Here is a 44,318-nt window from a genome sequence, read left to right as displayed (position 1 = left end):
GTGCAAGTGAGGTTCTTTGTGTCATGTCGTTTTTTGACACCAAAGATAGGGGGACGGATTATGTGCTAATAGATGGGGTTGGTGGGGGGGATACGGTTCTGTAGTGTTTCTTTCGTCGCCAAATAATCCGGTTGGTAATGTGATTGCTGTTTCCGATTTGGAGAAACTGCTGTCGGGTCATCCACAATCGTTGTTCGTGATGGATGAAGTTTATGCTGATTTTGCCGAATCAAATTTCCTCTCGTTATTGGGGCGATTTAATAATTTGGTTTTGTTAAGGTCGTTTTCTAAAACCATGTCTGCGGCCGGGGTTCGTTTGGGGTATTTATTGGGTAGTGCAGAGGTGTGTCGTCAAGTTCGGAAGTTGTTGTTGTCTTTTTCTTTAAATCATTTTACAAATGTTTTTGCGACCATTGTATTACAGGATGCCCATTTGATTGGGCTGTTTAAGTCGCAGGTGGCGCATGTCATTGCAGAACGTGAGCGGTTAAGGTATTGCTTTGAACGGGATATGGGTGAGTGGTTAAGGGTATGGCCTTCGCAGGGGAATTTTTTATTGGTCACGTTGCGCGATTCCGAAACGTTTTATCATATCATAAACGGGCTCATGAATAATGGTATAGGTGTTTTGGATGTCTCGGGGATGCCATTGTTGATGAATTCATTTCGTATGAGCGTGGGTGTTGATTATGAAAATAACAAGGTTTTGAGATTGTTACATGATTTAGTGACGAATTAGAAATTTCTCACGTTAAAAAATGTAACAAATTGTTTTTGAGTTGTTGCGAAAATCGTTACATTGGAATTGAATAAGTTGAAGTAATGAAGATTTATGTAGATGCGAAAGCTCCATGTTAATTGGATTGTAGTTTTTTGTGAGTTAATTATTGAGAGAAGTGCGTGATTGCATGAGTTTCTTGGTTTCTCATTTCATTAAATCTTAATGTGGTAACGCGAATTAATACTGTGGATTGCTGTAATGAGATATTGATGTTTCGAGGGAGGTAATTTCATGGAAGTCAATGTTTTGTTATTCGATAAAATAAAATGATTCGCGTGTAATTTATATTCACACAGGTGTATAAATATTGGAGAGTTCTGTTTGACCGACAAAAATCAAATTATTATTAGATGAAAGTATTTCAAGCCCCCAATGTTAGCATTGAATATTTTGCGTCATCCATGCAAATACATCAAACTTGGAACGATTTTGTTTCGTCCGATGTTTTTCGAGAAGCGATTGACCAAACTGTATTATTTGCCCGGAAACATCCGGTGCGGTCTATTGTGTCGGATGCGCTCAAGCAGCGTGCTGTATCACCCGATGATTCAGCATATGCATCATCGGTGATGCCAGAATTGTATAAAGCCGGTATTGAAGTAATGGCGTTTGTCATACCCGAGAATATTTTCACCAAAATGGCATTGCGAAAATTTGCCGGAGTGGAGAATGCGGCGATTCATCTTCAGTTTTTTAGCAGTGTGAAAGATGCTGTTGAGTGGATTGAATCGGTGGTGGTGAGTTAGGCTTTTGTGATTATGGTTTAGTTAAAATGTGGTTGGGAATCATCTTAGAAGAGATGGTTTCCAACCTTTTTTGTTTTTGTTTGGAGATGATGAGGGGGGCGGTGAGTGGCTTTGTCTCTATTTTACTGCCGTTCAGATGTTAAAAAGAAGAAGTTATCAACAATTTTCATCAAAGTGGGTGAAAGTGGTTGGTTGTGGTTTCTTTTTTCTATACTTTTACAGCCATTATCAATCAGTCGCTAATGATCACATTTGTAGGTGATTTTGAGAGCAAAACGGACGAAAAAGGCCGAATTGTCTTACCTGCCGCCTTTAAAAAGGCTTTGAGCGGGGAGGGCGAGGTGCGTTTGGTGGTTCGAAAAGATTTGTTCGAGGATTGCCTGGTGATTTTTCCTCATTCTGAATGGGAGACCGAGTTGAAGCAGATTCAGGAGAAATTGAATCCCTATAATCGGGAGCACAATGTGTTTTTGCGAGAGTTTTTTAAGCGATCGGCTGAAATGGTTCTTGATGGTAACGGCCGTTTTTTGGTGCCGCGTCGGTTGATGGAACTTGCCGGAATTGACCGTGAGGTGGTGCTGGTGGGGGTGAATAATAAAATTGAAATGTGGGATAAAACCCGTTATGAAGCATCCGGCATTGGAAGTGACGATTTTGCGTCATTGGCCGGTAAACTGTTAGGGAATTGACATAAGCAACTGACTATGGAAGAGATTTATCATATACCGGCATTGTTGCATCCTACGGTGGATGGTTTGGCCATTCGTCCCGGAGGTGTGTATGTAGATCTCACCTTTGGGGGGGGCGGTCACAGTCAGGAAATACTTTCGCGGCTCGATGCGCAGGGTAAACTGGTGGTATTCGATCAGGATCCTGATGCATTTGCCAATCGTCCGCATGATGATCGGTTGATTTTTGTACGTCACAATTTTCGGTATCTGGGGCATTTTTTGCGCTACCTGGGTATTGATCAGGTGGACGGTGTATTGGGTGATTTGGGTGTTTCGTCGCACCATTTTGATAGTCCTGAGCGTGGGTTTTCGTTCCGTTTCGATGGGGCGCTGGATATGCGGATGAATCAGGTATCGCCTCTTACGGCAGCTGATATTCTTAATAAGTATTCGCATGAACAGTTGATAAATATGTTTCGGACTTATGGTGAATTGCAACAGGCAGGTCGTTTGGTTAGTGAGGTGATGCGACAGCGAACTTCGCAACCGTTTGCCACGACCTCACAGTTGCGCGAACTGGCTGAAAAACTGGCTCCCAAGCGTGATCAATCGAAGTATTTGGCGCAAGTGTTTCAAGCCTTGCGCATAGAGGTGAATGGTGAAATGGATGTGTTGCGTGAAATGTTACAGCAAACGGTGCAGGTGATTCGTCCCGGTGGGCGATTGGTGATTATATCCTATCACAGTTTGGAGGATCGCATGGTGAAAAATTTCATCAAATCAGGAGATTGCACAGTTGCCGAAGCCGAAAAAGATATTTACGGGAATGTGCGTGTCCCATTTACGGCAGTCAATCGAAAGGTGATTGTGCCCGATGAACAGGAGATTGAGCGTAATCCCAGAGCCCGGAGTGCGAAATTAAGAATTGCTGAGAAAAATGTTTGGGAAGGTTAATAAGCATAAGATTCGTGAGTTTCTCGATGGACATGAGGAACTCAAAGAGTTGAGGCGGGTGAGACTGCGAGATTTTCTGACAGGGGAAATCTTTACGCGCCCCATCTTTTCGAAGCATGTTGGGTATTTGTTGTTCATCATTTTTTTGGCGTTTTGTTACATCGCCAATCATTATAAGGTCGAAGAGTTAGTCACTCGGTTGGCGGTGGTCAATAAGGAATTGAAGGAGTTGAGATCCGAAGCCATTACCACTTCCAGTCAGCTGATGAATATCAGTAAACAGTCGGAGGTGTTGAGGCGAATTCGTGAAGAGGGCATTGATTTGGAGCCCTTGCGGGAGCCGCCCCGGATTTTGGATGTGGATTGAAAAAAATTGGTGTTTAAGAATTATAAGAAGGTTGTCAAGCAATCGAGCCGATGAAGTTAAAGAGGGACATATTATGGCGCGTGGGCACTGTCTATATGGGGATGGTGCTTTTGTCGTTTGCGATTTTGTTCCAAATTATCAAGCTACAGTTTGTTGAACGATTTCAGTGGCAGGAGCAGGCTGCATTGTTAAAGGTCGAAGATGTGATTATTGATGCCAATCGAGGGTCGGTACTCTCGGATGACGGTCGTAAGCTGGCATGTTCGGTTCCGGGGTATAAAATATACATGGATACCCGTGCAGCCGGGTTGACGCCCGAGGTTTTTAAGGCTGATATCGACAGTTTATCATTGTGTTTGTCGCGGTTATTTCGCGATAAATCGGCTGCTGCATATAAGCAGGCCATCGTAAATGCTCGCAAAAAAGGGATGCGTTATTATCAGATTTCTAATCAACGCATTTCAATTATTGATTTAAAACGACTCAAGAAGTTTCCCATTTTTCGATTGGGAGCCAATAAGGGGGGATTGATTGTTGTGGATGACGAATCACGCAAGTTGCCTTTTGGTTCCTTGGCTTCGCGAACCATTGGTAAGTTCAGCATCGAACGCGACTCATTGGGACGTAAGCAGACTCGAGGGATTGGTCTTGAAATCGCCTATAACGAAGTGCTTCAGGGGAAGGATGGTGTTGGTGATAAAACACGCATTGGCGGTCGTTGGGTTCACGATGTGCAAGTACACCCGGTGGATGGCGATGATGTGGTGACCACCATCAATGTGGAGATTCAGGACGTGGCCGAGCAAACCTTGCGCGACCAGTTAATGAAACACAATGCCCGTTATGGCACGGCGGTCGTGATGGAAGTGAAAACCGGTGCCGTTAAAGCCATTGTGAACCTGCATCGTGCCGCTCCGGGACGATACGTGGAGGATCACTTCAACTATGCCATTGGTGAAGCGGCCGAGCCCGGGTCTACTTTTAAGCTGGCTTCCATGATGGTTGCCCTCGAGGATGGGGTGGTTGATTTGGATGATGTGGTGGATACCGAGGATGGTTCGACCAAGTATTACGACCGAACGCTGCGCGATAGTGAAGGCGCCAAAGGAGGACGACTGACCATACGACAGGTGTTTGCCAACTCGTCTAATGTGGGTATCTCAAAGGTGATTTTCAATCATTATCGCCAGGATCCCGAGGATTTTTTAGATGGAATTGCGAAGTTGGGGATCAATCAAAAAATGGGCATCGAAATTCCGGGTGAGGTGCCTCCATATATAAAAAATACACAGGATAAATCCTGGTCAGGAACCACCATTCCCTGGATGTCGATTGGTTACGAGGTGAAAATGACTCCTTTACAAATTTTGACGTTGTATAATGCCGTTGCCAACAACGGTACCATGGTGCGTCCCTCTTTTGTAAAAGGCATTTCACGCCATGGGAAAATAATTGAGACGTTTGATGCTGATGTGATTAAGTCGTCGATTTGTTCGCGAAGTACCTTGCGCAAAGTGCGTGAATTGCTTGAGGAAGTGGTGGAGAACGGAACTGCCCAGAATTTGAAAAACAGTCACTATAAAATTGCCGGCAAGACAGGTACCGCACAGGTGGCCAAAGGTGCCGGAGGTTATGGAACCAAAGGTTACAGAGGCGACGAAGGTGGGGTGTCATATCAAGCGTCGTTTGTTGGATATTTTCCGGCTGATGAGCCGTTGTATTCGTGCATCGTGGTCGTGAATAGCCCTTCGAATAATGTTTATTACGGAAATGTCATCTCCGGCGCCGTATTTAAGGCCATTTCCGATCGGTTGTATGCAGCCAGTTTTAAAGTGACGGACGATTACAAGGAGCCAGCACCATTGTTGACCGATAATTTGCCTTATACCAAGGCCGGTAATCGAAAGGAGTTGCGTCGGGTGTTGTCGAAAATTGATTTGGATTACGACGATAATGCCGATGAAGAATGGGTCGGCGTGAAAGTGGATAAAGATATAATTGAGTTGGTTGATCGCCAGTCTGCAAAAGGATTGGTTCCCAACGTGAAAGGATATGGAGCCCGCGATGCGGTGTCGTTGCTCGAGAGCATGGGTTTACGCGTTTATGTCACCGGCTTTGGCAAGGTGGTGTCGCAATCCATTGCCCCGGGGGCTCGAATTCAAAGAGGTTCAACCATTGTCTTACACATGAGCTGAAACATGGAAAAGCAATTGTCATATTTGTTACAATCAGTCGAGGTAAGCCGCCGTGTTGGGGCTATGGACCCGATGGTGTCGCGCATTGAGTTTGATTCGCGTCGTGCAGCGGCGGGTGTGTTATTTGTAGCCACTCGTGGCACACATACCGATGGTCATCTTTATATCGATAAGGCGATTGACGCCGGTGTGGTTGCCGTGGTCTGTGAGCAATTGCCCCAAAGTTTGCGCGAATCGGTGGTGTATGTGCAAGTGGAAAATTCTTCAAAGGCATTGGGTGAGTTGGCTTCGGCTTTTTACGATCATCCCTCAGCGCAGCTTAAGCTGGTGGGAGTGACCGGCACCAATGGCAAAACGACCATTGCCACTTTGTTGTATCGTTTGACCATGCAATTGGGATATAAAGCCGGCTTGTTTTCGACGGTTGCAAATTATATTGTCGATGAGCGTATGGATGCCACCCATACCACACCCGATGCGGTGAATTTGAACCGCATGATGGCCGAGATGGTTGCTGCCGGATGCGATTACTGTTTTATGGAGGTGAGTTCGCATGCCGTGGATCAGCATCGAATTGCCGGCTTGAAATTCGAGGGAGCCATTTTTACCAATTTGACACGCGATCACCTGGATTATCACCTGACTTTTGATGCCTATCTGAAGGCGAAGAAGGCTTTTTTCGATGGCTTGTCGGCCGAGGCGTTTGCCATTGTGAATGCTGATGACAAAAATGGGCTGGTGATGTTGCAAAATACCAAGGCTCGTAAATATACCTATTCCATGCGTTCGATGGCCGATTTCAGAGGGCGCGTGGTTGAAGCCATGTTCGAGGGCATGCAGCTCGAAATGGATGGCAAAGAGTTATGGACTTCGTTTGTTGGCCATTTTAATGTGCAGAATCTTCTGGCTGTGTACGGTGCGGCCGTGTTAATGGGACATGAGCGGGACGAAGTGCTCACTGCTTTAAGTGCGTTGCAGCCGGTGGATGGTCGTTTTGAAACCATTAGGTCGGTGTTTGGGGTGACGGCGGTGGTCGATTATGCCCACACGCCTGATGCGTTGAAAAATGTCATCGAAACCATCAATGCCATTCGCGAGGGTGCCCAGCAGTTAATCACCGTGGTGGGTGCAGGGGGCGACCGCGATAACGGTAAGCGTCCCGTGATGGCCGCTGAGGCTGTGAAGGGGAGTACTCGTGTCATCCTCACTTCCGACAATCCGCGCAGCGAAGAACCCGATGAAATCATCCGTCAGATGATGGAAGGCGTTGCTTTTGCTGATCGAATAAAAGTGGTGGCAATTACAAACCGGCGTGAGGCCATCCGCACGGCCTGTATGATGGCTCAAAAGGGCGATGTGGTGTTGATTGCCGGCAAAGGACACGAGACCTATCAGGAAGTGAAAGGCGTGCGTCACCATTTTGACGATCGCGAGGTGGTGCGCGAAGTTTTCAATGAACAAGCAAAAATGAATTGATATGTTGTATTATTTGTTTGATTACTTAGAACAGTTTGATTTTCCCGGTGCCGGGATGTTTCAATATATTTCGTTTCGTGCCGGTCTGGCTGTGATCACATCGCTGATCATTGGCACTTTTATTGGCAAAAAGGTCATTCGCCTGCTGCAACGCCAGCAGATTGGTGAGCTGGTGCGCGATTTGGGTCTCGAAGGCCAGTATCAAAAAAAGGGAACTCCCACGATGGGCGGCATCATCATCATCATTTCCATTTTGATTCCGACACTGTTGTTTGCCAAGCTGACCAACGTTTACATCATTCTAATGATCATTTCCACTTTATGGTTGGGAACCATTGGTTTTCTTGACGACTACATCAAAGTGTTTAAAAAGAATAAAGAGGGATTGGCCGGACGCTTCAAAATTGTGGGACAGGTTGGATTGGGACTCATTGTGGGATTGACGCTGTGGTTGAGTGATGATGTGATAGTCCGCGAGCGGGTTCCCGGCAAGAGAATCGTCATTGAGACCATTGATGGTCAGCAGGTGGAAAAAACTGCCACTGTCGATAAAAAGGTAACTGTGACCAACATTCCCTTTGTGAAGAATCACCAGTTCGACTATTCGTCGGTTGTGGCCTTTGCCGGCAAATACGCCCAACCACTGGGATGGCTTGTGTTTGTGCTGGTGGTGATCTTTATCATCACGGCAGTATCAAATGGAGCCAACATTACCGACGGGCTCGATGGCCTGGCCACAGGTACGTCTGGGATCATTGGAACCACCCTGTTGGTGTTTGCCTATCTCTCCAGTAACATCATTTATGCCGACTATCTTGATATTATGTACATTCCCCATTCGGAGGAGCTGGTGGTGTTTATGGCCGCTTTCGTGGGGGCTACCGTGGGCTTTTTGTGGTACAACTCGTTTCCCGCCCAAGTGTTTATGGGGGATACCGGCAGCCTGACATTGGGCGGCATCATAGCCGTGTTTGCCATCATGATTCGTATTGAGCTGTTGATTCCCATTTTGTGCGGAATATTTTTGGTCGAAAACATTTCGGTGATGCTTCAGGTCAGCTGGTTTAAGTACACCAAGAAAAAATACGGCGAAGGACGTCGCATCTTTTTGATGGCACCGCTGCACCATCATTATCAAAAGAAAGGATATCCCGAATCGAAAATCGTGAACCGTTTTTGGATCATTGGTATCATTTTGGCCATTTTAACCGTGGTAACTCTTAAAGTGAGGTAACACGCATCATATCAAACGCGAAATATTAAAACCGGAATCTTAAAAGTATGAAACGCATCGTCATTTTAGGCGCGGGTGAAAGTGGAACCGGAGCTGCATTGCTGGCTCGTCAACAGGGATTCGACGTGTTTGTGTCGGACATGGGCGTCATTCAACCCCGGTATTGTGCCGAGCTCGATGCTGCGGGTGTGCCTTACGAACAGGGACAGCACACCGAAGCGTTGATTTTAAATGCCGACGAAGTGATTAAAAGCCCCGGGATCCCCGACAAGGCACCTCTGGTAAAGGCTTTGCATGCCCAGGGAACTCCCGTGATTTCGGAAATTGAGTTTGCCGGACGTTACACGCGTGCGCGTAAAATTTGCATCACGGGGAGTAACGGCAAAACCACCACCACCTTGCTGACTTTTCATTTGTTGCAGGGTGCCGGCATCAGAGCCGCATTGGCCGGTAATGTGGGCACCAGCCTGGCTCGGCAGGTGGCCTCGGGCAATGAACCCGACTGGTACGTCATTGAGTTGAGCAGTTTTCAGCTCGACGGCATGTTTGACTTTAAAGCCGATGTGGCTGTGTTGACCAATATCACCCCCGATCATCTCGATCGATACGACTATCAAATGCAAAACTATGTGGACTCCAAGTTCCGCATCGTTCAAAATATGACCCCGTCCGACTATTTTATTTACTGTGCCGACGATGAGATTATTGAGGATGAGATGAAGCATCGGCAAATAGCGGCCACTTGTTTACCCTTCAGTTATAACCACAAGGTGGATGAAGGGGCTTATGTAGATCAGGAGCAGTTTCATGTGACTTATAAAAATCATCTCATGAGTATCTTGTTCAAGGATTTGTCTCTGCAGGGACGTCATAATATTTACAACTCCATGGCGGCTTCCATTGCTGCGCAGGTGGCCAGCATTCGCAAGGATGTGATTCGCCAGTGCCTGATGAGTTTTCAGGGTGTGGAGCATCGGTTGGAAAAAGTGTTGTCGGTTCGGGCCGTTGAGTACATCAACGACTCCAAGGCCACCAATGTGAATTCGACCTGGTATGCCCTGGAGTGCATGACCCGCCCGGTGGTGTGGATTGCCGGTGGTGTGGATAAGGGCAACGATTATTCCACCCTGTTGCCTTTGGCCAAAGAAAAGGTGAAGGCCTTGATTTGTATGGGCAAGGACAACGAAAAGCTCAAGCAGTCGTTTGGCGGTGTGGTGCCGGTGATTAAAGAAACCTCGTCGATGAAGGAAACGTTGGACGTGGCATACCAGTTGGCCGAGAAGGGCGATGTGGTGCTGTTGTCGCCGGCTTGTGCCAGTTTCGATTTGTTTAAGAATTACGAGGATCGCGGGCAGCAGTTTAAAGAATGTGTGCGCAATTTGTAACGAATCGTTTTTAAAATATTAGTCAGGTCGTGCGAAGGTGCGTTTCTGCAATACGAGAATGAGAGCATTATTAGATAAACATATCAGGGGAGACCGTATCATTTGGTTGCTCATTGGCATTTTGGCCGTGTTTTCGTTGTTGGCGGTTTACAGCTCAACGGGAACTTTGGCATACAAATACCAGGGGGGCAATACCATGTATTATATGGTGAAGCATCTGGCCTTTTTATTAGCAGGGCTGATGGTCATTGTGGTGGTGCATAAATTTCCCTACACCATTTTTTCGCGCTATGCGGTGGTGGTGTTGTGGGTGTCCATCTTTTTGCTGATGCTCACTCTGGTGATGGGGGTGAGTCTTAACTCGGCTTCGCGTTGGCTCACGGTGCCGGGTATCGGCATCAGTTTTCAGCCTTCGGAGTTGGCCAAGTTTGCCCTGATGATGTACATTGCCCGTATTCTTTCGCAGCATCAGGAAGAAGGAAAGCCGGCTGCCAATGCTTTTAAGCCAATTATGATTTACGTGGCTTTGGTGTGCGGCCTCATTTTTCGTGAGAACCTCTCTACCGCGGCCATGTTAGGTTTGGCAAGTATGGTGTTGATGTTTGTGGGACGCGTACCCTTTAAATATCTGTTGGGTTCGGCTGCCGTTGCCTTGACGGTGGTGGCTTTAATCATCATGCTGGCCGACCACGTTCCCATGTTGCACCGGGCCAAAACCTGGAAGGCGCGGGTGGAGCGTTTTATTGGTAATAATGATGAGAGCAGTTCTAAGGCCGAGGAGAGCGAAGGCGATTTTCAGTCAAAGATGTCGAAGATGGCTGTCTCCACCGGCGGATTGTTTGGCAAGGGGCCCGGCAACAGCTATCAGCGCAACTTTTTGCCTCACCCTTACAGCGACTTTATTTATGCCATCATCATTGAAGAGTTTGGGCTGCTTGGCGGATTTGTGGTGATGCTCATTTATATGGCATTGCTTTTTAGGGCGGCCATGTTGGCACGCGACAGCGCAACCACTTTCCCGGCATTTCTGGCGCTGGGATTGACGTTGGTGTTGGTGCTCCAGGCGTTTATCAACATGGGGGTGGCCGTGGGGGTGTTTCCCGTTACGGGGCAGCCGTTGCCATTGGTCAGCATGGGGGGAACATCGACCCTGTTTACCTGCGCCGCTTTTGGCGTCATCCTGAGTGTGAGTCGCGGGGTGATTGAAGAGGGACGCAACAGCAAGGATGGCGACAAAAAGGGGAAAACCCCCAAAGAAACATCGCAGGTCGAAACCGCTTACCTCGACGATCATCTGGGGGACGAAGAAGAATAAGAAACGACAATCAATTATAACGCATCATCACTACCATTTCATAAAAGGACAAACAACATGAAGGTCATCATCAGCGGGGGCGGAACCGGCGGACATATTTTTCCGGCTATCTCAATTGCCAATGCCATTCGGGAGCGTGAGCCCGGGGCTGCCATCCTGTTTGTGGGGGCGCTGGGGAAAATGGAGATGGAAAAGGTGCCTGCTGCCGGGTACGACATCGTGGGGTTGCCCGTGGCCGGTTTTCAACGTCGATTGACCTTCAAAAATGTCACCTTCATCTTTAAGCTGATCGCCAGCATGATGAAGGCCAACAGGGTGGTGACCATGTTTCGGCCCGATGTGGTGATTGGTGTGGGCGGATATGCCAGTGGCCCCGTATTGCGGGTGGCCACGCGCAAGGGCATTCCCACCCTGATACAGGAGCAAAACTCCTTTCCGGGGGTCACCAATCGCATTTTGGCTCCCCGGGTGAGCAAAATTTGTGTGGCTTATGATGGCATGGCGAAATATTTTCCCGCCTCTAAAATTATACTCACCGGCAATCCGGTGCGTCAGGGGTTAATGAAAGAGAGCAGTCGTGCCGAGGCTGCGGCTGAGTTCGACCTCGATCCGAATCGCAAAACGGTGTTGGTGCTGGGGGGAAGCCTGGGCGCCCGATCCATTAACGAGGGCATGCTTGCCGGCATTCAGCAGTTTCTCGACAGTGAGTTTCAGGTGATTTGGCAAACCGGGAAATATTATTTCGAGGAGATGAAAATGGCCATGCCCCTTGAGGCGCGTCATCGCATCCGCGTGATGGACTTTGTGCAGCGCATGGACTATGCTTATCAGCTGGCCGATGTGGTGGTGTCGCGAGCCGGCGCCAGTTCCATTTCGGAGATTGCCATTCTGGCCAAGGCGGCTATTTTTGTGCCCTCGCCCAACGTGAGCGAAGACCATCAGACCAAAAACGCCATGGCGCTGGTTGAGCGTGATGCGGCCGTGCTGGTGCCCGATGCCCGCTCGCGCGAAATTGCGACCGTGGCCATTGAGCTCTTGCGCGACGAAAACCGATTGCTCACCATACGACGCAATGTGTTGCAGTTTGCCCGCCCCGAGGCGTCAAAGACCATTGCCAACGAGGTGTTTAAGTTAATACAATTGAAACGATGATGCAGTTGCACAACATATCCGGCGTTTATTTTATCGGCATTGGCGGCATTGGCATGAGCGCCCTGGCGCGCTTTTTCCGGCAAACGGGTAAAGAGGTGGCCGGCTACGACAAAACCGCCACCCGTCTTACCGACGAGTTGCAGGCCGAAGGCATTGACGTAACTTTTGCCGATGGCGTGGAGATGATTCCCTCGCAGTTTTTGAATCGCGAGAACACACTGGTGGTTTATACCCCGGCCGTGCCTGCCGATCATCCTCAATTGGTGTGGTTTCAGACCCATGGTTTTGAGGTGGCCAAGCGGGCTCGCGTGTTGGGCATCATTTCCGAAGGGTACAGCAGCATTTGTGTGGCCGGAACGCATGGCAAGACCACCGTTACCACCCTCACGGCTCATTTGCTCAAGCAGTCGGAGCTCGATTGTCATGCCTTTTTGGGGGGCATTGCTAAGAATTATCAAACCAACTACCTCTCCTCGCCTTTCAGTCGTTTGGTGGTGCTCGAGGCCGATGAGTTTGATCGTTCCTTCCTGCATCTTTCCCCCGCGTTGGCTGTCATCACGGCCACCGATGCCGACCATTTGGACATTTACGGCGACCAGCAAACCTTTGCTGACGCCTTTGAAGCTTTTGCCGCACGCATCAAGCCGCATGGCATGTTGGTGGCTAAAAAAGGAACCAACCTGGCGCTCGACCGCTTTTCGGGGCAGTGTCATTTCAGCTATTCGCTCGACGATGACGCTTGTGATTTTTATGCCCGCGACATCCGTTTGCAAAACGGACTCTATCATTTCAGCATTGTGACGCCCGAAGAGGTGATTGACGACCTCACGCTGGGTGTTCCCGGGTTGTTGAATGTTGAAAATGCCGTGGCGGCCACCGCATTGGCCGTGTTGGCCGGTGCCCTGCCTCACGAGATTCGCAAAGGTTTGGCCTCGTTTCAGGGCATTCGTCGTCGGTTCGATTACTGGCTTCGCAGCGATCAGGTGTCGTTGATTGACGATTACGCCCATCATCCCGAGGAGATTCGTGCCACCGCTTCGTCGGTCAAGGCGCTTTATCCCGATAAAAAAATTGTGGCCGTGTTTCAGCCGCATCTTTATAGCCGCACACACGATTTTTACAACGAGTTTGCGGCCGCCCTCTCGATTTTCGACGAGGTGCTGCTCATGGATATTTACCCGGCGCGCGAGCAGCCCATTCCCGGTGTCACCGCTCAGATGATTGCCGACCGGGTGCTGTGTCCCGCCAAGGTTTGCCAGCGCCACGATTTGCCCGCGCAGATTATTGCCTCGGGAGCGCAGGTGGTCATCACCATGGGTGCCGGCGATATTGATAAAGAGTTACCTGTTTTGAAGGCTCACCTGGAGCAATGGATGAATGAAGAGAATTGTTAAAATAACATTGTGGACCCTGGCCGGGGTGTATGTGGCGGGAATGATCATTTTTATGATGGTTCGCCACAATACCCTCATGTGCGATCACATTCGCGTGGTGGTGCTCGATAGCGCCAGTGTGCAGTTTGTGTCGCCCGGCGAGATTTCGCGGCATGTGCATCGTCATTTTAAAAAGCTCGAAGGACGGCTTTTTAAGGAGATCAACATGGAGGAGGTCGAAGCGGTGGTCAACAAGTACCCGGCCGTCGAGAAGTCCGATGTGTACTCCACGGCCGATGGCGCGCTGATGATAAAGGTGAAGCAGCGAACCCCGGTGCTTCGTGTGTACGACAAGGGGTACACCTATTTGCTCGACCACGAAGGGGTGCGCATCCCCATGCGTGGCAGCTATTCAAAGCGCCTGCTGGTGGTGAATGGAAACCTGCATAAGGTGAAGGACATGAAAGACCTGGTGGCGCTCAACGACTTTATTGAGGGCGATTCGTTTTGGAAAGCCCAAATTGAGCAGGTGTATGTGGCATCCGATGGCGACTTGTTGTTGATTCCCCGTGTGGGAAGCCATCGAATTAACATCGGTAATGTCACCGACTTGGATCGGAAATTTAAAAAACTCCTGGCCCTCTATCAGGATGGCCTCGATCCGCTGGAGTGGAACAGTTATAAAGAAATCAACTTGAAATATAAAGGACAAATCATTTGCACAAAACTGTAACCTTATGATACACGAACCCAATTTAATCGCGGCCATCGACATCGGGACAACCAAAATTGTTGCCCTGGTGGGTCGAAAAATGTTTAACGGAAGCATTGAAATTGTGGGCATCGAGAGTGTGCCCTCTACCGGCGTGAAACGTGGTGTGGTGGTGAACATCGACGAAACCGTTGATGGCATTACCACCGTGGTGCGTCGTTTAGAAGACCGTTTGGGGGTGAAAATCAAAGATGTTTTTGTAGGCATTGCCGGCATGCACATCAAGAGCGTGGGCAACAAGTGTTACAAGTTCATCGATGCCCCGAACGACATTCGTCAGAGTGACATCGATCATTTATATCACGAAAACTTTAAACTCTCCATCGATCCCAATGCACAAATTCTGCACGTCATTCCGCAGGATTATGTCATCGATGGTGAGCCCGGAAATACCAAACCCGTGGGCATGTCGGGCAACCGCATCGAGGGCAATTTTCATGTGGTGCTGGGCAACAAAGCCTCCATTCGCAACATCGAAAAATGCATCGAACGAGCCGGACTGCATCTGGTTGAGATGATATTGGAGCCGTTGGCGTCGGCACGTGCCGCGGTCTCTAACGATGAGAAGGAGGCCGGCGTGGTGCTTGTCGACATTGGCGGCGGAAGCACCGATGTGGCCGTTTACTACGATGGCATTTTGCGTCACACGGCGGTGATTCCTTTTGGCGGAAACGTCATCACCTCCGACATTCGCGAGGGGTGCAACGTGCGGCTCAAGCATGCCGAATCGCTCAAAATAAAGTTCGGCTCGGCCATGAGCGAGGGCGAACGCGGTGATGTGGTGGTGACCATTCCAAGTTCCGAAGGATGGGAGCCCCGCGAGGTCATTGTCAAAAGCCTTAGCTTCATTATTGAGGCGCGCATGCAGGAGATTATTGAGGAAGTGTTGCGCGAAATTGAATCGACGGGCTTATACAACCTCCTGGGAGCCGGCATTGTGCTCACCGGCGGGGGCGGTTTGCTGCGCAACCTGGTGCCGTTGTTTAAATTTCATACCGGGCTGGATGTGCGATTGGGGTCGCCCGCCATTTTTGTCGGCAGCAGTGCCGAAGAAGGCGTGGAATCGCCCAGCCTGGCCACCGGCATTGGTTTATTGCTCATGGGGATGGACAAACCCGTTAAAAAAAAGATAGAGCAGGCTAAGCTGTTCCCCGACGAACCCCTCATGGAGGCTCGCAAAACAGCATCGGCCGAGGACGACGACGATAAACTGAAAGACAAACAAGTACGTAAAGAAAAAAGCAAACTTAAACGCAAAGAGCGCGAAACCTTAACCGGTAACCTGTTTGGCTCCCTTAAAGATAAGATGGCCGGGTTATTCGACGAGAAGGACAGCCCCATGTAATTCACCACATAACAACGACGACGATGGATGAGATCATTAACTTTGACATTCCCCATAAAAACGATTGCCTCATTAAAGTAGTGGGCGTGGGGGGCGGTGGCAGCAATGCCGTCAATTATATGTACAATAAGGGCATCACAGATGTGAGTTTTGTGGTGTGCAACACCGATGCCCAGGCGCTCGAAAACAGCCCTGTGCCTTACAAGGTGCAGCTGGGCGAATCGCTCACCGAAGGGCGGGGTGCCGGAAGCAAACCCGAAGTGGGCCGTCAGTCGGCCATCGAAAATATTAATGATGTGATGAAGTCGCTGGGCGAAAAAACCAAAATGGTCTTCATCACCGCCGGAATGGGCGGCGGAACCGGTACCGGTGCGGCGCCCATCATTGCCAAAGCCGCCCGCGAGGCCGGCCTGCTCACCGTGGGCATTGTCACCATTCCTTTCCGTTTCGAAGGCAAGGTGCGCATCAACCAGGCCCTCGAAGGCATTGGCGAAATGGAAAAGAGTGTGGATGCCCTGCTGGTGATCAACAACGAGAAGCTGCGCGAGATGTACGGCGACCTCAAGTTGTCGAACGCCTTTGCCAAGGCCGATAACGTGCTCACCACTGCTGCCAAGGGCATTGCCGAAATCATCACCCTACACGGGGGCATCAACGTTGACTTTGCCGATGTGCAAACCGTGATGAAGGACAGCGGGGTGGCCATCATGGGCTCGGCCTCGGCCTCGGGTGAGCACCGTGCCATCGACGCCATTCAGGCGGCGCTTGAGTCGCCGTTGCTCAACAATAACGACATTCGCGGGGCACGCAACATCCTGCTCAGCATCACCTCGGGCATCGAAGAGGTGACCATGGATGAAGTGTCCATCATTACCGATTACCTGCAGGATGAAGTGGGCGATAACGCCAGCATCATTTGGGGAACCGGTTTCGACGAGCGTCTCGAAGATAGGGTCGGGGTCACCATCATTGCCACCGGCTTCGACTCGGCCGACATCACCGAGCTGCAACCCGTGAAAGGAAAAGTGGTGCACCGCTTTGGGCTCGACGACGATGGCAACGTGGTGTCGGGACCGGCTCAGAACATGGGGCGCGATGCCCGTGGGCAGATGCCCGACGACAACCGTCGCGTGGCCGATTATAACGAAATGGAGCGTGAAAAAAGCTCGCGTTTCGATAAGTTTTATAACAACAACCCCCAGTCGCGCACGCAACCCGTGGCGCAACCCTATGGGGCTCCTGCCGGCAGAAGTGGTATGAACCCCGAAGCGGCGCCTGCCCGTGCGGCCGGTGGTCGTGAGGATGTGGATTACGAGAAGTTCATCGAACAGCTCGAAAACGTGCCCGCTTATAAGCGTCGCGAGATGATGGCCAACGCCCCTCGTCCCGCCAATGCCGAGCGCAACGTGTCGCGTTTCACCCTTTCCGACGACCGTAACGGCGGCACCCGCCTCACCGGCAACAACCCTTATTTGCACGACAACGTAGATTGATTGGAGTATTAAATGTGAATAATTCCAGCAGACCCGGCGTGAACATTTGTTCTTCCGGGTCTTTTTTACTTATTTGGATTGATTTTTTTAAAACCAACAAAACATCATCAATATGAGTCTGTTTGATCAAGTGTCGGCCGATATTGTTTCGGCCATGAAAGCCCGCGAAGCCGTGAAACTCGAAGCCCTGCGCGGCGTCAAAAAAGAGTTTATCGAGGCCAAAACCTCCAAAGGCGCCAATGCCGACCTCGCGGATGACGAAGCGGCCAAAATCATTCAAAAAATGGTGAAGCAACGCCGCGACACCGCTCAGGTGTACACCGAGCAGGGGCGTCCCGAACTGGCCGAAAAGGAGCTGCAGGAAGCCGACTTCATTGCCGTGTACCTGCCCGCACAGCTCACCGATGCCGAGCTTGAAGCCGCCGTGCGCGACATCATTGCACAAACCGGCGCCTCATCGCCCAAAGAGATGGGCAAGGTCATGGGCGTGGCCTCCAAAGCCCTCGCCGGTAAGGCCGACGGCAAAGCGGTGTCGGAGATGGTCAAGAAATTGCTCAATAGCTAAGTGCAGGAATCCTTTGCTGCGAGTCTTCTTTCAAAGCTCTCATGGTGTTCAATGCCTTGAGGGCTTTTTTCGTCAAAAAAACCGTTGGAGCTCGCGACTGAGTCGCAAGTGCCAATCACATTCTTTTGGAGCTCGCGACGCAGTTGCAAGCTCCAATTGCATTCATTTGGGGCTCGCGACGCAGTTGCAAGCTCCAATTGCATTTATTTGGAGCTTGCGACGCTGTCGCGAGCTTCAATTGTATTCATTTGGGGCTTGCGACGCAGTTGCGAGCTACAATCGCATTGGGTTGAGGCTTACGACCGGGTTGCAGGGGTGCTGCATTTGCTTTCAAAAAAATTATTGCGTAGGTCGATGTTGTTTATATTTTTATTATTTTCACAACACTTTAGACTCATTTAAACCAAATAATTTATGAAGTACAATCTCGAAAAGTTGCGCATCGACGCGCTCGACAACGATCAGTGCAGCCATTTGGTCAACTACACGCTTGAAAAAGTCAATGGGTTGCCTCCGTTGCCTGATCGAACCACCAATGCTTTAAGTGAAAAATATTTGCCCCTGCTTACACAAGCGTATAAGGCCTACTTCAAAGCCCTCAATCAGGGATCTGAAAGCCTGTCAACGCCCGAAATTGCGCAGGGCGACAAAACGCGCGATGGCGCCTTGTCGAACTTTCGGAAGGCCGTCAGTCTGGGCAAAAGTTCCGACGTGGCTGCCGAGGTGGAAGCTGCCAATGCATGCGCACTTATTTTGAAACGCTACAAGGGAATTGAGGCCAAGGATTATGGCACTGAAACCGAAAACATTCAAAAGCTTATCGACGAACTCACGGCTCCGGCCATGTCGGCTCATGTGGAAACGCTGGGATTAACCCGCCACATCACCCGATTGAAAAATGCCAATGACTCCTTTTTTTCGCTGCACAAGAGTCGTGCGACTGCCGAAGACCTGAAGGAATCTTTTAATACCCGTGTTTTGCGCAAAGAAATGCAGGCCGCGTACAAAGAAACCTGCCTGTTTGTGCAAGCCATGGCCAACGCCAACGATGGCGGCCATTACGCCCAGGTGCTGGCACTCATCAATGGCGTGCGCAAGCAATACAGCGATCTGCTGGCGCGCCGCGATTCCAAGCCCGAGGCGGCGCCTTCGGCCAATTGAGGGTCGACTTATGTATCCTAAAAACCCTACTGGTTTTCAAAACCTGTAGGGTTTAACCACATCTTCCCTTCACCCCCCAAAGCTTTCAACCCTTTGGGGTTTATTTTTTTAATGAATCGTTACCTTTGCGCCCAAACAATTTTTTTGGCTGTGGAAGCAAGTGCATTACTCAAACATTACGAGGGCGACCCCCGCGTGCAACAGATTGCCGGGGCTGTGGCTCAGCGCAACACCCTCTTTATGAAAGACGCTGCCGGGTCGTTTGTGCCCCTGCTCACGGCCGCGCTCAGGAGCCACGGCTCGCAGCTGGTGGTGGTACGCGACCGTGAGGAAGCCGCCTATTATTATAACGACCTGGTGCAGTTGCTGGGCGAGAGGCCGGTGTTTTTCCTGCCATCGTCCTTCAAGCGCTCGCCCGAGTATGCACAGCCCGACACCTCGTCGGTGATCCTGCGCACCGAGTCGCTCAACCGACTGCGCCAGGGCGGCGACCCCTGCATTGTGGTGACCTACCCCGAGGCCGTGATGGAAAAATGCCCCTCGGCCGACCACCTGCAATCCTCCACCCTCAACATCACCAAGGGCGACAAGCTCGACCTCGACTTCATCACCGACGTGCTCATTGAGTACGGCTTTCAGCGCGTCGATTTCGTTTACGAGCCCGGCCAGTATGCCGTGCGCGGAAGCCTCATCGACATCTTCTCCTTTGCCAACGAAGACCCCTATCGTGTCGATTTCTTTGGCAAAGAAGTCGATTCTATCCGCACCTTCGACATCGAAAGCCAACTCTCCAAAGAGCAGCTCTCCACCATTGCCATCATCCCCAACCTGGCCGGCAGCCGTCGCGACGAGACCTTTGTGCCCTTTACCGACTTCCTCCCGCGCCAGATGACCCTGTGGGTCGATGCGCCCGACTTTTGCATCGAACGCATCAACGAGGTGTACGACCGCATCGGCACCCACACCCCCGATATCGAACCCGACGACGAGGCCATTCAAATCCCCGCCACCCGCGACTATTTTACCGACGGGGAGTCGTTCCTCAACGGCATCAAACCTTTTGGCATCGTCACCTGGGGATCGCGCAACGTGTGGGGCGCATCCGAAGTGGCCTGCGACACCGTGCCGCAGCCCGTCTTTCACAAAAACTTTGAACTGCTCGAGCAAGACCTCAAAATACGCCACATCGAGGGATACACCTGTCACATCCTCTCCGACAACCCCACCCAGCTGGCACGCATCGCCTCCATTTTTAAAGACCGCCAGGCCGATGTGGCTTACCTCGAAATTGAACACGCCCTGCACGCCGGATTCATCGACCGCAGCCGAAGCATTTGCGTGTACACCGACCATCAGATATTTGAGCGCTACCACAAGTTCTCGCTCCGCACCGACAAGGGACGCGCCGCCCGCCAGGCACTGAGCATGAAGGAGCTCAACCGCCTCAATCCCGGCGACTACGTGGTGCACATCGACCACGGCATCGGCCGCTTTGGCGGACTGGTCACCACCGACGTCAACGGCCGCCCTCAGGAAGCCATCCGACTGTTGTTTAAAGACAACGACACCCTGCTGGTGAGCATCCACTCGCTGCACCGCGTGAGCAAATTTAAGGGCAAAGATGGCGAGCCGCCCCGCATCAACAAACTGGGAACGCCGGCCTGGCAAAACCTCAAGGAAAAAACCAAGTCGAAGGTCAAGGACATTGCCCGCGAACTCATCGCCCTGTACGCCAAACGCAAGGCCGAGGCCGGATTTGCCTTCTCGCCCGACAGCTACATGCAGAGCGAGCTCGAGGCATCGTTTTTTTACGAAGATACTCCCGACCAGGAAAAGGCCACCCGCGCCGTCAAGGAAGATATGATGCGTCCCATTCCCATGGATCGACTGGTGTGTGGCGACGTGGGCTTTGGCAAAACCGAAATTGCCGTGCGGGCCGCCTTCAAGGCCGTGGCCGACAACAAACAGGTGGCCGTGCTGGTGCCCACCACCATCCTGGCGCTGCAACACTACAAAACCTTTAAGGATCGCCTCAAGGAGTTTCCCTGCACCATCGACTACGTGAGCCGCCTGCGTCGCACCAAGGACATCACCACGGCCGTGAAAGGCATCAAAGAAGGGAAGGTCGATATCATCATCGGCACCCACCGCCTCATTGGCAAGGACATTCAGTTTAAAGATCTGGGCTTGCTCATCATCGACGAAGAGCAACGCTTTGGTGTGGCCGTGAAGGAGAAACTCAAGGCGCTGCGCGTCAATGTCGATACCCTCACGCTCACGGCCACCCCCATTCCCCGCACGCTGCAATTCTCGCTCATGGGCGCACGCGATTTGAGCATCCTCAACACGCCACCGCCCAATCGTCAGCCCATCGTCACCGAGCTGCACTCGTTCAATGAGCAAATTCTCACCGAAGCCATCAGCTACGAGGTGGAAAGGGGAGGGCAGGTGTTTCTCATCAACAACCGCATTCAAAACATCATTGAAATACAAACGCTCCTCAATCGCCTGATGCCGCAAGTGAAAACCATTGTGGCCCACGGCCAGATGGAGGGCGAAAAACTGGAGGAAATTATGCTGAGTTTCATCAACGGCGACTACGATGTGCTCATTGCCACCTCCATCATCGAGTCGGGCCTCGACATTCCCAACGCCAACACCATCATCATCAACAACGCTCACCACTTTGGGCTGAGCGAGCTGCACCAGTTGCGCGGGCGCGTGGGACGGAGCAATAAAAAGGCCTTTTGCTACCTGCTGGCGCCACCGCTCACCACCCTCACCAACGAGGCGCGCCGCCGATTGCGCATCATCGAGGAGTTTGCCGAGCTGGGCAGCGGCTTCCAAATTGCCATGCAGGATCTCGACATTCGCGGGGCCGGCAACATGCTGGGCGGCGAACAGAGCGGTTTCATCAGCGACATTGGCTACGAAACCTACCAGCGCATCCTCAACGAGGCCATGCTGGAATTGCGCGAAACGGAATTTAAAGACTTGTTTGCCGACCAGGTGCAGGAGGCCGCCTCAACCGGCCAATACGTGAGCGACTGTCAAATTGAAACCGATGTGGAGGTGCTTTTTCCCGAGAGTTACATCGAAAACGTGGCCGAGCGCATGCAGCTGTACCGCGAGCTCGACAGCATTGAAAGCGAAGAGAAACTGGCCGAGTTCGAGACCAACCTGCGCGACCGTTTTGGTGAGATGCCCGAGCCGTCGCTCGAACTGATGGAGGTGATGCGTACCCGCTGGCTGGCGCAAAGCATCGGCATCGAAAAAATTGTGCTCAAAAGCAACACGCTAATCCTGTACTTTGTGGCCAATCAGGAGTCGCCCTTTTACCAGTCGAAGGAGTTTACGCAGGTGCTGGCCTGGCTGCAGGCACATCCCCGCCGCGCCGAAATGAAAGAGAGCCGCGGACGGCTCTCGATGACGTTTAAACATGTGTTCAGCATTGCCAAAATGCGAAGCCTGCTGCTCGATTTGGCCGGTCTGCCGGTTCAGTCGGCCTGAGTGATGCCCCATCGGCACACCGTGCCATGCCCGTCGCAAAGCCCCACGCAGCGCAGCTTCACGTCGTGCCCGGCTTTGGTTTGCAGTCCGATGCGCAGGTCGTAGTTCTCGAACCCCGCCAGGCAGGCCGCCGATATCACCTGTTTGAGTTCCTCGGGCACCTGGCCGGTTTGCACGGCCGTGAGCGAGGGAATGAGCGCCTCGGCGGCATTGTTTTTGGCCAGCAGATGAAAGTTCTTGTCGAGCATCACCAGTGGCTTGTCGGAATTCAACAGCAGGCTTTGCAGAAAATCGGACTGTTGCCGCAGAAATACCTGACCCGACACATCGCGTATCATCAACTGCACCGCCTGCTTGTTGTTGAAATACACAGCAGCGGCCGACACCTCGGCATAAAGCGACTGCCCGTGAAGGTCGCGCAACACCACCAGTTCGTTGGTGCACTTGCGAGTTGCATCTTTTTCGATCTCCAGAATTTGATGGATGGCCTCGCGGCTCTCGGGCGCCACAAACGTTGAGAAGGGAATGCCCATCACATCTTCGATGTAAGTGGTGCGCATGATTTTTTCGAGCGCCAGCAGGTTCAAATATTTGATTTTGCCTTGATGAACAATGACAATGGGGATGGGCAGTTCGGAGATGAACTCGCGATAACTCTTCTCGCGTCCGCGCTGCTCCTTGTCGACCTTGTGCTTGTAATAGGCCAGGTCGATGCTGATGCCCAGCTCCTTTTTGTTGATCGGTTTTACCAGATATCCGTAAGAGTTGGACACGATGGCGCGTTCGATGACTTCGGTAGAGGTGTCGCCCGATATGTAAATCACCGGGATGTCGAGCTCCGAGCGCAGGCGGTCGGCCGTGCGGATGCCATCGATGTCGCCCTGCAGATGCACATCCATGAGCACCACATCGGGCTTCAATTCGTGGCACAGCTCCAACGCCTTTTCGCCATTTTCGCAACGGCCCACAATTTCGTGCCCCAATTCGGACAAAAACAATTTAAAAATGGATGAAATAAACCGGTCATCCTCCACGATCAAAACTCGTCTCATAACATCAGTCGTCAAATGATTGATTGACACAAAATAAACAAAGCCCCTACACCAATCAAGAAGATTTTGACCGGCAGATGTTCCGGGATGTCTCACACGGGCATGGCGTCACTAGGGATTTGTTATCTTTGCATGAATCTTTAAAAAATCTGTGCTTGAATTTAGTCATTGACCAGGGAAACAGTGCCATTAAAGCCGGTGTTTTTGACCAAAGCGGCTTATTGGCGACTTATTCGTTCAATAATGCGGACGAACAACAAGTGGTTTTGCTGACGCAACGCCACCCCATCGACTGTTTGATGGTGTCGTCGGTGCATGCCAACGGCGAAAAACTGTTCGAACAGCTCAGTGCCCTTATTCCGCAGTCCATTTATTTCGATACCAATACGCGCCTGCCCTTCACCAACCATTACCAAACGCCCGGCACTTTGGGCAAAGATCGACTGGCAGCCGTGGCCGGCGCCATTGAGCAGTTCCCCAACCGCGATTTGCTGGTGATAGATGCCGGCACGGCCATCACCTACGAACTGGTGACTGCTACAGGCGACTACCTGGGCGGCAACATCGCCCCCGGCCTGCGCATGCGTTTCGAAGCTCTGCATCGGTTTACCAGCCGCCTGCCGTTGTGTGAGCCGGCCATCGACGCCCCCCTGATGGGCAACACCACCCAAACGGCCATTGTGGCGGGGGTACAAAACAGCCTGGTTTTTGAGATTGAGGGGTACATTCATGGCCTGCAAAAGAGCTATCCTAACATCCAGATTATTGCCACCGGCGGTGACGCACTTTTTTTGGCAGAAAAAGTAAAAAATCCCATATTTGTCGTTCAAAATTTGGTACTGAACGGATTAAATGTGATTTTAAACTTTCACACCCGACATCCGTAAGACCAGAGTCCCCTTCAATTATTTCGGGAGCTGCGGACGAAATACAAATAGTGGCACGCCTTTTGGTTCAAACAACAACAAATCCAAGCCGAAAGACTGCCCCCCAACCAAAGGAACAGAAATTCGACTTAATAATTTACAATCATCATGAAATCAATCATTCTGACATTTGCCGCCGTGTTACTTTTTTCCATGGGCGCATCGGCTCAAAAAGGGGTTGACACCAACACCCGCTACGGACAGGGCGAAGACAGCATCCGCTGTTTGACCAATCTGTCGTTGTATGCTGAGTATTACAAACAAAAAAATTACAAAGACGCGTTCCCATATTGGGAGATTGCTTTTAACGAGTGCCCGCTCTCAACCATGAACCTTTACTCAAACGGGGCGGTGATCATGAAAAATTTTATCGGTAAGGAAACCGATGCTGCTAAAAAAGAGATGTGGTTTCAGTACCTGATGAAGGTTTATGATCAGCGCATCAAGTACTTCGGTAGTCACTCTAAGTACCCAACCGATTACATTAATGGTATCAAAGCCATTGACATGCTGACCTACAAAGCCAACGACCAGGCCACCATGAAAGCAGCTCAGGAGTTGATGAAATCAACCATCGCCAGTCGTGGCAACAAAACACAGCCGGCCGTGTTGACCACTTACATGACCAATACGGTGAACCTCTTTAAAGCTGTGCAAATTAAGCCCGAAGAGGTTGTGGAAGCGTTCACGACTGTGAGTGAAATTCTCGACTATCAAAGCACCAACACCACTGACGACGAAACTTCGTCATCAAACCTTGGTGAAATTAAAGCCGGTGTTGAGAAGTTGTTTGCTTCCAGTGGCGCTGCCAGTTGTGATGTGATTGCCGAAATTTTTACGCCACAATACGAAGCTAACAAAGAGAACCTGGCTTGGTTGAAACGTGTCAGCACTTTATTGAGCCGTCAGGAGTGTGAAAACGACCTGGTTTATAATGTGTCAAACAGCCTTCATAAACTGGAGCCATCATCCAGCTCCGCCCGCGGATTGGCCGTGATGTGCTTGAAAAATAAAGAAACCGACAAAGCCATTCAATTCTACAAAGAAGCCATTGAACTGGAGCAAAACCAGGAAAGCAAAGGCACTTTGAACTACCAATTGGGGATGGTGTACATGTCGAACGACAACTATGGTGCTGCCCGCACTCAATTCCAACGTGCAGCAGAACTTCGTCCGGGATGGGGAAATCCTCACCTGCAAATTGGTGTATTGTATGCCTTGTCGGCCAACCGTTGTGGTGCCAACGAATTTGAGCACAAAACCGTTTATTGGGCAGCCGTTGATAAATTCATCCGTGCCAAAACTGTTGATCCTTCTATCGCCGATGAAGCCAATAAAATGATTAATACCTATGCGGCACACTTCCCCGGTAAAGAAGAACTCTTCTTCCAGGGCATCGCCGCTGGTGCATCTTATACCGTTGGTTGCTGGATTGGCGAAACCACCACTGTTCGTTCAAGATAATGGCAACGCGACATTTCAAACGTTTCAATATTAAGAGTTTTACAGCAAGCAGCATTGTGCTGCTTGCTGTCTCTTTATGGGCCTGTGAGTCCAATAAGCCGGAGGAAATCAAGGCCATCACGGGGCTTGAGGACATCCCCACACTAATCATTACCAAGCTGGAGACGACCATTAACGACTCGGGCATGGTGAAGTACCGCTTTCTCACCCCCGAGATGGCACAATATGATAAAAAAGAATCCCCGTACACCGAATTTCCTCAGGGTCTCAATGTCATCATGTACGATGCCCGTGGACAGATAGACGCTCGCATAAAAAGCAACTATGCCAAGTTTCTGAGCAACGAAAAGCTTTGGGAATTAAAAAATAACGTGGAAGCAGTCAATCAAAAAGGCGACGTTCTCAATACTGAGCAACTGTTTTGGGATCAAAACAAAAAGTTGATTTACAGCAACCTTTTTACCAAAGTCACCACTAAAACCGAAATTCTCACCGGCATCGGCTTTGAGGCCAACGAACGCTTTACCACCTATACCTTCCGTCAACCACAGGGCATCTTCGACATTGAAGAACCGGCGCAATAACACTTTTGCCCAACGCCCACTAAACGGTGGTCCAACTACCAGAAATCATGAACGACATCGGGATCATTCTTATTCTATTAATCCTCTCTGCATTTTTTTCAGGATGCGAGATGGCCTTTTTGTCGATCAATAAGTTATTGCTTGAACTTAACCGCAGCAAGCATCCCATTCTGTTTAAAATATTGAGCCTGTTTGTGAGCCATCCGGGCACTTTTATCACCACCATGCTCATCGGTAACAACATTGTGCTGGTATTGTATGGTTTGCTGATGGGGCAACTATTGGAACCGGCCATTCGTCAGTTTGTTGATTCCCAATCGGCCATTTTGCTGGTTCAGACGCTTATTTCAACTCTGATTATATTGGTGACGGGTGAATTTCTGCCCAAGACACTGTTTCGCATCCAGCCCATCGGTATTCTTAATGCCCTGGCCATGCCTCTGGTGGTTATTTACACCTTATTTTACCCGGTATCGCGACTGACCATGGGCGTTTCAAACCTGATGCTTAAGTATATATTTAAGTCGCCGGGCACCACCGTTCCTACCACCCCGGTGATTGGGCGCATTGATCTGGATCACCTGCTGAGCGAACATGAAGAAAAGCAAGTGAACCAGCAACACGAGGTGGCCGACGAGGTGAAATTTCTGCGTAACGCTCTGGACTTGTCATCTACAAAAATCAGGGAGTGTACCATTCCCCGCACTCAAATTGAAGCCATTGAGGTGCACGATACCATCGATGAACTCAAACAACTGTTTATCAAAACAGGTCACTCCAAAGTGCTGGTTTACAAGGATACCATCGATAATATTATTGGATACGTTCACGTAAGTGAGTTGTTTAAACATCCCAAGAGCGTTCGCAACATGCTCTATCCCATCTCGGTGGTGCCCGAAACAATGACTGCCAGCAAGGTGCTTGAGATATTCACGCGCGACCATAAGAGCATTGCCCTTGTGGTTGATGAGTTTGGCGGCACATCGGGCATCGTGACCATGGAGGACATTTTAGAAGAGATATTCGGCGAAATAGACGATGAACACGATGTGAACGACTTGGTGATGACCCGGGTCAACGATGATGAATTTCTGCTGTCGGGGCGTGTGGAAGTGGATACGGCCAACGAACAACTTGAACTTGAATTGCCGGTATCGGACGATTACGAAACTGTGGCCGGATTGATTCTTTATCACCACGAATCCATTCCGGCAAAGAATGAAATCATTGAATTCGATACCTTTACCGTCACCATCGAAGAAGCTTCAAACAATCGCATCGATTTGGTGCGCATCCGGCTTCACGACTGAGATTAACAATTTTTGTCATTTTACAACAAACAGCGGGCATCGCCCTGCTGAGAATACTTTTTTTTGTATATTCGTCACCTGAATTTTGAAAAATACTAATCTTTAGAGAATGGCTACATTAGAGAAAATAAGAAGCAAATCCGGTGTGATCATCACCATCATCGGTCTGGCTCTCTTCGCATTTGTGATGACAGACCTGTTTAAGCCGGGCAAATCACTTTTTGGTCCCGATCCCAACGAAATGGCCGAAATCAACGGTAAAATCATTACCATTGAAGCTTATCAAGCCCAGCAAAGTGCGTTGGAAGAGTGGACAAAGATGCAATACAATCGCACCTCACTCGACGAAAACACTCAACTTCGCCTTCAGGATCAAGCTTGGGAGCAAATGGTTCGCGAAGCATTATTGGCCGACGAGTACGAAGCATTGGGCATCGTGGTGACTGACGATGAAATGCTTTCACTCATGTCGGGTAAAAATGTGCATCCCGCCATCAAACAAATGTTTACCAACCCGCAAACCGGTGCCTTTGACGGCCAGCAAGCCTTGGAGTCGTTTCGCCGTCGTGCCGAAAACCCCATGGCCAGTTTCTATTGGGACTTTTTGTTGAAAGAAATCAAGAACGAACGTTTGTATGCCAAGTATTCAAGCCTGATTAAAAATGGCATGGCTGTGACTTCGGGCATCGTTAACAGCGAAGTGGCTGCCAAAAGCCAAAATGTGTCGTTCGACTTTTTGGTGAAACGTTACTCGGCCATCAGCGACAGCGCCATCACCATTTCGGATCGCGAAATCAAAGACTATTATAAAAAGAACCTCGATAACTTTAAGCAAGAGGCTTCGCGTGACATTCAGTATGTGACTTTTGATGTGGTGCCTTCGGAAGCTGACATCGCCGCCACTCGTGATATTGTTGTCAAAGCGAAAGTAAATTTCGCGAACCTCAGCACTGATGCTGCTCAATACATTAATCGTAATTCGGACAACGCCCCTTACGTGGCACGCAATTTAAGCATGAGTGCTATTGCAGCACAACTGCAGTCGTTTGTGAGCACAGCTGCTGTGGGTGATGTTTATGGTCCCTACGAAGAGAACGACGCATTTAAGTTGACCCGTTTGGTGGCCATTAAACAAATGCCCGATTCGGTGAAGGCTCGCCATATTTTAATTTCGGCACAAACGCCCAACGCCGACAAAAAGGCTGACAGTTTGTTAACGCTGGTCAATTCAGGCAGCGATTTTGCTGAATTGGCTCGTAATAATTCCGAAGACCAAGGTTCGGCAGTGAATGGCGGTGACCTGGGATGGTTTAAAGAAGGTGCTATGGTAAAACCCTTTAACGATGCCTGTTTTGGTGGCAAAAAGGGCGATATCGTTAAAGTGCAATCGCAATTCGGATGGCACATTATTAATGTGCAGGATTTGGGTGTCATGACCACCAAATATGAATTGGCGACCTACGAGAAAAATATTTTACCAAGCGAACGTACCAACCAAGAGGTTTACTCGGCAGCGGTGAAGTTTGCATCTGAAAATCCCACTAAAGAGCAGTTTGAAAAAGCGATTGAGGCTCAAAACCTGACACCTCGTTTCGGCCGAGGCATTAAAGCGATGGATCGCCGTATTGGTGCGCTTGAGTCACCCCGCTCGTTGGTGAAATGGGCTTTTAGTGCCAATGTGGGAGAGGTATCACCCATCGAAGAGTTTGGCAACCAGTATGTGGTAGCGACCCTCATCGACATCAAAGAAGAAGGCCATGCTTCCGTATCGAGCGTACAAAATCAAATAAAGAGCATTTTAGCAAAAGATAAAAAGGCCGAGAAACTCATTGCCGACCTCAAAAGCGCATCGCAAGGTGCCGCATCGTTGGGCGCAGTGGCCGGCAAAGTGGGTGAATCGGTACAAAATGCCATCAGCATTAACTTTGGTTCGTTCCAAGTTCCCGGAGCAGGCGTTGAGCCCGCGCTGGTTGCCCTCGCCACCAACAGCGCTAAAGGCGCAGTGTCGGGGCCTGTGAAGGGTGAGAATGGGGTGTACATGGTACAGGTGAACACTATTGATGCGAACCCTAACGTGAATGCTGAGTCGGAAAAGACCCAGCTGAGCCAGTCGACAGCTTATCGTGTGGACTATCAGGCCTTTCAAGCGTTGAAAAGCAAAGCAGAGATTAAGGACAATCGCAGTAAGTTCTATTAATCAGAATAAGGAATTATAAAAAAAAGCCATCGGGACATTACCGATGGCTTTTTTTATGCCAATACGTCAGGTTAGAATCATCACGCATTCGAATACGTTCAGATATGAAGTTGTATAGATGCAATATAAAATCAGTATCATGTCAATATATCCATGTGGCGCACAGTGTGAGTCTTATTTTTAACTAATTTCAGCAAACTTTAAGAATTCCCCGGTCATGACAAAAATCACCCTGCTATTGGCTTTGCTTATGCTTCATACTGTCCTGACGGGACAAATCAAGATCAACGAAATGGTATCGGCCAATTACACGGGAGTAATGGACGAAGATCAGGAGACTCATGACTGGATAGAGCTTTACAACACGTCGGATGCTGAGGTTGCAGTTGATGGATATTTCCTGACTGACAATCGCGAGAAACCCGACAAATGGCAACTGCCGGCAATGCGCATGGCCGGCAAATCATTTTTATTAGTGATGGCCAGCGGGAAAAACCGAACAGCGCTTCCGCTCAATCGGGAGACAATTATTGACGGTGGAGACCATTGGCGTTACATCATCCCAACGACAAACATAGGAACCACCTGGCATCAGCCCGGTTTTGACGATTCTCAATGGCAGGAAGGAGCCAGTGGTTTTGGTTTTGACGATGGTGATGACGCTACGTTGTTGCCCCTTCAAACGGTGTCGGTGTTTATTCGGAAACGATTTGTGATCTCCGCAGCCGAGCAGGTGAAGCAACTGGTGCTGCACATCGATTATGACGATGGGTTTGTGGCCTACATCAACGGTATCGAAGTGGCTCGTGCCAATTTGGGCACCGTTGGCAGCACGGTGGCATACAACGCTATGGCCATCAATCATGAAGCATTGATGTATAATGGTGGCCAGCCCCAGCGGTTTATCATTGCCAATACGGCAGGGCTTCTCAGGGAAGGTGAGAATATCATCAGCATACATGGGCACAATGCATCGGCCTCGTCGAGCGACATGAGTCTTATACCCTTTTTGAGCATCGAAACCACCGCCCAAACCAGCAACCGGGTGCATGCTTATTACAACCTGTCAGCATCGTATTTACATACCAACTTCAAAATCGACAATTCGGGAGAATCCATTTATCTGGTTTCACCGGAGGGATCCATTGTTGATTCTATTGGAGCGATAGCGCTGGAGGGGGATATCTCGTATGGCCGTCAGCCCGACGGGAATGACCAATTTTTTTATTTCACATCGCCTACGCCGGCATCGAGCAATAATAGCCAGATGGGTACCACCTCGCTGGTGCTTAATAAAGTACAGTTTATGCCCATTGGTGGTTATTATCCGCAGGGCACAACCGTGAGCTTGTCATCGGAGAATGTGGACGATCAAATTTATTACACCACCGACGGCAGCACACCCACTGCGTCATCGACGAGTTACAAAGCACCTTTAAACATCAGCGGCGACAAGGTGGTGAGGGCACGCATCATCAACAGTGGCACCTTGCCGGGTCCCGTCACCACGCAGACATATATTGGTGGCATTGCACACCGGCTGCCCATTGTGAGTGTGACCACATCGCCCGAGAACTTGTGGGATGAGCAAACGGGGATATATGTAATGGGTTCCAATGCCTCAGCAGAAAATCCTTATTACGGAGCCAACTTTTGGCAGGATTGGGAAAAGCCTGGCAACGTGGAGATATACAATGCCAATCAACAACAGGTGCTGAATGCCGGTTGTGGCATCAAGATACATGGCGCCTGGACGCGTGCCTATGAACAAAAAACGCTGGCGCTTTATGCCCGTAATGCCTATGGCGACAAAGCATTTGATGCCAGATTGTTTAGTGATAAGCCCATCGATTCGTTTCAGTCATTGGTGTTACGCAACGGGGGCAACGATTTTTATTCCGCCCTGATGCGCGACGGAGTTATTAGTTGTGTGACGCGAGGCATGAACGTGGATCGGTTGGCCTTTCAACCTGCCGTCAATTATTTGAATGGACAATATTGGGGCATCCTCAACATTCGTGAAAAAATCAGCGAGCACTATTTGGCCGACAACCACGGGTTTGGCACTCGCGAAGTAAACCTGCTTACCAATAACACGGAGGTGGTGCAAGGTGATGCGACCAGTTACCGGGCGCTGTTATCGGCGGTGAACAATGCACTCAACACTTCGGCCAACTTTGCGGCTGTTGCCGACAAAATGGATCTGGACAACTACATTCAGTATCAGGTGAGCCAAATCTATTTCGATAACACTGACTGGCCGGGCAACAATATTAAATATTGGCGATTGAACAGTGAGAATAGCAAGTGGCGATGGATATTGTACGACAGTGACTTCGGCTTTGGGCTTTACGACCAGCAAGCGTATAGGCACAACACGCTGTCGTTTGCCATGGCGGTGACCAATGTCGATTGGCCTAATCCGTCGTGGTCGACGCTACTCTTTAGGCGATTGCTGACATCTACCGAATTCCGGAATCAGTTTGTCAATAGTTACTGCGACCGTCTTAACAGCACTTTTTTGCCGGCCAATGTCAATGCCAAAATCGATTCGCTCAAAGCGCTCTACGAGGGTGAAATACAACATCATTTGAAGCGATGGGATCGTGATTACAGTGGTTGGGCATGGGAGGTGAGCCGTCTGAAAAGTTTTGCCACGCAACGCCCCGCCCAGGCATGGAACCATTTGCAAACGACCTTCGCGCTAGGAACTCGTCATAATGTAAAAATCAGCATCAATAGCCCACACATGGGTGATGTGCGGTTGAACACCATTGTGGTGAGCGATGGATTTATCGGTTCATATTTTCAAAACATCCCGATTGTACTGACTGCACGACCCAAAGCGGGTTATCGATTTGTGCGATGGGAAGGATCGCGTGCCGATTCTACAAGTGTCATCACTCACAAAGTGCAAGGGGACGTGACATTAAAAGCCGTGTTTGCCCCAGCCTCCGAATTGGATGTGCACGTGGTCATTAACGAAATCAATTGCCAATCGGCGCCGGAGCGCGACACAGGCGACTGGGTGGAGTTACTTAACAATGGGACGGCAACTGTTGATTTAAGTGGCTGGACACTGAGCGACCAAGGTAAACAAGAAGCGTTTAGCTTGCCCGAGGGGACGCTGTTGTACCCTGGAGAATACCTGATGGTGTGCCACGATCGGAGGGCGTTTCGTAACCATTATCCAATGGTGAAATCATCGGTGGGTGACTTTGTGTTTGGGCTGGGGGGCGAAGGCGACAAGCTGTTTTTGTGCAACAAACAAGGGGTTACCATGGATGCATTGGAATATGGTACCACCTCACCATGGCCCGAAGTGGTGCCTGAGTCGGGTGCTACTCTTGAGCTGAAAAATCCGCGCCTCAACAATGTCCTTAGCAGCAGTTGGGTGCTCAATGTCAGTGGTGGGACGCCGGGCCGGGCAAATGTCGGTTTCATTGCCATCACAGACGATGATGTAGATGGCGACGAACCGCCCACCGAGATTAAGGAGACTCGCTTTAATTGTTTTCCAACGGTGTTTACGGATTTCACGACGCTGGAATTGCGCGTTGCAAAAACGACGCACTGTACCATTGATGTGCTCAACCTGAGCGGTCGGGTGATGTCACGAGTGATGGATCAAACCCTCGATAAGGACGTATATACCCTCGACTGGCCGCAAGGCAGGGATTTGAATGCCATTCCCAAAGGGGTGTATTTAGTGCGGTGCATCATGGGGGATCAAAAGGAGGTGATAAAGGTGGTGAAGACGGAGTAAATCGTTTTTTTTCCGGTAAGCACTTCTGTTCTCCAGGGGCAAAAGCCCGACTGTTTTTAGTCAAAAACCCGCCGCCTTTTAAAAAAAGCAGGCGGGCTTTTGATTAATCGACGGCCGTCGATTTAAAAATGACGGCCGTCGATTGGGGAAACTGTCAAGTGCAAAACTGAACAGGATGATTACCGCAGTTGTAAAAAGGCGCCTAGGGTTGTGAGCGATGTTGAGCAGGGTCGATTTCATTGCCTGATTTTGATGTTTAGCGAGTTGGCGCTAAGCCAAAGGTACAGCAAAAAAAGAGAGGAGGCGAGAATAATAAACCCCAAAGGTTTGAATAACCGTTGGGGTTTAAAGGGGATTTATCTTGAGTTTATCCTCAGCGAAGAATACGATGCTTGTATTGGTTCTCAAATTATTTTACCATCACCTTCTGCGTCACATTGCCTTCGGGCATCTCCACCCTAACCAGGTATAGACCGCAGCCGGGCAGCTCCAGGGTGTTGTGACCATACTCGGCGGGGGTTTGGGCAATGGTGCGACCTTGCAGGTCGGTGACGGTGACTTGTGCCACTCCCTGTAAATTGAGGTGCAGTGTGTTGTTGTTTGTAAAGATATCGGCTAATGCTTGCAGACGGTCATTCACGTCGTTGGCTGATGTGATGGTGGTGTAGGTGGTTTTCAAAACGTCTAAATCAGTGAAATAAGGAAAAGATGCATGAGTCATTTCGCACCGAACTGCCGAGGCTGGTATCTTCAGAAAAGTGGTCACCCCATTGGTGATCTGATAGTCGGTGCCCAAGGTTAAAACGCTACCGGTGTTGGTTTTCCACACATAGGAGGTCTGGATGCCGTTCACGTTGTATTGAGCAGACAGGTCAATGGGGGTTGCGGTGGTGATGGTTGTCGGCACGACAATGTCTTTTTGTGGGGCATAGACGTATTCACTCCAGGCGGATTGTTTGAGAGGGAGGGTCGAAAATGTCATGTTGTTGTTATTGCATCGAAGATAGGTTAGTCCTGAGCATGCCGAAACATCTAATGAGGTTATGTTGTTGCTCAGGCAGTAGAGGCTCCTCAATGCCGAGTTTTGGGTCAGAATTAGTGTCGAGATTTGGTTGGTTGAACAATCCAAATATTCCAGCAAGGGGCATGAGGTAATGGTAAGGGTTGTCAGTAGGTTGTTTTTGCAATATAAGTTTACCACTTTGGTACAAGTGCTTACATCCAACGTCAGTAGGTTGTTGAATGAGCAGGTAATGTCTTTTAGCTGTGTGCAATTGGTAATCAATAGTTGAGTGAGTTGGTTCGATGAACAGTTCAATTGCTCCAACTGTGTGCATTGGTTAACGTTGAGTTGGGTCAGGGCATTGTCGTTGCATCTGAGGTCTTTCAGTAATGGACAATGTGTCAGATCCAGGGAGGCAATTTGATTGTTGTTACAATAGAGTAAATCCATCAAGGGAGCTGAAGGCAGCTTTAGCACATGAATTTTTTGTGACTGGCATTCCAAATTATCGATGGTTCGTGCGTAAATTTTAATGACGGGGGTGTTCACCTGGAGTGTTTTGGTAATGGTCATCCCTGAAGTGCCAATGACGTAACTGGTGAGCGAGTTATCTCCAAAGTCAATAAATACAGGCGATGACTCGGTTTGTGTTATGACAATTTTGAGTTCTTCGTTAATCAGTTTTTTTGTGTGGATTTCTACCGACAGGGGCACAATGGTGGTCGAATTACTGACCAACGGGCTCGAGGCTTCAAAGTCTGGAAACGCCTCGTTGGTCATTGTGCACACCACCTTGTCTGTCGGTGCTTTGATAAATTGGGTCACCCCATTGTTGATGGTATAGTCAGTGCCGAGGGTTAAAGGGATGTTGTATTCCGTTTTCCATGCAAAAGTAGTCGTGTGTCCGCCAATGGTGGCCATGGCACTCAGGTCGATGGTTTGCCCGGTAGTCACATAATCGGCTAATAGTTGCGGAGTCTGGGGGGTGTACACGTAATCTTCCTGATAGGCAGGTAGCACAGCCGGGAGGGTAGCAAAGGAGAGTTGGTTGTTACTACAGTCGAGGGCGATGAGGGAGGGGCAATTGGAGACGTTCAATTGGGTGAGCTGATTTCCGCTGCAAATGAGTCCAATAATGCTAGTCCCGTATATTTCGATGGTTTTTGAGCTTACAATGGGGATGCTAATCGTCGTTCCATCCTGTTTAATGGGCGTGGGGGCATAGGTGGTCGTTCCCACACGGATGGATACTTCGGTGTCACTTTCCGGAATCAGTTCTATTTCGATGTTGCCCGATGACATGGCCGTGGTCATGGTAATAACAGGCAATTCTGCCCTCGTATTTTGTGCGGCCATTAATATCAGCAGGATTAGCAGTGGGAAATATTTTTTCATCTGTTTGTAATTTGATTTTTATCGGTTACATGGAACTCGCCAATAAGCATACTTCTGAGTGTCTAAGCTTTAAATGTGGCTCGTTTCATTCGACCGGGGAGTTGGTTCGGTTGTTGTGAATTGATGAAGGATTACTGTTTTGTTGCGTATCTATGGGTGTCTCTTTTATCACCTAGGATACGTTTGTGACAGTAAATGGGTTCGTTTTTAATGATATTGCTAAAATCTAATTGTGAGACAAAATTAATTTATTCTGTCAAACATCCGCTTTCGTAAGCCATTTTGGTGTTGCTTTTTTTGAGTAAAGGTGTTATCGTTGATGTGATTGCGCTCTTTTTGTTGATGGGAGGGCATTTGTGAAATTCTTATTGATGTGTTTTGAGGCCGAAAAGGAAGGTGATGCAGTACAAAAAATCAACGCCATATTCAAATTGTGCCCTGTTTTTTGCTATTTTCGCCCCCTCAAACCATTGAAACACAGAAAGCGTTAGTCGGATGGAATTGAAATTGCAAAAAACGCCCCAAGAGTGCGTCCGTAAAGAAGAAGTGCGTGACGAAATTGACCGCATCGACCGAACCATCATGGAGCTCTTTGCCCTCCGGTTCGAGTATGTGAAAGCCATCGTGCAGTTTAAGCACGACCACCATGCCATTGTGGCACAGGATCGCAAAGATCATGTGATCGATAAACGTGCCGAGTGGGCTCGTGAGCTTGGGCTCGACCCCCAAACCTTTGCCGACATGTATCGCCTGCTCATCGACTCAAATATTCAAAAGGAGTTGGCATTGCTCAATCAACTGAATTCTTAAATCTGTTGTTTCCGGTTGTTGGTTTTCGGTGGCAAATGAGTTGTTGACCCGAAACTTTAACCCGAAACTCATTAACATATCCTCAATGTATCGAAAAGAGATAAAAGTGCTCGACTGCACCGTGCGTGACGGTGGGTTGATGAACAATTGGCAGTTTAGCGACGATTTCGTGCGCAGTGTGTACAATGCTTGCGTCGAAGCGGGTGTCGACTACATGGAGATCGGCTACCTGAGTTCCGAAAAGGCTTTCGACCGAAACGTGGTGGGGCCCTGGAAATTCTGTAAAGATGAGGACTTGCGCCGCATCGTGGGAGATAACAACACTTCCCTCAAGCTCTCTGCCATGGCCGACATTGGCCGCATCGACCTCGAGGACATCCCCATGGCTTCCGAAAGCCTCCTCGACATGATTCGTGTGGCTTGCTACGTCCATCAGGTCGATAAGGCCATCGAGTTGGCTCACCACTGCATGGATAAGGGGTACGAAGTCTCCATCAACCTGATGGCTGTTTCTACCGTCAACGAGCGCGACCTAGACGAGGCGTTGGCCGATATCGCCAAGTCGCGTGTGCCCATTTTTTATGCGGTTGACAGTTACGGCAGCATGTACAACGAAACGGTACAACACCTGGTGCGCAAGTACAAAGCAGCTATGCCCGGCAAGGAGATTGGCATTCATGCCCACAACAACATGCAATTGGCCATGGCCAACACCATTACCGCCATTCAGGAAGGTTGTACTTATCTCGATGCAACACTCCTGGGCTTAGGACGTGGCGCCGGAAACTGTCATCTCGAAATTTTGGTGGCATTCCTCAAGAATCCTAAATATCGCCTTCTGCCTCTGTTGCAAACCATTCAGGATCATATTCATCCTCTGCAAAAGGATATCGACTGGGGCTATCACATCCCTTACCTGGTGACCGGTGCCCTCAACGAGCATCCCCGCAGTGCCATGAAATGGATGGATTCGGAACGCAAAAACGACTTCGTGGCTTTTATGAAGGAGATGCACGATTATCAGTGAGAAAAGTAGCTGAGTAGCAAAGCGGCAGAGTGGCAAATCGACGAAGTCGATTTGCAAAGCAACGAAAGTGCCTCATACTGTCTTGCGTCTTGATACTCAAATCTTGATACTTCAATAAATAAAGAGGTGTTGCCATGGCGGTGACACCTTTTTTAGTTAATGTTGTGCCTTCACCATCAAAACCTATCTATGTCATCCAATTCATCAGTCGCCTTGGTTCTCGAAGGGGGCGGCTTTCGGGGCATGTTCACCGCCGGCGTGCTCGAGGTATTGTTGCGCGAGCAGATATTTTTTCAAGAGGTTATTGGCGTGTCGGCCGGTGCGGCTTATGGCGTGTCGTACGTGTCGCGGCAGCCGGGGCGCAACCTGGTCGTGAACCGTTTTGTGAATCATCCTCAGTATTGCGGTTGGAAGCATCTGTTCAAACACGGCAGTTATTTCAACTGGGAGTTCATCTATCGTACCATCCCCACGCAATTGCTGCCGTTCGATTATCAGGCTTTTGCCCGTTCATCGTCCCGCATGACGGTGGTGGTGAGTAATATTGATACCGGACTGCCTGAATATCATCGCGTGACGGGCAGCAGTTTCGAAGAATTTCGCGACTGGCTCACGGCCACCTCGTCGCTTCCCATCATTTCGCCGCCCAAATGCATCGATGGGAGCAGATACATGGACGGAGGCCTGCTTGACTCCATCCCCGTGTCACAGGCTCTGGGTAATGGTCAAAGCCGCGCGGTGGTGGTGCTCACCCGTCCCAAGGGCTACCGCAAACGGCCGCCCCGCTTTCCGGCGCTGGTGCGCCGCTGTTGTCGCAATTATCCATTAGTGGCTGATATGCTCTTGAACCGTGCCCGGCGTTACAACCAAGCCGTAGATCAGCTTGAAGCCCTTGAGCAGGCCGGCACGGTGTTCGTCATCCGACCCACTTTTACCATGACTGTGTCGCGTCTCGATAACCACCCGCGACACCTCGAGGCATTGTATCATCAGGCCATGGAGCAGATGCAGAAGGAGTTGCCCAGGCTGAGGGAGTGGTTGGGGAATTGTTGAACCGTTTCGGTTATGGGATCTTTGTTTTGATGATGTGATTACTTCACCTCCACCACCACCCCCGAACCGATGATTTTTCCCTGAGTGGTGGCTTTGCCCTTCACGTAAGGCTTGGTGTCGAGGAACACGTGAATGTAGTAGAGCCCCTTCTTCTTGGTGGGGATGGAGATGTGTACGAATCCTTTGTCGTCGGGTTGAGGCAGCTCCCATGGAGCAATGTTGGCCGCCACGTTCGAGGTGTAGTCGGCATACGACGCAATGGCCGACACTTGCTTGGCGGTCATCTTCTTCGGGACGGCTTCGTAATAGGCCACCACACTGTAAAGGTGGTATCCTTTTTCAAGCGGCTTCACCGACAGGGTGATGTCGGTACCGGCCTTCACCGATGATTTCACCTCGCCAAACGCCAAATAGCGATTCAGGTACTCTTCGTAATAGCGAAACTCCTTGCCGTGCCAGGCCACCCCAATGCCCACGTGGGTGAACGTTTTGCCAATGCAGGTCTGTTTGTGGCCGTCGTTGGGCGCTTTTTCGTTCATAAAAGCCTGGTGCAGTTCGTACATTCCCTCCAGGATGTTCTCGTCGTCGGGCACAAAATCGGCCGACGAAGTGGTGGCCGCCGCATTCTCCACCACGTGATCCTGCCCGCCGGCAGAGGCATAACGGTGATAAGGACTCTCGCCGTTGAGGTTAAAATGACCACTGAACCCATTCTTCGCAGCATCGGCCGCCATTTTGTTGGCCATACGTGAAGCCAAAATGTCCAATTGTAAAGCCGGAGCCTTGTGTTTTTTTCGCGATGCGTTGATCACGGCCAAATGGCGCACCTTTAAAGCCAGTAGGTCGTTGTTGTCTTTATATTCTGCCAAGCGCTTTTCAGCATCGTTCTGTCGAATGTAATTCTCTAGTTCCTGTGATGGTTTTTGAGCAACCCCCGTGATTGTCACACATAATAGAACGATGAAAATGTATTGGAACAGGTGTTTCATGTTTAGCCCCCTATGTCCCCCGAGGTGGACTTATGTTAATTTCGTAATTTTGATTACTCAGTCAACTGTACTTTTGCACTCTTGTATTTTTGTACTCTCTTCCTTAGGCACTTTGCCACTTTCCTCCTCAGCCACTTTCTCACTTCTTCTTCAACTCATCCAACTCAATCCAATGCTTGCGTGAGGTGGAGCAGTCATATAGTTTGGTTTGGAATGTGAGTGCCATTTGGCGCGATTTCTCCAGTGTGTCGTCCAGCTCGCCGGTGTAAATGGTTAGGTAGCGCAACGCCGAGTCCTTAAAAATGAGGTTGATGTTGTAATTGTGCTGATAGCCGCCATCCTCCTGTGTAAAACCGGCTTGCGAGGGTTTGAATTTCAACTGCGAGAGCCGCATGCGAATGATGGCCACGTAATCGACTTGTGGAAGGGGGGTCCAGGTCCCAAAGTAGAACCAGGCCAGCTTTACGTATTTTCGCCATAGGCGTTTATCCATATCTATTTGTGTGCCGGAGCGCGCATAAATAGATATGAGCCCCAACACGATGACCAACAAACCACCCAGTCGGGCATACAGGTTTTCAACAAACATCACGGCACCCCCAATGAGCAACAGGAACATCGAGAATTTATTTCCTTGGCTTTTGCGTTGAAGTTCTATCATGGTGTTTGTGTTGTGAATGGTCGTTATTATTTGCGAACCGTACAAGGTTGCGTTTTTACATAAAACAGTGCTTTCATGCCTCTTAGTGACCCGTCGGAATCGTAAAGTGCCGATGCCACCAGGATGGATTGCACCTTTTTTTCAAACAGGTTACCATCGACATCGTACCACCACGTTTCGCGAAACTCCAGTTCGGCCACTTCGTCGCGGTTTAGTTCCCCCTCGTTTTCCTGCTGTTTTAAGTGATTGGCATCGATAGGGGCGTCGGTCAGATAGTTGTATGCAGTAGCTTTGCCTGAGTAAACCGCTTCAAAAATATCATCCACCAACTTTTTCCGGTTGAGTTTTTTGATTCGTTCCGATGCCCATTCATCCTCGGGGTTCAGGTTTTTGATGCGTACCGGGTAATAAATGGTGTCAGCCACCATTGCTTGGGGAGAAAGAGTCATGCGCCCTTCGACCGATGAAGGTTGGGTACAGGCTGTGATGATGCTTGAAACGATGATGGTGAGTGCCAGTCGTGTTTTGATGTGTATGTGATGAAGCATCTTATGAGATTTTATGGTCAAAATTATTCTTTACTCTCTCTTAAGGTTTGCACGTAATGCACTTCATGCGTTAAACGTCAGTCGCTTGCCTGTCTTATCGGCATATATGGTGCCGTTTTCCCATACGAGGTGTCCGTTGACAAAGGTGTGGGTAATCCGGTGGGTGAATGTTTCACCATCGAAGGGTGACCAACCGCACTTGTACAGGATGTTCTCATTAGATACGATCCAACTGCTTTTTTCGACCAACACCACATCTGCAAAGTATCCGGGACGGAGGTAGCCGCGTCTCTCCACCCGGAACAGGTCGGCGGGGGCGTGGCACATTTTTTCAACAATTTTCTCAACGGGGATAAGGCCTTTTTCGGCCAGTTTGAGCATGGCCACCAGTGAATGCTGCACCAATGGGCCGCCCGAGGGTGCTTTAAAATAGCTGTTTTGTTTCTCCTCAAGGGTATGGGGGGCATGGTCGGTAGCTACCACATCCAGCTTATTATTCAGCAGTCCGGCCAGCAGCCCTTCTTTGTCGGCGCGGGTCTTGATGGCGGGATTCCATTTGATGAAAGCACCTTTGCGGTCATAGTCACTGTCGTCGAACCACAGGTGGTGCACACATACTTCGCCGGTGATGCGTTTTTCGCTCAACAGGCGGGTGTTGTCGAGCAAACTCAGCTCTTTGGCGGTCGATAGGTGCAACAGGTGCAAACGCGCGTTGTGTTTCTCGGCCAGTTCTACTGCTTTCGACGAGGAGCGGTAACAGGCCTCTTCGCTGCGGATGAGGCCGTGCTTGGAAAAGGGCACATTGTCGCCATACTCGTCCTTGAAAATCTGAAGATTGCGTTGAATGGTCGCCTCATCCTCACAGTGCGTGGTGATGAGCATCGAAGTTTCGCTAAAGATGCGCGCCAAAACTTCATTTTTGTCTACCAGCATGTTTCCGGTCGATGAGCCCATGAAGACCTTGAGTCCACACACTTTTTTAGGATCCACTTTCAACAATTCATCCATGTTATCATTGGTCGCTCCCATGTAAAAGGAGTAGTTGGCCAATGACTTGGAGGCCGCAAGGTCATATTTGGCTTCCAGATTCTCAATGGTGGTGGTTTGCGGATTGGTGTTGGGCATCTCCATGTACGAGGTGATTCCTCCGGCCACGGCGGCACGCGATTCGCTGGCAATATCGCCTTTGTGTGTCAGTCCCGGCTCCCTAAAGTGCACCTGGTCGTCAATCACGCCGGGAAGCAGGTACTTACCTGTGGCGTCAACCACCGTGTCGGCATCGGGCAGGGGAGTCCCTTCCGGGATGATTTGTTGTATCGTATCTCCCTTTATCAAGAGGCTTCCTTTTATCTGTTGCCCTTCGTTCACCAGGGTGGCATGTTTTATCAGGATGGTGTGCATAAGTTGTGTCAATATGTTTGTTGATATAAACAATCAATCAGTCAAAGTGTTGTTGTGGTGATGGTCTTGCAATTCCTTTTTTTAGATGTCCTTGTGTTTGTTCATACTTCATACTTCTTAAAGAAGCTGAAGAATTTCATTTTCAATACACCCCACACGGCTTCGTTAAAGATTCCGCCGCTCATCTTAGAAGCCCCGTGTTTTCGGTCGGTGAACACAATGGGGACTTCTATAATTTTGAATCCGTATTTCCATGAGGTGAATTTCATTTCAATCTGAAAAGCGTATCCCTTCAGGCGTATCTTGTCCAGTTTGATGGTTTCGAGTACTTTGCGTCGGTAGCATTTGAAGCCGGCCGTGGTGTCCATGATTCTCATGCCGGTGACGGCACGCACATACACCGATGCGAAGTACGACATCAGCACGCGCCCCATAGGCCAGTTTACCACGTTCACCCCCGATTTGTAGCGTGATCCGATGGCCATGTCGGCGTTCTCGTTCACACAGGCATCGTGCAGGCTGATAAGGTCGGCGGGGTTGTGCGAGAAATCGGCATCCATTTCAAAAATGTAATCGTATCCCTTTTCAATGGCCCATTTAAAGCCGGTGATGTAGGCTGTGCCCAGACCCAGTTTGCCGGCACGTTCAACCATGTGTAACTGTTCGGGCCACTCGTTTTGCAGGTCTCTTACAATGTCGGCGGTGCCATCGGGCGAGTTGTCATCGATGATAAGGATGTGAAAAGCGCGGGGGAGAGCGAAAACGGCTTTAATAATGGCTTCGATGTTCTCTTTCTCTTTATAGGTAGGAATGATGACCAGGTTTTTTGTCATGTGAATCTGCTTGTTTGATAAGAATGTTTCGTGTTCGTGCGCGCATGGAGGTTATCCGCTGTTGATGCAAAAATAATAAGATTGTTCAATCATTGCTTTAAAAAGATTTCACACCCTGTTTTCAAAAAGTTGACTTCAGGATGTCTTGTTGGGGGATTTTTAGTTTATTAAATATGTTTATTGATTCCATATTTCCCTATTTGTAATTGGAAGTTTCTTCGACATCGCTTCGTCCCATCTTCGGGACCGCTTCGGGGTTTCTTCGACCGTTCTTCGACCCCGCTTCGATACGGCTTCGACTCTGAGTCGAAGAAGCCCCGAATAAGGTGCGAATTAGGTACGACACAGGTATGTTTTCGACGATGTTACTTTTTGTGTGTTGTTATCACGGAGTCAGAATAAACGCAAAGGCGCGAAGGCGCTGAGTTATTTTGTTACGCCATGCGTTTAAATAACAAAGCAGATAACTCAAAATTGTTATATAGTAGACACGGAGGCTCTTTGTCAAAATAAACGCTGAGGCGCGAAGGCGCTGAGTTATTTTGTTACGCCATGCGTTTAAATAACAAAGCAGATAACTCAAAATTGTTATATAGTAGATGTGGTGATTTTCCCGTCAAAAAGGGTGTGTTGTGGTTGGATTGATAAAACAAAAGGGGCGTTTGATAGAAAAAAGCCACACGAGAGAGCCTCATCATGACGCATGTTACTTCGCTCAAACCGCATCTCAGATGCCGGTTTCCCGTCGTTTCCGCCCATTGCCTGTACTTTATTCCATTTTCCTCTCTCTCGTAACCCCCACGT

34 protein-coding genes are annotated in these 44,318 nt (G+C 49.7%); 27 read left to right on the top strand and 7 right to left on the bottom strand.

Annotated features, from left to right (window positions below; genetic code table 11):
* The first annotated feature begins 103 nt into the window (after positions 1-103).
* The 18 genes from LX69_RS14220 to mfd all read left to right on the top strand — a co-directional run bounded on the left by LX69_RS14220 (position 104) and on the right by mfd (position 22,495).
* Entirely contained in the window at positions 104-739 is a 636-nt protein-coding gene (locus tag LX69_RS14220) for an aminotransferase class I/II-fold pyridoxal phosphate-dependent enzyme (protein WP_111446714.1), read from the top strand.
* Between the two features lie 392 nt (positions 740-1,131).
* Positions 1,132-1,527 carry a hypothetical protein gene (locus LX69_RS14215; RefSeq protein WP_111446713.1) on the top strand — a complete coding sequence of 132 codons (396 nt, stop codon included), beginning with the start codon at positions 1,132-1,134 and terminating at the stop codon, positions 1,525-1,527.
* A 242-nt stretch (positions 1,528-1,769) separates the two neighbouring features.
* Positions 1,770-2,216: a division/cell wall cluster transcriptional repressor MraZ gene (locus LX69_RS14210; RefSeq protein WP_111446717.1), complete on the top strand. Its 447-nt coding sequence runs from the start codon at positions 1,770-1,772 to the stop codon at positions 2,214-2,216.
* Between the two features lie 15 nt (positions 2,217-2,231).
* The gene (gene rsmH / locus LX69_RS14205) at positions 2,232-3,152 is read left to right on the top strand and encodes a 16S rRNA (cytosine(1402)-N(4))-methyltransferase RsmH (protein WP_111446712.1); all 921 of its coding nucleotides are present in this window, start codon (positions 2,232-2,234) and stop codon (positions 3,150-3,152) included.
* Positions 3,136-3,519, top strand: coding sequence for an FtsL-like putative cell division protein (locus LX69_RS14200; RefSeq protein WP_111446711.1), 384 nt, complete (start codon positions 3,136-3,138; stop codon positions 3,517-3,519). The genes rsmH and LX69_RS14200 overlap by 17 nt, the downstream gene beginning before the upstream one ends.
* 50 nt (positions 3,520-3,569) lie before the next feature.
* The gene (locus LX69_RS14195) at positions 3,570-5,714 is read left to right on the top strand and encodes a penicillin-binding protein (RefSeq protein ID WP_111446710.1); all 2,145 of its coding nucleotides are present in this window, start codon (positions 3,570-3,572) and stop codon (positions 5,712-5,714) included.
* Between the two features lie 3 nt (positions 5,715-5,717).
* The gene (locus tag LX69_RS14190; RefSeq protein ID WP_111446709.1) at positions 5,718-7,190 is read left to right on the top strand and encodes a UDP-N-acetylmuramoyl-L-alanyl-D-glutamate--2,6-diaminopimelate ligase; all 1,473 of its coding nucleotides are present in this window, start codon (positions 5,718-5,720) and stop codon (positions 7,188-7,190) included.
* A 1-nt stretch (position 7,191) separates the two neighbouring features.
* The gene (gene mraY / locus LX69_RS14185; protein ID WP_111446708.1) at positions 7,192-8,424 is read left to right on the top strand and encodes a phospho-N-acetylmuramoyl-pentapeptide-transferase; all 1,233 of its coding nucleotides are present in this window, start codon (positions 7,192-7,194) and stop codon (positions 8,422-8,424) included.
* Between the two features lie 47 nt (positions 8,425-8,471).
* Complete coding sequence (gene murD, locus LX69_RS14180) at positions 8,472-9,809, top strand: UDP-N-acetylmuramoyl-L-alanine--D-glutamate ligase (protein ID WP_111446707.1); 1,338 nt, start codon at positions 8,472-8,474, stop codon at positions 9,807-9,809.
* Positions 9,810-9,867: 58 nt separating this feature from the next.
* Positions 9,868-11,124 carry an FtsW/RodA/SpoVE family cell cycle protein gene (locus LX69_RS14175; protein WP_111446706.1) on the top strand — a complete coding sequence of 419 codons (1,257 nt, stop codon included), beginning with the start codon at positions 9,868-9,870 and terminating at the stop codon, positions 11,122-11,124.
* A gap of 57 nt (positions 11,125-11,181) precedes the next feature.
* A complete protein-coding gene (gene murG / locus LX69_RS14170; RefSeq protein WP_111446705.1) occupies positions 11,182-12,276 on the top strand; it encodes an undecaprenyldiphospho-muramoylpentapeptide beta-N-acetylglucosaminyltransferase in 1,095 nt (364 codons plus the stop codon).
* Complete coding sequence (gene murC, locus LX69_RS14165) at positions 12,273-13,670, top strand: UDP-N-acetylmuramate--L-alanine ligase (RefSeq protein ID WP_245935026.1); 1,398 nt, start codon at positions 12,273-12,275, stop codon at positions 13,668-13,670. The genes murG and murC overlap by 4 nt, the downstream gene beginning before the upstream one ends.
* Positions 13,654-14,382: a cell division protein FtsQ/DivIB gene (locus LX69_RS14160; protein ID WP_146260753.1), complete on the top strand. Its 729-nt coding sequence runs from the start codon at positions 13,654-13,656 to the stop codon at positions 14,380-14,382. The genes murC and LX69_RS14160 overlap by 17 nt, the downstream gene beginning before the upstream one ends.
* A 4-nt stretch (positions 14,383-14,386) precedes the next feature.
* Positions 14,387-15,766, top strand: a complete 1,380-nt coding sequence (gene ftsA, locus LX69_RS14155) for a cell division protein FtsA (RefSeq protein WP_111446703.1) — start codon at positions 14,387-14,389, stop codon at positions 15,764-15,766.
* Between the two features lie 23 nt (positions 15,767-15,789).
* A complete protein-coding gene (ftsZ, locus tag LX69_RS14150; protein ID WP_111446702.1) occupies positions 15,790-17,259 on the top strand; it encodes a cell division protein FtsZ in 1,470 nt (489 codons plus the stop codon).
* 112 nt (positions 17,260-17,371) lie between these two features.
* The gene (locus LX69_RS14145; protein ID WP_111446701.1) at positions 17,372-17,824 is read left to right on the top strand and encodes a GatB/YqeY domain-containing protein; all 453 of its coding nucleotides are present in this window, start codon (positions 17,372-17,374) and stop codon (positions 17,822-17,824) included.
* 414 nt (positions 17,825-18,238) lie between these two features.
* Positions 18,239-18,985 carry a DUF6261 family protein gene (locus LX69_RS14140; protein WP_111446700.1) on the top strand — a complete coding sequence of 249 codons (747 nt, stop codon included), beginning with the start codon at positions 18,239-18,241 and terminating at the stop codon, positions 18,983-18,985.
* Positions 18,986-19,135: 150 nt separating this feature from the next.
* Positions 19,136-22,495, top strand: a complete 3,360-nt coding sequence (mfd, locus tag LX69_RS14135) for a transcription-repair coupling factor (protein ID WP_245935025.1) — start codon at positions 19,136-19,138, stop codon at positions 22,493-22,495.
* Here mfd and LX69_RS14130 read toward each other — a convergent pair.
* Positions 22,483-23,547 (bottom strand): response regulator, encoded by a 1,065-nt coding sequence (locus LX69_RS14130; RefSeq protein ID WP_111446698.1) that lies wholly within the window; start codon positions 23,545-23,547, stop codon positions 22,483-22,485. The two genes, mfd and LX69_RS14130, sit on opposite strands and share 13 nt — an antisense overlap.
* 155 nt (positions 23,548-23,702) lie before the next feature.
* On the opposite strand from LX69_RS14130, the gene LX69_RS14125 reads away from it, so the two are divergent.
* The 6 genes from LX69_RS14125 to LX69_RS14100 all read left to right on the top strand — a co-directional run bounded on the left by LX69_RS14125 (position 23,703) and on the right by LX69_RS14100 (position 33,794).
* Positions 23,703-24,434, top strand: a complete 732-nt coding sequence (locus tag LX69_RS14125; RefSeq protein WP_245935024.1) for a type III pantothenate kinase — start codon at positions 23,703-23,705, stop codon at positions 24,432-24,434.
* A gap of 147 nt (positions 24,435-24,581) precedes the next feature.
* Entirely contained in the window at positions 24,582-25,937 is a 1,356-nt protein-coding gene (locus LX69_RS14120) for a tetratricopeptide repeat protein (RefSeq protein WP_111446697.1), read from the top strand.
* The gene (lptC, locus tag LX69_RS14115; RefSeq protein ID WP_111446696.1) at positions 25,937-26,521 is read left to right on the top strand and encodes an LPS export ABC transporter periplasmic protein LptC; all 585 of its coding nucleotides are present in this window, start codon (positions 25,937-25,939) and stop codon (positions 26,519-26,521) included. The genes LX69_RS14120 and lptC overlap by 1 nt, the downstream gene beginning before the upstream one ends.
* A 47-nt stretch (positions 26,522-26,568) precedes the next feature.
* A complete protein-coding gene (locus tag LX69_RS14110; RefSeq protein ID WP_111446695.1) occupies positions 26,569-27,831 on the top strand; it encodes a hemolysin family protein in 1,263 nt (420 codons plus the stop codon).
* 109 nt (positions 27,832-27,940) lie between these two features.
* Positions 27,941-30,028, top strand: a complete 2,088-nt coding sequence (locus LX69_RS14105) for a peptidylprolyl isomerase (RefSeq protein WP_111446694.1) — start codon at positions 27,941-27,943, stop codon at positions 30,026-30,028.
* A gap of 217 nt (positions 30,029-30,245) precedes the next feature.
* Positions 30,246-33,794, top strand: a complete 3,549-nt coding sequence (locus LX69_RS14100; RefSeq protein ID WP_111446693.1) for a CotH kinase family protein — start codon at positions 30,246-30,248, stop codon at positions 33,792-33,794.
* Positions 33,795-34,203: 409 nt separating this feature from the next.
* Here LX69_RS14100 and LX69_RS14095 read toward each other — a convergent pair whose 3' ends face one another.
* Positions 34,204-36,192, bottom strand: a complete 1,989-nt coding sequence (locus LX69_RS14095) for a T9SS type A sorting domain-containing protein (RefSeq protein WP_111446692.1) — start codon at positions 36,190-36,192, stop codon at positions 34,204-34,206.
* Positions 36,193-36,687: 495 nt separating this feature from the next.
* On the opposite strand from LX69_RS14095, the gene LX69_RS14090 reads away from it, so the two are divergent.
* From LX69_RS14090 to LX69_RS14080, 3 genes are all read left to right on the top strand, one after another.
* Positions 36,688-37,002 (top strand): chorismate mutase, encoded by a 315-nt coding sequence (locus tag LX69_RS14090; RefSeq protein ID WP_111446691.1) that lies wholly within the window; start codon positions 36,688-36,690, stop codon positions 37,000-37,002.
* 85 nt (positions 37,003-37,087) lie between these two features.
* Positions 37,088-38,029 (top strand): aldolase catalytic domain-containing protein, encoded by a 942-nt coding sequence (locus tag LX69_RS14085; RefSeq protein ID WP_111446690.1) that lies wholly within the window; start codon positions 37,088-37,090, stop codon positions 38,027-38,029.
* A gap of 189 nt (positions 38,030-38,218) precedes the next feature.
* Entirely contained in the window at positions 38,219-39,082 is an 864-nt protein-coding gene (locus tag LX69_RS14080; protein WP_170124409.1) for a patatin-like phospholipase family protein, read from the top strand.
* Between the two features lie 38 nt (positions 39,083-39,120).
* On the opposite strand, the gene LX69_RS14075 is transcribed toward LX69_RS14080, so the two are convergent.
* The 5 genes from LX69_RS14075 to LX69_RS14055 form a co-directional block, all read right to left on the bottom strand.
* Entirely contained in the window at positions 39,121-40,071 is a 951-nt protein-coding gene (locus tag LX69_RS14075; RefSeq protein ID WP_111446688.1) for a CAP domain-containing protein, read from the bottom strand.
* 139 nt (positions 40,072-40,210) lie between these two features.
* The gene (locus LX69_RS14070; protein ID WP_146260752.1) at positions 40,211-40,732 is read right to left on the bottom strand and encodes a hypothetical protein; all 522 of its coding nucleotides are present in this window, start codon (positions 40,730-40,732) and stop codon (positions 40,211-40,213) included.
* Between the two features lie 26 nt (positions 40,733-40,758).
* Positions 40,759-41,280 carry a hypothetical protein gene (locus tag LX69_RS14065; RefSeq protein ID WP_111446686.1) on the bottom strand — a complete coding sequence of 174 codons (522 nt, stop codon included), beginning with the start codon at positions 41,278-41,280 and terminating at the stop codon, positions 40,759-40,761.
* 63 nt (positions 41,281-41,343) lie between these two features.
* Positions 41,344-42,681: a dihydroorotase gene (locus LX69_RS14060; RefSeq protein WP_111446685.1), complete on the bottom strand. Its 1,338-nt coding sequence runs from the start codon at positions 42,679-42,681 to the stop codon at positions 41,344-41,346.
* Between the two features lie 101 nt (positions 42,682-42,782).
* On the bottom strand, positions 42,783-43,514 hold the full coding sequence (locus LX69_RS14055) for a polyprenol monophosphomannose synthase (RefSeq protein ID WP_170124408.1): 732 nt from the start codon (positions 43,512-43,514) through the stop codon (positions 42,783-42,785).
* Between the last annotated feature and the right edge of the window lie 804 nt (positions 43,515-44,318).

Source organism: Breznakibacter xylanolyticus (genome assembly GCF_003254275.1).
Lineage (GTDB): Bacteria > Bacteroidota > Bacteroidia > Bacteroidales > Marinilabiliaceae > Breznakibacter > Breznakibacter xylanolyticus.
The sequence above is the reverse complement of the archived record's forward strand: the minus strand, read 5'-3'. Positions and strand labels throughout refer to the sequence as shown.

Coding starts and splice junctions, on each gene's coding strand:
- LX69_RS14065 (WP_111446686.1), bottom strand. CDS start 41,280: ATGCTTCATCACATACACATCAAAACACGACTGGCACTCACCATCATC.
- ftsA (WP_111446703.1), top strand. CDS start 14,387: ATGATACACGAACCCAATTTAATCGCGGCCATCGACATCGGGACAACC.
- LX69_RS14190 (WP_111446709.1), top strand. CDS start 5,718: ATGGAAAAGCAATTGTCATATTTGTTACAATCAGTCGAGGTAAGCCGC.
- LX69_RS14060 (WP_111446685.1), bottom strand. CDS start 42,681: ATGCACACCATCCTGATAAAACATGCCACCCTGGTGAACGAAGGGCAA.
- murC (WP_245935026.1), top strand. CDS start 12,273: ATGATGCAGTTGCACAACATATCCGGCGTTTATTTTATCGGCATTGGC.
- rsmH (WP_111446712.1), top strand. CDS start 2,232: ATGGAAGAGATTTATCATATACCGGCATTGTTGCATCCTACGGTGGAT.
- murG (WP_111446705.1), top strand. CDS start 11,182: ATGAAGGTCATCATCAGCGGGGGCGGAACCGGCGGACATATTTTTCCG.
- ftsZ (WP_111446702.1), top strand. CDS start 15,790: ATGGATGAGATCATTAACTTTGACATTCCCCATAAAAACGATTGCCTC.
- LX69_RS14090 (WP_111446691.1), top strand. CDS start 36,688: ATGGAATTGAAATTGCAAAAAACGCCCCAAGAGTGCGTCCGTAAAGAA.
- LX69_RS14110 (WP_111446695.1), top strand. CDS start 26,569: ATGAACGACATCGGGATCATTCTTATTCTATTAATCCTCTCTGCATTT.
- LX69_RS14145 (WP_111446701.1), top strand. CDS start 17,372: ATGAGTCTGTTTGATCAAGTGTCGGCCGATATTGTTTCGGCCATGAAA.
- LX69_RS14120 (WP_111446697.1), top strand. CDS start 24,582: ATGAAATCAATCATTCTGACATTTGCCGCCGTGTTACTTTTTTCCATG.
- LX69_RS14215 (WP_111446713.1), top strand. CDS start 1,132: ATGAAAGTATTTCAAGCCCCCAATGTTAGCATTGAATATTTTGCGTCA.
- LX69_RS14070 (WP_146260752.1), bottom strand. CDS start 40,732: ATGATAGAACTTCAACGCAAAAGCCAAGGAAATAAATTCTCGATGTTC.
- LX69_RS14055 (WP_170124408.1), bottom strand. CDS start 43,514: ATGACAAAAAACCTGGTCATCATTCCTACCTATAAAGAGAAAGAGAAC.
- LX69_RS14080 (WP_170124409.1), top strand. CDS start 38,219: ATGTCATCCAATTCATCAGTCGCCTTGGTTCTCGAAGGGGGCGGCTTT.
- LX69_RS14130 (WP_111446698.1), bottom strand. CDS start 23,547: ATGAGACGAGTTTTGATCGTGGAGGATGACCGGTTTATTTCATCCATT.
- LX69_RS14200 (WP_111446711.1), top strand. CDS start 3,136: ATGTTTGGGAAGGTTAATAAGCATAAGATTCGTGAGTTTCTCGATGGA.
- LX69_RS14100 (WP_111446693.1), top strand. CDS start 30,246: ATGACAAAAATCACCCTGCTATTGGCTTTGCTTATGCTTCATACTGTC.
- LX69_RS14105 (WP_111446694.1), top strand. CDS start 27,941: ATGGCTACATTAGAGAAAATAAGAAGCAAATCCGGTGTGATCATCACC.
- LX69_RS14195 (WP_111446710.1), top strand. CDS start 3,570: ATGAAGTTAAAGAGGGACATATTATGGCGCGTGGGCACTGTCTATATG.
- LX69_RS14085 (WP_111446690.1), top strand. CDS start 37,088: ATGTATCGAAAAGAGATAAAAGTGCTCGACTGCACCGTGCGTGACGGT.
- LX69_RS14075 (WP_111446688.1), bottom strand. CDS start 40,071: ATGAAACACCTGTTCCAATACATTTTCATCGTTCTATTATGTGTGACA.
- LX69_RS14160 (WP_146260753.1), top strand. CDS start 13,654: ATGAAGAGAATTGTTAAAATAACATTGTGGACCCTGGCCGGGGTGTAT.
- murD (WP_111446707.1), top strand. CDS start 8,472: ATGAAACGCATCGTCATTTTAGGCGCGGGTGAAAGTGGAACCGGAGCT.
- LX69_RS14140 (WP_111446700.1), top strand. CDS start 18,239: ATGAAGTACAATCTCGAAAAGTTGCGCATCGACGCGCTCGACAACGAT.
- LX69_RS14175 (WP_111446706.1), top strand. CDS start 9,868: ATGAGAGCATTATTAGATAAACATATCAGGGGAGACCGTATCATTTGG.
- lptC (WP_111446696.1), top strand. CDS start 25,937: ATGGCAACGCGACATTTCAAACGTTTCAATATTAAGAGTTTTACAGCA.
- LX69_RS14210 (WP_111446717.1), top strand. CDS start 1,770: ATGATCACATTTGTAGGTGATTTTGAGAGCAAAACGGACGAAAAAGGC.
- LX69_RS14095 (WP_111446692.1), bottom strand. CDS start 36,192: ATGAAAAAATATTTCCCACTGCTAATCCTGCTGATATTAATGGCCGCA.
- mraY (WP_111446708.1), top strand. CDS start 7,192: ATGTTGTATTATTTGTTTGATTACTTAGAACAGTTTGATTTTCCCGGT.